At 63.5% G+C, this 57,671-nt stretch carries 46 protein-coding genes and 4 pseudogenes (1 of these 50 only partly in view); 23 read left to right on the top strand and 27 right to left on the bottom strand.

The genetic code is table 11. The annotated features are described in order from the left end of the window. From GM656_RS12770 to GM656_RS12750, 5 genes are all read right to left on the bottom strand, one after another. Window positions 1–979: the 5' portion of a proline racemase family protein gene (locus GM656_RS12770; protein ID WP_162414059.1), read on the bottom strand. Its footprint begins 53 nt before the window's first position; the window shows 979 of its 1,032 coding nt (coding positions 1–979); the start codon lies at window positions 977–979; its stop codon lies beyond the left edge, outside the window. Next, complete coding sequence (locus GM656_RS12765; RefSeq protein WP_162414058.1) at window positions 976–1,299, bottom strand: outer membrane protein assembly factor BamD; 324 nt, start codon at window positions 1,297–1,299, stop codon at window positions 976–978. The genes GM656_RS12770 and GM656_RS12765 overlap by 4 nt, the downstream gene beginning before the upstream one ends. 1 nt (window position 1,300) lies before the next feature. After that, window positions 1,301–2,767, bottom strand: a complete 1,467-nt coding sequence (locus tag GM656_RS12760; RefSeq protein WP_162414057.1) for a sodium-dependent transporter — start codon at window positions 2,765–2,767, stop codon at window positions 1,301–1,303. A 149-nt stretch (window positions 2,768–2,916) separates the two neighbouring features. Continuing rightward, window positions 2,917–3,861: a DMT family transporter gene (locus GM656_RS12755; RefSeq protein WP_162414056.1), complete on the bottom strand. Its 945-nt coding sequence runs from the start codon at window positions 3,859–3,861 to the stop codon at window positions 2,917–2,919. 124 nt (window positions 3,862–3,985) lie between these two features. Beyond that, a complete protein-coding gene (locus tag GM656_RS12750) occupies window positions 3,986–4,720 on the bottom strand; it encodes a helix-turn-helix domain-containing protein (protein WP_162414055.1) in 735 nt (244 codons plus the stop codon). 111 nt (window positions 4,721–4,831) lie between these two features. Between GM656_RS12750 and GM656_RS12745 the strand changes: the two are divergent. From GM656_RS12745 to GM656_RS12735, 3 genes and pseudogenes are all read left to right on the top strand, one after another. Next, window positions 4,832–5,121: pseudogene (locus GM656_RS12745) on the top strand (GMC oxidoreductase); the annotation flags it as partial. A gap of 1,214 nt (window positions 5,122–6,335) precedes the next feature. After that, on the top strand, window positions 6,336–7,433 hold the full coding sequence (locus GM656_RS12740) for a PH domain-containing protein (RefSeq protein ID WP_162414054.1): 1,098 nt from the start codon (window positions 6,336–6,338) through the stop codon (window positions 7,431–7,433). A 3-nt stretch (window positions 7,434–7,436) separates the two neighbouring features. Further along, the gene (locus GM656_RS12735; protein ID WP_162414053.1) at window positions 7,437–8,279 is read left to right on the top strand and encodes a PH domain-containing protein; all 843 of its coding nucleotides are present in this window, start codon (window positions 7,437–7,439) and stop codon (window positions 8,277–8,279) included. Window positions 8,280–8,502: 223 nt separating this feature from the next. Here the strand turns inward: GM656_RS12735 and GM656_RS12730 are convergent, their stop codons facing one another. After that, window positions 8,503–9,000: a lamin tail domain-containing protein gene (locus GM656_RS12730; protein ID WP_241692765.1), complete on the bottom strand. Its 498-nt coding sequence runs from the start codon at window positions 8,998–9,000 to the stop codon at window positions 8,503–8,505. A 591-nt stretch (window positions 9,001–9,591) separates the two neighbouring features. Between GM656_RS12730 and GM656_RS12725 the strand changes: the two genes are divergently transcribed. Both GM656_RS12725 and GM656_RS19580 read left to right on the top strand, forming a co-directional pair. Then, window positions 9,592–9,912 (top strand): DUF5783 family protein, encoded by a 321-nt coding sequence (locus GM656_RS12725; protein WP_162414052.1) that lies wholly within the window; start codon window positions 9,592–9,594, stop codon window positions 9,910–9,912. Between the two features lie 174 nt (window positions 9,913–10,086). After that, window positions 10,087–10,293: pseudogene (locus tag GM656_RS19580) on the top strand (AAA family ATPase); the annotation flags it as partial. Between the two features lie 105 nt (window positions 10,294–10,398). On the opposite strand, the gene GM656_RS12715 reads toward GM656_RS19580, so the two are convergent. From GM656_RS12715 to GM656_RS12680, 9 genes are all read right to left on the bottom strand, one after another. Continuing rightward, entirely contained in the window at window positions 10,399–11,244 is an 846-nt protein-coding gene (locus tag GM656_RS12715) for a helix-turn-helix transcriptional regulator (protein WP_162414051.1), read from the bottom strand. A gap of 72 nt (window positions 11,245–11,316) precedes the next feature. Continuing rightward, on the bottom strand, window positions 11,317–11,514 hold the full coding sequence (locus tag GM656_RS19675) for a hypothetical protein (protein ID WP_449405227.1): 198 nt from the start codon (window positions 11,512–11,514) through the stop codon (window positions 11,317–11,319). Further along, on the bottom strand, window positions 11,514–11,906 hold the full coding sequence (locus GM656_RS12710; protein ID WP_162414050.1) for a cupin domain-containing protein: 393 nt from the start codon (window positions 11,904–11,906) through the stop codon (window positions 11,514–11,516). Before GM656_RS12710 ends, GM656_RS19675 begins: the two co-directional genes overlap by 1 nt. Before the next feature lie 372 nt (window positions 11,907–12,278). Continuing rightward, window positions 12,279–12,920, bottom strand: coding sequence for a hypothetical protein (locus GM656_RS12705; protein ID WP_162414049.1), 642 nt, complete (start codon window positions 12,918–12,920; stop codon window positions 12,279–12,281). Between the two features lie 57 nt (window positions 12,921–12,977). After that, entirely contained in the window at window positions 12,978–13,745 is a 768-nt protein-coding gene (locus GM656_RS12700; protein ID WP_174242980.1) for a hypothetical protein, read from the bottom strand. A gap of 249 nt (window positions 13,746–13,994) precedes the next feature. Next, on the bottom strand, window positions 13,995–15,503 hold the full coding sequence (locus GM656_RS12695) for a flippase (RefSeq protein WP_162414048.1): 1,509 nt from the start codon (window positions 15,501–15,503) through the stop codon (window positions 13,995–13,997). 108 nt (window positions 15,504–15,611) lie between these two features. Then, on the bottom strand, window positions 15,612–17,069 hold the full coding sequence (locus tag GM656_RS12690) for a sulfatase-like hydrolase/transferase (RefSeq protein ID WP_162414047.1): 1,458 nt from the start codon (window positions 17,067–17,069) through the stop codon (window positions 15,612–15,614). Between the two features lie 75 nt (window positions 17,070–17,144). Then, window positions 17,145–18,797, bottom strand: a complete 1,653-nt coding sequence (locus GM656_RS12685; protein WP_162414046.1) for a hypothetical protein — start codon at window positions 18,795–18,797, stop codon at window positions 17,145–17,147. Between the two features lie 500 nt (window positions 18,798–19,297). After that, window positions 19,298–20,215, bottom strand: a complete 918-nt coding sequence (locus tag GM656_RS12680) for a glycosyltransferase family 2 protein (RefSeq protein WP_162414045.1) — start codon at window positions 20,213–20,215, stop codon at window positions 19,298–19,300. Window positions 20,216–20,270: 55 nt separating this feature from the next. Here GM656_RS12680 and GM656_RS12675 point away from each other — a divergent pair, with 55 nt between their 5' ends. Further along, window positions 20,271–21,878: an alkaline phosphatase family protein gene (locus tag GM656_RS12675; protein ID WP_162414044.1), complete on the top strand. Its 1,608-nt coding sequence runs from the start codon at window positions 20,271–20,273 to the stop codon at window positions 21,876–21,878. On the opposite strand, the gene GM656_RS12670 is transcribed toward GM656_RS12675, so the two are convergent. Both GM656_RS12670 and GM656_RS12665 read right to left on the bottom strand, forming a co-directional pair. After that, window positions 21,879–22,991 carry a glycosyltransferase family 4 protein gene (locus GM656_RS12670; RefSeq protein WP_241692774.1) on the bottom strand — a complete coding sequence of 371 codons (1,113 nt, stop codon included), beginning with the start codon at window positions 22,989–22,991 and terminating at the stop codon, window positions 21,879–21,881. 14 nt (window positions 22,992–23,005) lie between these two features. Continuing rightward, window positions 23,006–24,268: a sulfatase gene (locus GM656_RS12665; protein ID WP_162414042.1), complete on the bottom strand. Its 1,263-nt coding sequence runs from the start codon at window positions 24,266–24,268 to the stop codon at window positions 23,006–23,008. 195 nt (window positions 24,269–24,463) lie between these two features. On the opposite strand from GM656_RS12665, the gene GM656_RS12660 reads away from it, so the two are divergent. Further along, the gene (locus GM656_RS12660; RefSeq protein WP_162414041.1) at window positions 24,464–25,603 is read left to right on the top strand and encodes a glycosyltransferase family 4 protein; all 1,140 of its coding nucleotides are present in this window, start codon (window positions 24,464–24,466) and stop codon (window positions 25,601–25,603) included. 33 nt (window positions 25,604–25,636) lie between these two features. On the opposite strand, the gene GM656_RS12655 is transcribed toward GM656_RS12660, so the two are convergent. Then, a complete protein-coding gene (locus GM656_RS12655; protein WP_162414040.1) occupies window positions 25,637–26,653 on the bottom strand; it encodes a DUF1616 domain-containing protein in 1,017 nt (338 codons plus the stop codon). Between the two features lie 120 nt (window positions 26,654–26,773). Here GM656_RS12655 and GM656_RS12650 point away from each other — a divergent pair, with 120 nt between their 5' ends. Together GM656_RS12650 and GM656_RS12645 are read left to right on the top strand one after the other, a co-directional pair. After that, complete coding sequence (locus tag GM656_RS12650) at window positions 26,774–28,912, top strand: hypothetical protein (protein WP_241692763.1); 2,139 nt, start codon at window positions 26,774–26,776, stop codon at window positions 28,910–28,912. A 73-nt stretch (window positions 28,913–28,985) separates the two neighbouring features. Then, entirely contained in the window at window positions 28,986–30,845 is a 1,860-nt protein-coding gene (locus GM656_RS12645) for a hypothetical protein (RefSeq protein WP_162414039.1), read from the top strand. Between the two features lie 49 nt (window positions 30,846–30,894). Here GM656_RS12645 and GM656_RS12640 read toward each other — a convergent pair whose 3' ends face one another. Further along, the gene (locus tag GM656_RS12640; protein ID WP_162414038.1) at window positions 30,895–31,590 is read right to left on the bottom strand and encodes an NADH-quinone oxidoreductase subunit B; all 696 of its coding nucleotides are present in this window, start codon (window positions 31,588–31,590) and stop codon (window positions 30,895–30,897) included. Window positions 31,591–31,678: 88 nt separating this feature from the next. Here GM656_RS12640 and GM656_RS12635 point away from each other — a divergent pair, with 88 nt between their 5' ends. The 7 genes from GM656_RS12635 to GM656_RS12605 all read left to right on the top strand — a co-directional run bounded on the left by GM656_RS12635 (window position 31,679) and on the right by GM656_RS12605 (window position 40,602). Continuing rightward, complete coding sequence (locus GM656_RS12635; protein WP_241692762.1) at window positions 31,679–32,362, top strand: helix-turn-helix domain-containing protein; 684 nt, start codon at window positions 31,679–31,681, stop codon at window positions 32,360–32,362. Between the two features lie 144 nt (window positions 32,363–32,506). After that, window positions 32,507–34,201, top strand: coding sequence for a sodium:phosphate symporter (locus GM656_RS12630; RefSeq protein WP_162414037.1), 1,695 nt, complete (start codon window positions 32,507–32,509; stop codon window positions 34,199–34,201). 94 nt (window positions 34,202–34,295) lie between these two features. Then, window positions 34,296–34,997, top strand: a complete 702-nt coding sequence (locus GM656_RS12625) for an ABC transporter ATP-binding protein (protein ID WP_162414036.1) — start codon at window positions 34,296–34,298, stop codon at window positions 34,995–34,997. A gap of 6 nt (window positions 34,998–35,003) precedes the next feature. Next, a complete protein-coding gene (locus GM656_RS12620) occupies window positions 35,004–38,048 on the top strand; it encodes an FtsX-like permease family protein (protein ID WP_162414035.1) in 3,045 nt (1,014 codons plus the stop codon). Between the two features lie 193 nt (window positions 38,049–38,241). Continuing rightward, entirely contained in the window at window positions 38,242–38,517 is a 276-nt protein-coding gene (locus tag GM656_RS12615) for a hypothetical protein (protein WP_162414034.1), read from the top strand. Then, on the top strand, window positions 38,517–39,605 hold the full coding sequence (locus GM656_RS12610; RefSeq protein WP_162414033.1) for a DUF4350 domain-containing protein: 1,089 nt from the start codon (window positions 38,517–38,519) through the stop codon (window positions 39,603–39,605). The genes GM656_RS12615 and GM656_RS12610 overlap by 1 nt, the downstream gene beginning before the upstream one ends. Then, the gene (locus GM656_RS12605) at window positions 39,598–40,602 is read left to right on the top strand and encodes an AAA family ATPase (protein ID WP_162414032.1); all 1,005 of its coding nucleotides are present in this window, start codon (window positions 39,598–39,600) and stop codon (window positions 40,600–40,602) included. The genes GM656_RS12610 and GM656_RS12605 overlap by 8 nt, the downstream gene beginning before the upstream one ends. A gap of 25 nt (window positions 40,603–40,627) precedes the next feature. Here the strand turns inward: GM656_RS12605 and GM656_RS12600 are convergent, their stop codons facing one another. The 3 genes from GM656_RS12600 to GM656_RS12590 are packed head-to-tail and all read right to left on the bottom strand — an operon-like array spanning window position 40,628 to window position 43,516. Continuing rightward, on the bottom strand, window positions 40,628–41,593 hold the full coding sequence (locus GM656_RS12600; RefSeq protein WP_162414031.1) for a hypothetical protein: 966 nt from the start codon (window positions 41,591–41,593) through the stop codon (window positions 40,628–40,630). After that, window positions 41,586–42,083 (bottom strand): hypothetical protein, encoded by a 498-nt coding sequence (locus tag GM656_RS12595; protein WP_162414030.1) that lies wholly within the window; start codon window positions 42,081–42,083, stop codon window positions 41,586–41,588. The genes GM656_RS12600 and GM656_RS12595 overlap by 8 nt, the downstream gene beginning before the upstream one ends. Beyond that, window positions 42,080–43,516: a DUF58 domain-containing protein gene (locus tag GM656_RS12590; protein ID WP_162414029.1), complete on the bottom strand. Its 1,437-nt coding sequence runs from the start codon at window positions 43,514–43,516 to the stop codon at window positions 42,080–42,082. The genes GM656_RS12595 and GM656_RS12590 overlap by 4 nt, the downstream gene beginning before the upstream one ends. Before the next feature lie 420 nt (window positions 43,517–43,936). Here GM656_RS12590 and GM656_RS12585 point away from each other — a divergent pair, with 420 nt between their 5' ends. Continuing rightward, complete coding sequence (locus GM656_RS12585) at window positions 43,937–44,728, top strand: hypothetical protein (protein WP_394352097.1); 792 nt, start codon at window positions 43,937–43,939, stop codon at window positions 44,726–44,728. Between the two features lie 3 nt (window positions 44,729–44,731). Here the strand turns inward: GM656_RS12585 and GM656_RS12580 are convergent, their stop codons facing one another. Next, window positions 44,732–45,937, bottom strand: a complete 1,206-nt coding sequence (locus GM656_RS12580; RefSeq protein WP_162414027.1) for a glycosyltransferase family 2 protein — start codon at window positions 45,935–45,937, stop codon at window positions 44,732–44,734. A gap of 836 nt (window positions 45,938–46,773) precedes the next feature. On the opposite strand from GM656_RS12580, the pseudogene GM656_RS12575 reads away from it, so the two are divergent. From GM656_RS12575 to GM656_RS12555, 5 genes and pseudogenes are all read left to right on the top strand, one after another. Further along, window positions 46,774–47,449 (top strand): annotated as a pseudogene (locus tag GM656_RS12575) (IS6 family transposase). A 390-nt stretch (window positions 47,450–47,839) separates the two neighbouring features. After that, window positions 47,840–48,475 (top strand): annotated as a pseudogene (locus GM656_RS12570) (IS6 family transposase). Between the two features lie 74 nt (window positions 48,476–48,549). Next, on the top strand, window positions 48,550–48,747 hold the full coding sequence (locus tag GM656_RS12565; protein ID WP_162414026.1) for a hypothetical protein: 198 nt from the start codon (window positions 48,550–48,552) through the stop codon (window positions 48,745–48,747). 72 nt (window positions 48,748–48,819) lie between these two features. Beyond that, on the top strand, window positions 48,820–49,659 hold the full coding sequence (locus GM656_RS12560) for an inositol monophosphatase family protein (RefSeq protein WP_162414025.1): 840 nt from the start codon (window positions 48,820–48,822) through the stop codon (window positions 49,657–49,659). 91 nt (window positions 49,660–49,750) lie between these two features. Next, entirely contained in the window at window positions 49,751–50,899 is a 1,149-nt protein-coding gene (locus tag GM656_RS12555; RefSeq protein ID WP_162414024.1) for a DUF63 family protein, read from the top strand. Between the two features lie 21 nt (window positions 50,900–50,920). Here the strand turns inward: GM656_RS12555 and GM656_RS12550 are convergent, their stop codons facing one another. The 3 genes from GM656_RS12550 to GM656_RS12540 all read right to left on the bottom strand — a co-directional run bounded on the left by GM656_RS12550 (window position 50,921) and on the right by GM656_RS12540 (window position 55,771). Continuing rightward, complete coding sequence (locus tag GM656_RS12550) at window positions 50,921–52,630, bottom strand: YcaO-like family protein (protein WP_162414023.1); 1,710 nt, start codon at window positions 52,628–52,630, stop codon at window positions 50,921–50,923. 31 nt (window positions 52,631–52,661) lie between these two features. After that, window positions 52,662–53,480 carry a transcriptional regulator TbsP gene (tbsP, locus tag GM656_RS12545; protein WP_162414022.1) on the bottom strand — a complete coding sequence of 273 codons (819 nt, stop codon included), beginning with the start codon at window positions 53,478–53,480 and terminating at the stop codon, window positions 52,662–52,664. A 212-nt stretch (window positions 53,481–53,692) separates the two neighbouring features. Next, window positions 53,693–55,771, bottom strand: coding sequence for a hypothetical protein (locus GM656_RS12540; protein ID WP_162414021.1), 2,079 nt, complete (start codon window positions 55,769–55,771; stop codon window positions 53,693–53,695). A gap of 169 nt (window positions 55,772–55,940) precedes the next feature. Here GM656_RS12540 and glyA point away from each other — a divergent pair, with 169 nt between their 5' ends. Then, complete coding sequence (glyA, locus tag GM656_RS12535; RefSeq protein ID WP_162414020.1) at window positions 55,941–57,188, top strand: serine hydroxymethyltransferase; 1,248 nt, start codon at window positions 55,941–55,943, stop codon at window positions 57,186–57,188. A gap of 18 nt (window positions 57,189–57,206) precedes the next feature. Here the strand turns inward: glyA and GM656_RS12530 are convergent, their stop codons facing one another. Next, window positions 57,207–57,554 carry a hypothetical protein gene (locus GM656_RS12530; protein WP_162414019.1) on the bottom strand — a complete coding sequence of 116 codons (348 nt, stop codon included), beginning with the start codon at window positions 57,552–57,554 and terminating at the stop codon, window positions 57,207–57,209. Window positions 57,555–57,671 lie beyond the last annotated feature (117 nt).

The raw sequence follows: 57,671 nt of genomic DNA, 5'->3' as shown, positions 1-57,671 counted from the left end.
GTACGAACGTGTGGCTGCCCGTGATCCGGGCTGAGCCGGTAATCTTCGGGTCCGTTACCGTGACGCCGTCTCGCTCGTGTGTGTCGACGATCTGGCCCTCGAACCGTGTGCCGACGATGCTCTCGTGAGGGTACGGTTCGTCGATCGTGAGCGCGTCGTCGTCGTGCAAGAGCGTCATCTTCGCGCAGGTCCCGGTTCCGCAGGGCGAGCGGTCGACCTGCCCGTCGCCGAAGACGACGATACTGCGGTCGATATCGCCGGACGCGTCGTAGATCTCGGTGATAGACACGCGTCCAGGTTCGCCCGAGAATGGGTGTTCGATGTCGAGGGCGTCGTTGACGGCGTCGCGAATTTCGAGGCCCCAGTCGACGAGGTCGTCGGTTCGAGAGGTGTCGACCGACACGCCGAGGTGGTCGCTGTCGACCAGTGCGAAGTAGTTACCCGCGTAGACGACGTCGACCGGGAGCGGCGATTTCAGGAACGAGACGGGGACCGTGACCGTCTCGTAGACGAACGACTCGACGTTCTGGATCGTGACTGCCTCGACGCCGCCCTCGGCGTACTGGGGCCACGTCTCGATGGTACCTGCCGGCGTCTCGACGCGAATGGTCGACTCTGCCGGGAGGTGGCCCAGTTCGACGAGCGCGGTCACGATGCCGATGGTCCCGTGACCGCACATGTCCAGATAGCCCTCGCTGTCCATGAAGAACGCGCCGATGTCGGCGTCGCCGTCCCGTGGTTCGACGAGGACCGCGCCGAACATGTCGTCGTGACCTCGCGGCTCCCGCATCAGCAGTTCGCGGACCCAGTCGTACTGCTCGGCGAACGAGTCGCGCTTCGCGCGAACGCTCTCGCCGTCGAGCGTCGATCGGTCGACGCCGTCGAGGAGGATCCGCGTCGGCTCTCCCTCGGTGTGCGTGTCGACCGTCGTGAACGAGGCGTCGACGGGGAGTTCGGTCAGGTCAGCGTCGATGTTCATTCCTCAATCGTCTCCAGCTTCTCGATCTGCTCGGGCGACCAGTCGTAGTACGGGTCGTCGATCTCTCGAAGCGTCCGCACGCACTCGTTGTAGCGCTCTCGCGCCTCCGGGGCGTAGGGGTCGTTGGGGTTCGTCTGAATCCACTCGCGGAGTTCTTCGAGCGCCCTGGGCGAGTAGCTGTCGATGTTGTCCTGTCGCTCGAGTAACGCGAGCTTCCGGTCTTCGGACCGCATCGACCTGACGAGGATGGCGGTCGCGACGCCGGGCAGGACGAGTATCGAGAGGGCCATCGTCGCCCAGGCGAGTGTCGAGAGCGCCATCTCAGTCTCCCCCCTTCGAGGCGGCTCCCGGTCGGTCTCCCGGCGCGTCGCCGACGACACTCATCACAGCCACGCTCGCCACGACGAGCACTGCCATGAGTGCGACGCCGACGATCGTCAGCGTCTGGTTGTCGGTGCCGATGTTCGTGACGATGCCGTAGCCGAGGATGAACACCATGACTGTGGGGATCACGTACTTGATCACTGGGTTCCACCAGCGGCCGACGTAGACGCCGGCGTTGCGGTTGAGGTCGATGACGCGGGCGCGCTCCGGGCCGAACTTCCACGCGACGAGCGCGATGATCGACAGCGTCGCCAGCGGCAGGCCGAAGCTGCCGAAGATGAAGTCCATCTGGCCGAGGAACGACGAGGAGTAGGCGCTCGGGAGCCCGAACAGCCAGATCGCCCCACAGACCGCGAGCACCGATCCCGTCCGCGACAGCCGCGTCTCTTCGGAGACCGTCGTCACGCCGACCTCGGTGATGCCGAGGCCGGAGGTGAACGTCGCGAAGAAGAAGGAGACGAAGAACACGGCGGCCCAGGCCGCGCCGCCCGGCAGTTCCGGGAACACCTCGGCCAGCGAGATGAACAGCAGGTTCGACCCGGCGGTCGGTTCGAGTCCGAACGCGAAGACCACCGGGAACGTCGCGAACACGGCCAGCAGCCCGATGCTGGTGTTCCCGATCGCGGTGAACAGACCGCCGCCGAGCGGAACGTCGTCGTACCGCCCGAGGTAGCTCCCGTAGGTGAGCGCGATCCCCCAGCCCAGTCCGGTCGAGAACAGCGCCTGGCTGAGTGCCGCGATCCACATACTCCCACGAGTCAGATAGCCCCAGTCGGGAGTGAACACGAACGCCAGTCCCTCCATTCCGCCCGGGAGGGTGATGCCGCGAATCGCGACCGCCACCAGCGCGAAGACGAGCAGCGGGATCATCCACTTCACGACGCGCTCGATCCCGCGTCGAATCCCGAACACGAGGACGCCGGCGAGCCCCGCCATCGTCAGCGTGTGCATCCCGACGACGAGCGCCGTGTTACCGATGAACCCGTTCCAGAACGCCTGCGGCTGGAAGCCGGCCTGCGTGAAGGTCCCGAGTAGCGAGTGGCCGGCGTAGTAGAGCGCCCATCCGATGATCGGCGAGTAGTACGACATCAGCGCGACGTTGACGAGGAGGACGACGAGGCCGAGTCCCCTCGCACGCTTGCTGCCGAGCACCTGATTGAACGCCCCGATGACGCCGTTGTTCGTGTACCGGCCGATCATCGTCTCGGCCATGAGGCCCGGGACCGCGACGAGGTACAACAGGAGGACGTACGCGACGAGGAACGCGCCACCGCCGTTCTGCCCCGTCGTGAACGGCATCCGCCAGATGTTCCCCGCGCCGACCATCGCCCCCACGAGGGCCATGAGGAAGCCGAATCGACTCCCCCACTCCTCTCTCGCCGTTCTCGCCTCTGACTCTCCCATGATAATCGTACACAGTTCGTTCTAGAGGTGTCAGTTATATCCGTGGCCGACCATGGTTGGCATCTCGGTATCCCTATTGTCCGGACGGGTGAGGTTGGGACGCGTAGGGAGTTCGTCCGTCACGGAGCCGACGATGTCACGGTCCGCGCTCACTCCGCCTCGACGCCGCTGCGGCGTTTCCGGTACGCCTCGTGTAGCTGCTCGCGTTTGAGGAGCGCGAACCCGACGGCGACGAGTCCGAAGCCGACGAGCGTCTCGGTCGTCACCGGCTCCGTGAACAGGAGCCAACTGAACACCGTCCCGAACATCGCGGTCGCGTACGTGACGAGATTGAGTTCGACGGAGCCCAGCCGCGGGAGGAGCGAAAAGTACAGCAGATAGCCGGCCGCGCTCACGAAGACGCCCAGATAGACCAGCCCGAGCAGACCGGGGACGGACAACTGCACTTGCGAGACGGATTCGCTCGGGCTCGCGAGGCTGGCGAGGTGCGTGACGGCGGCGCCGACGACCATCGCCCACGCGGTTCGAGCGGGGAACGGCATCTCAGCGTCCGCCCGCTGCGTGAGGACGCCGCCGAGCGCGAAAGACGCGGCCGCGAGTACCAGGACCGCCTGTCCGACGGTGTTCCCCGAGAGCAGGTTCGCGGGGTCGGGGCTGGTTATCACCGACAGGCCGAGGAACCCGAAGCCGACGCCGGCCAGTTCGGTGAGCCCGAACGTCTCCTCGGGGAGGAACATCCTCGCGAATCCGATCGTCAGTATCGGTATCAGTCCCGTGAGGACGGCGGCGATCGCGCTCGGGACGGTCTGCTGGCCGACGTTCTGGAGGACGCTGTAGCCCGCCAGCGTCAGGAGGCCGCCCGAGAGCACCGAGGCCCAGTCGCGCGCGTCCCGCGGTCGCCAGTAGTCCTCCGATCGCCCGACGTACAGGAGCAGGACGACCGCGCCGAGGTCCAGGCGAAGCGCGGCGTACAGGATCGGCGGAAACGCGTCGAGCCCGACGGTCACGGCCGGATACGTCCCGCCCCAGATGGCCGCCAGGAGGACGAACAGGCCGGCGGTACGATACCGGGGTGTGAGTCTCGACCCCGTCATTCTCCGACACCGACCCCGCATCGAGACGCAGGAGGGCCGGCGGACTGTTCAGGCGTTGCGGCTCCATCGTCGCCCATCGCGTTGGGAGACGGCTCCAAACACGGTGAACGGGTGGGTTAGTATCCTAACTCTCGTCCAGACGGCGTTCGTCAGCCGGGTCGTCGACGGTTTCGAGCGCAGTGACGGCCGCGCCGAGGAGCTTTCGCTCCGCCCGGCGGAGCGTCTTCGACACGGCGGCGTCGGAGATCCCACAGCGCTCACCCAGCGACGCGAGGGTCTCGTCCCGCGGCGTTTCGAAGTATCCGTGTTCGACCGCCGTGTGGAGGACCCGCGCTTCGGTCTCCGTGAGCTCTGCGAACCCGTCGAGTAGCGCGGCCGCCTCCTCGAACTGCCGGAAGACGTTTGCGCTCTTGCGGTCGTTGAGGGCGGTGTGTTCGACGACGGTAAACTCGTGTCGACGGTCGAGGCGGCCCAGCGCGGCGTCGATAGCGCCGGCGTCCGCGAACCCGAGATGCCAGCGCTCCCGGCCGTCGACGTCGGTGAACGGACCGATCACTGCTCCGCCGTTGGCCAGAACCGGGTCGATCGCCACCGTCTCGTCCAGCAGCACGCGGGTCGTCGCCCGCGAGCCGCGTTTCCGCTTCAACTCGAAGGCCGATATCGCGTTCGCGTCTCTGAGCGCCCGGAGGCCGGCCTCCAGGTCCGTTCGGTCGTCGGCCGCCGCCTCGACCCAGAGGTCCCACTGGCCGGTCTCCGGCGAGACGTTCCAGTACGGCGTCGTCAGGGCCACATCGTGATTCGCGGTCACCCGACCGAGCGGGCAGCCATCGAGCCAGGTATCGAGGGTTACACGATGCACGGCGGATGATTCGTGCGGGCCTACATCAATATATTCAGTCCAGTTGCGAAGGTCAGGAATCGGAATTTACTGTCAGAAGATGAAAAAGAGGCGTGAAAGAAGATAATCTAATTGGAGCATTGTCGCGAGGTTCAGGAATCGATCGTGTCGGGATCGGGGCCGAGATCACCAGCGTGTCGACGCTGGAGGTCAGAAGCCTGAGCACCCACCATATGGGAACCACGCGGATGGGAACCAATCCGGCGGAGAGTGTGGTGAACGAAAAATGTCAAACGCACGATCTCTCGAACCGCTGGATCGCGTCCTCGAGCGTGTTCCCCACCGGCGGTGCGAACAATCCAACACTGACTATTGCCGCCCTGGCGCTGAAGACCGCGGAACACATCGACGAGATGCTGTGAACTCTGGGCCTGCCCTGAACGCCTCGGCTGTCGAAACGATCGGCTTGGACATCGCCACCAGAAAATATGTGAAATAATTCACTACAATGTATTGGTCAGATTCTATTTATATATTCAATGCCGGAACACGACTGTCGCTGATCGGCCCAACCTTTCGCGCTATCTCTGGATAGACGGATTGATACCCTTCTATTTCAGGCTCAGGTCGAGATACACGACGACGGCGATGATTTGAACACTATGTATAAAGACACACTTGTTCTATCAGGCTGCCTAGGATATCTGACTGTATCAATCTGAATCTTGAGCGGGGTTAGTTGGCACGTGGATCTGCTCGGTGTTCTTTGAGAGTGCTTTTCGGTCTTTTTCTACTCGTGGGCGAAATTTGGGCCACTGAAGCGCCAGAGCGTCGGAATATGACTCCGAGTACGACAACAGCGCAGCGACAGACTCCTCCCAATTACCGTGACTGGAAGGCCGACCGTCAGGGGTCAGATGCTCACAGTTCAGGGTGCTGTCGCCCGATATTTTTCAAAGTTGATTATTTCAGCCAAACGTTTATTCCTGCCACCATCTCACGCTCACCCATGCCAACGAAACGGTCCTCGGAGACGGTCGATCAGTGAGTCCAGTACGGGAGCGCGAACTACGGACAGCTCCGCCAACGCTGACGACACTCGAAATAATATCAGAAGCTAATAATTAACATAGGAATGGAAATACCGCACATACTCTCCGGCACAGAGCGCCCTCGAGCAGCGACCCTCCTGGCTCTGTTCGTCGGTGCGTCGATGCTACTGAACCCGCTCGCAGCGGTGGGTGTTGCCACCGCGGACCACGGTGACCGTCCGCAGGCCACGACTGCTGAACCGGGTGACCGGGCGATACGACAAGGGGCCACCTCGACACAGAACGCGACCCCGGCAGGCACTGCGACACCGACAGGTACCGCGACGCCGGGTGCGACGCGCACGCAGACACCGACGCCCACCGAGACACCTGCTCGGACCGCTACGCCGACGCCCACGTCGACGCCGACGCAAACGCAGCCTGCAACGCCGACACCGACAGCGACAGCCGAACCCACGCAGACGGTGACGCGACATCCCACGCGGACGGTTCGGGACACCGAGCCTCGGCCCGACGCGCCGCCTGGAATAGCAGTCACGAACATCTCGGCCCCCGACCGAATCCGCCCGGGAGAGACGTACGCGGTGGACACGACGGTGCGGAACCCCACCGACGAGAACCGCTCGGAGCGGATCGAGTACCGATTCAACGGCGCAACGGTGAGCGATCGGACAGTGGCGCTAGCGGCCGGCGAATCTCGGCACCTCCGCTTCGTGCTGACCGCCAACGGGAGCGTGACCGGAACTGACGCTCTCGATACCGGGACGTACGTTCACGGTGTCCGAAACGAGTCAGGAGAGGGGACGCCGCGCTACCTGCGCGTGACGCCGGACATCGACCTGACGATCGGGGGCTTCCAGGGGCCTGCCACGGCCCCGAACGACCGGCAGTTCGTCGTCCTGGCGACCGTCTCGAACCCCACTGAAACCACGGTCACGCGGGAGGTAACGTACCGCTTCGCGAGCTCGGTCGTCGCGGAGAAGACAGTCACCGTCGGGGGCGGTGAGCGAAAGCAGGTCGCATTCGCCGTCACTGCTGACAGGATCGAGACGAAGGCCACAGCCGTCCAGCGAGGACGGACGTACGACCATAGCATTGCCACCTCCGGCGGGGCCAGCGTCGGTGACGCCGTCCAGTTGCGGAGCGGGTCCAGCGCGAGCGCGGACTCGCTGGCGCCACAGGAGCCAACGCTCCCGACAGACGTTCGCGAAGGCGAGCAGTACACCGTCACCGTCCCCGTCAGGAACGTCGATACGGCCGCGTTCGACGGCCAGTTCGTCTACCGACTCGGCGGCACCACCGTCGAGACCCGGAGTATCGAGATTCCCGCGGGGCAGCGGCGCACCGTCGAGTTCGAAGTCGCCTACGCGGACGTGGAACGGGCAGTCTTCCCGCTCTCCTCGCAAACCGTGACGCAGTCTATCGCCGTGGGGAACACGTCGCTCGCCAGCGGCGATGTCACGGTCCACGGGGGCGTCACGGAGACGGCGACGGCGACACCGCGTGCGACACCCGCGTTCGTCGACGGACCCGACGAGACCACTTCCTCCGACGAGGAGACGTGTGAACGGGGCTTCTTCGCTCGGTGCGGGGAAACCACGCTCGACCAGATGACGCTGACGATCATCGGGACGGCCAGCTCCGTTCTGGCGATCCTCTACGAACTGTTCACGGGGGCCTGACAGATGGGGCGAGGACTCCCCGCCGTCTGGGGCTCGATCTTCGGCGTTCCGCTGGTCGCCGCCGGCGTCTACCTCTACGGGTTCGCGGCCGCCTACCCGCTGGTCGCGTCACAGCCCGAGACGTCTCCGTCGGTCGGGCTCCTCACGGCGGCGTTCGGGCTGTTCGTCACCGGGATGGGAGCGTACGTCCACTACGTCGCCGCGCCCGAGGCCTTGCAGTTACGCGACGGCGAGCAGGTCGTCGAGGACAGAACTCCCGCACAGCGAAACGCGCTCGCGGAGGCCGTGGTCGCCGTTCCCCTCCTCGGCTTCGGCGGCTACTTGCTGTACTTCACGCAACGCCCGCTGTACCAGCCGACGCTCGCGCTCGCCGTCGGACTGGCTCTGTTTTCCAGGGGCCTCTATCGCTACTGGCAGAACACGCTCACGAGATACGTCCTGACGAACCAGCGAGTCGTCGAAGAGTATCGGTTCATCTCGCTGCTTCGCAACGAGGTCCCGCTGCAGAAGGTCCGCGGCGTCGAGGAGCATCGGTCGGCCTGGGACTCCCTGTTCGGACTGGGGAACGTGACCGTCCGATCCGGCGCCAGCGGCGGCCTGTCGGTCTCGGTCGACCAGGTGTACGAACCCGCCGAGTTCGCCGACCTGGTCCGTCGCGAGCTAACTCCCGGGCAGAACGACGATGCAGCGTCCGGTGAAAGCGAGAGCCAGACGGCCGAGACGACCGACGGTGACTCGAGTTCACCGGGCACCGATGCCGCCGACGATCCTTCGATTCCCGACGATACCGCGGAGGCTGGAACGGACGTAGCCGGTCAGTCAGATAGTGGAGCGAGCCCGCACTAGCCGCTCACTGTCGGTCCGAGCGTAACTCGTGTGGGGGAGCGAGACAGACCGCTAATTACCAGTACGATGGCGATCCACTGGAATTTCCCGTGTTCACGGCCAAGAACAGCCGGAAGTCTTCGATGGGCAGTCGAGACTCCGGATTGTCAGTCCGTACCGTCGCGACAGTCCGGTGGTGACCGCTACGCGACACCAGATAGCAAGCAATTCGCTATTCGGACACTCAGTACGTCTTCTCGACGACGGTCTCACCATCTTCGTCCATCACGTAGATCGTGTCTCCACCGTTGTTCCAGATCGCCGCATCCGACCCCCAGTACAGTTCTGCCTCCGTGTCCGTGCCGCTCCCGGTGTACAAGGTGACTTTCGAACCTGGTTCGAGTTCGAAACCATCCGGGAAGTGATAGGTGTTATCGGCTTCGTCTTCGACGGTCCATCCAGACAAGTCCAGCGTCGTCTCACCCGTGTTCTCGAAGACGACGTATTCGTCGTTCTCGTTTTCGTGGTCGTTCCCGGACGCATCTTCGTGGATGTTCGCAACGATCAGTCTATCCCCGGTCTGCTCGGGCGTCGGGGTTGGCTCCGGCGTCGGCTCCGGTGTCTGGGGGTCGAAATCCCAGACGCCGATATTCCCGTCCCGTGCATTCACTTCGGTTGCGGCGAATTGCGCGCGCTCGCTGAACGGCTCGTCACGTGTTCGCGACCGGGTGATCGCTGGCAACTGTGATCCGTCTGAGATTGAGGCGGGCTCGGAAACGTCACCGACGGCGTAGTCGAATTCGAGTCGCGATGCGCCCTCGAGGAGCGAGCCGATATCGGCGTTCAGCGCGTCGTACGTGACCCGCTCTGCTTCGAGGGCCCCTGTAGCATCTCGATCGGCACGTCGTCGCTCGGCTCCGACTCCATTCGACCGTCTGTTGCGTGGACGCGTACTTAATCAGAGGTGGTGCTGTCGAGCCGTTCCGCATGCAGCACGCTATCCGTTCCGTCGACAGTCGCAGCCAGGCATACACTGCCGGGAGTTCAGTCCGCGCCGGAACAGCCGAGTTCGTACTGGTCGTCGTACACCGCCGTCGGAAACGTGATCTGGGCCGGCTCTCCGTAGCCAGTGTAGGAGAGCGTGACCGTCGCGGTTGCCGTCGCGCCGCGCTGTGAGAGTTGCAGTCTCAGTGCTCGGAGCGGCGCTGACGAGCACCGTTCGATTCTCGTCGACGGTTTTGTTCCCCTCCCAGTAGACGTTCGAGCGTCGAATGGCGTTTTTCACCGTCCTCAGTCACAGAACCCTTCACTCTCGCCTTCGTCAGTGCCAGCAATGACCGAGTTCGACCCGGAGAAGTTCGAGGAGAAGTACGTCCACTATTTCGAAGAACTCGAGACGGCCTACTCGAACGCGTATCAGTCCCTCCACGGGCAGTGTGATTCCGAGATACTCCGGGGAATCGACCGGCAAATCCTCAGCGAGAGCGAGCCGATGTACGAGGGAGACGGCGACTTTCGCGTCGTGCTCCCAGAGGACACCGCCGAGCGGGCGGCGGCACTCCCCGGCGACGAGGAGACTTTCAATGCGGTGCTCGAACGCTTTACGGACACTATCGAACAGGAACTGCGGCGGATTTTCGAGTTCGAAGACTGATCATCAGCCAGCAGTTACACACAGCAACGAACACTCTTACTCGGTGTAGTTACGAGTACAGCCAGTTTCTGTCGTGAAATGAATGACAACAGACACAGGAGTGCGAACGCTATTCTCGAAATACGACATCAGGACGGCGCGGTGGGTGCTGGTCACGAAGTCGAACTGACCCAGCAACGAGCAGTCTACGATGTCGTTCGCGAACACGGCCCGCTCGGACCGGGCGAGATCTACGACCACTACACGGAGCGAGTCGAAGATCCGCGGACCAACCGGACCTGCCGGAACGACCTCGCGACGATGGTCCAGTACAATTTGCTGGGAGCGGATGGGACGAGCCGTGATCGAACGTACGTTATCGTCGACTCGAGACAGACCTCGGACGTGGTCGAGTGGTTGTCTATTTTGTGCAGTGGACAGTCGTCGTCCAACGTCGAACCTACAGATTGCAACAAGGATGACAGAACGAGGGAATCCTCCTGGAGACTACTCTGGCTCGACGCGGAGCGTGTTCCTCTGTGAGTCTATCTCAGCGCGTTCTATCTCTTGGGCGTCGAAGGGCCGTGCCTCCATCCGACACTGCTCGTAGACATTCTCCGCCCAGTTCCGAGATTCGGGTGAGGACGTGTCGATCACGGCTTCGAGTTGGGCGGTGTCGGGATTGTGACCACAGATGCCGATACAGTCGTCCATGATATTGAGACCACACCGGGTGTCATCCGGAAGATCGTCGTGAAGGAAGACGGTGCAGTTATCACATTCGAACGCTCGGGCGGTCAGATCGGGATTCCATTCGACAATCGCCTGGAGAATCGGAGGCGAGTAGAGATACTCCGTCTCCATTCCCTCGATCACGCGTCGGCAAAACACGTCAAGGTTCCCCGACTTGTAGATCGTCGTCCCGAGCCCGCGAATCGAATCAGTCGATTCGAGGAGGTGCGTCACCCGCTCCATTGGCGTGTATGGATAGTTCGGCCCCGGATACGCGACGACAGCGTCTTCGAAGTATTCGACTGTAAATCCCTCCATCTCGCGAGGGAGCCAGTGCCAGACTTCGCGGAGTGTTTCGGCCGTCCGCATCCCTTCGCGTAATTCGAGGAACCGCTCCGTTACGAACGTCCCCAACGACGTGAGCTCGTAGTTTGGACCGTCACGTCCGATCCACGAACGGTCCTCGAAGTCACGGATGACTCGTCCGATCGTGGGATCGGAGGCCCCCGTTGCAGCGCGTAACTCGCGCCGATCGTGCTGTCCGTTCGAAAGTACTTCCAGTACCGCGACGCGGTGGTCCGACCGCGCCAGAAAATCGATGTCCTGAATCGCGGGATCCATGCTAGACATTCACACATTCGGTATATAATTCTTCGTTCTTCGAACGATCGAGAAGAGCCGAGACGGCCGGTCTCAGCAGTAATACACCCAGAATCTGTGCCCCGCTGGACAGCGGGCGACGCTATGCTCGCCGAATGCGGCCACGTATTGACTCACCGTCAAATCGGCTTCCCGATCCGGTACCGAGACAGTCACTGGCCGCTCACAGTGTGGGCACGCAACCTCCGCATCCAGATCCCGTTCCGGGGACACCGTGTTGGATTGTTCCATCATACATCCTCGCTCAGTTTTTCCAGAACGTGATCGAGGACCGCGGCATGCTCTTCCTGTGGACTGAACATGACGAACTCGGCATCGTCGTTTGCCCAGACCGTGTGGCCCGGCGGCCAGTAGAAGAGTTCACCAGTCTCGGTGTCCTCCTCGCGACCGTCCGAGTAGCTGGCAGTGAGTGATCCCTCCAAGACGTATCCCCAGTGGGGGCACTGACAGAGGTCCGCTTCGAGTCCCTTCAAGAGCGGCGTGAGGTCCGTCCCCGCACCGAGGGTGAAGTATTCGCCACTGAGTTCCCCGTATCCGCTCGTGTCGCCGAAGTCCATCTGTTGCCGGGCGACGGCGTCGGGAGTGTCGACTTTGACTGGCACATCGTGTTTATTACGTTTCATTGCTGGCACCTTCTACCAAGAGGCAGCCCAAGCGACCACACATCAACTCTGAACCTGGCTCTTGCAGAGCGGATTTGCCGGCACGTTCCCACCGACGGGGATGACCGTCTGTATGGAGTGTCCCTCAGTACTCTGATCGTTCGATTGGAGAGGATATGTAATTATCTAGTGAATAATTTCAGCGGGTGAATCTCGCTCTGATGATCGATGAGTACGATTATTCGGCCCCGTCGAAACACTCAAACAGCACAGATCGGGAACCTTCGAGAGATACCCTGCGTGAATTGCTCAAGAATGAGTGCGCTCAATTTTGATGAGTGACCCATTATTTGGTGGATGGCGATAGCCCAAGGAGGCGACGCTTTGTCACGGCTATTCTACCGAGGAACCCGACGCCCGGGGGTATTGCTCAGATTGTAATTGGCCTGTAGAGATGGTCCACCCAATACCCAACAACACGACTGCCTGTGCTGCTCCGAGCACGAACGGCGACCAGATCGGCGTTGTGGACCCAAGCGTCGCAACCCGGACGATGTTCACAGCGAAGATTACAGCGGGGAGTATCAGGAAGAGGCCAAGTCGTCGCGTCGTGCGACTCAAACGGAGGACGACTGCCGCAGCCGTGAGAAAACCCGGGATGATACCAACGAGCAACAACAGTTGTAGCGCGGCAAACCACGCTGGGAGCGCCGGGATCACGTCGAGTACCGTCGCGAGGTTTCCGACCGCAGTTACGCTTCCACCGAGACACCCAATGCCGGCGAACACCACTGCTGCTTTCGGGAGGACGTGGCCCCCAGCAGCGACTTTCGAGTAAATGCCAAGCAATCCAACAAATGCGATTGTCCAGCCGACTGGCCCAACGACATTCTGGACGGACTCCGATGACACCGATGTGAACGCGAACGCACCCCAGAGCCCCGCGAAGACAACGAACAACCCACCCGCGAGGAGGAACGCTCTCCCGCACCACTGGTCGAGTAGTGTCCCCAATCGTGTGTCACCAACTGCCATGGCTATTCTGACGATGATAGATAAGTAATTCTTGTGGTCAGGGCGGTAGATGGGAGTTCAGCCCGCGCCGGGACAGCCGAGTTCGTATGGGTCGTCGTAGACAGCCGGCGGAATCGCGATCTGAGCCGGCTCTCCGTAGCCAGTGTAGGAGAGCGTGAGCGTCGCGGTTGCCGTCGCGCCGCGCTGTGAGAGTTGCAGTCGCAGTTCCGATTTGACGGGTCGATTCGTGTCTGGGTCGATCCAGAGACGTGCCGTCGCGTTCTCGAGGGATCCGCGATTCAGCGCAACGTTGCTCGCTCCGTTACGGTCCATCACTGACTGAATGGTCTCAGCGCTCGGAGCGGCACTGACGAGCATCGTTCGGTTGCCGTCGATTGTCTCGTTACCCTCCCAGTAGACGTTCGACCGTTCGAAGAGCGTGAGCTGTCGATGGAGGGGTGTCGCGGTCGTCCAGGGCTCCGACCGCGAGACGTTCTCGACAGCGTAGCCGTCCCACGGCTCCTGACACCCCTGGTATGCTCTGTATCCATCGACGTAGGAATCGACCGTTTGCCCCCGTGTCCGTGTCGTCGCTCGCATCCGCTTCGCGGAGATGTTTACGACACCATTCCCGTCGACTCGCACCGTCCGCGAGTTCTCACCATCCGACGCGGCGACGTGCATCTCCGTCTCGAATCGGTACGTTTCGACGGTCGAAACTGAGGTATTCACCGCCTCGACGGCCGTGACAGCGCGCTCGTCACTCGGCGGCGGACTGCCGCCAGAGAGGGCACTGCACCCGGCGAGGAAGGAAACGAGACATACGGCGAGGACCAGTCGTCGCATACGTCTTCGTGTGACTCTCTGGTGAAAAATCGTGGGCTCATCTGTCGGGTCATGCTCCAGGTAGCAGTGCGCAGTTCGGAGAGTCAGACCTCCCTGGATCGTTACATCGGGGAGTCGCTGTTGTTCGGGGGACCACAGATCCCTCGGTACTCACTGCCCTTCAGTGCTTATAGTCTGAAAACTACGGAGCTGTTTACACCGTCTCGAAAGACGGCACAGCCGTGTTTAAACACTGCCTTCGGATCGTCACTAAATATAATCTATCAGCGTTTTGAGCCGGTCTTGAAGTGACGACGGAACGCGATCCAATGCAGAGAGTACCGCTTGGCGATCTATTGCTCGAGTACGAAACGCCAAGACGGCATACACGAGGAAGCCGAGCGGAGGTACGATAAGCAGTGAGAGAACGTCTGAGGTAATGAGATAATCTATGCCGAATATGACCGGCGCAGCCACTATGCCAGTCAGCGAGATGCGACCTAGTCGCAAGTCGGCAAATGGATCGTAACCGATGTATCTCGCAGCGGCACCTTGCAGGAGAAGCATCGATCCATATCCGACACTGGTCGATATTGCCGCCCCGGTCATCCCATAGCGTGGAATTAATGAAAGGTTGAGAATCAGATTCACCGTTGCGGCAACCCCAGTAGCGACGATTAGTGGCCGAAAGTCTCCTTTTCCCTGTCCAATCGCAAAAATCGGCCGTGAAACCGCGAACCCGAGCGAACCCGGAAGGAGAATCAAGAGCGGAACGATGGCGGGAGTGAACTCTTCGCTAAAGTACAGTGGAACGAATGAATCGGCCAGTGCGGCCAGACCCAGAATCAGTAACAGCGTAAAGAGGAACGTGTACCGTGTTACTCGTGAGGCTACATCGGTAATATACGAGGAATCGCGGTGAACCCACAGCTCTGAAGAGGAGTGCAAGAGTGCCATTTGCAATGCAAACGGTGCGAACCACAGGAACTCTGCGACTTGCAACGCCGCTCGATAATATCCTGTCGCCGTGCTCCCGGCTAACGGCTGTAACAGCAGTACGTCTGTGTGATACAGCGAATTAATCAAGAGTATCAAGACGACGGTCGACGAGTTGAATGCAACGAGTTCTCGACGAGGGAAATTAGTCGGTAATTTCCGAAATATCGATCGAAGGTCGAAGCGTCGCCTAATGAGAACTATGCCGATACCCGTCGTAATGACGCTGGCGACCAGATGTCCGGTGAGGACTCCCGAGACACCGAAACCTAGATAGGCTGCCCCGACCCCAACAATTCCGAAGAATAACATCCGCAAAAACCGCATCGGCTCGGAGAGATGTTCTAATCCCTTCCCCATGAGCGAACTGCGAGTAATAGAGAAGAACTGCCTGCTAACGATGATAATCGAGAGAATGTTAAGATATGGTTCAAACGTCTCTCCGATTAGAATTGCTGTGATACCCGAGGCATTGGCGAGAAACAGGACAAGTGCCCCCATACAGGCCAGTATTGCACCGAACCTCGTGTAGAAGCCGACGACGTTATCTGCCCACCCATTTTGACTCCTGTTTTCCGCGACGTATTTCCGAACACCGTCGTTGATGCCTGCGTTTACCAGAATCATCAGGATTCCTAGGAGAGACATAACGAAGGCATATTCACCGTATTTTGAACTACCAAGGAAGCGAACGAGTAGCGGAACAATCGCTACCTTTAGCACCACAGCACCGATTTTCCCCGTAAATATCGAAATAAATCCTTTGAATAGATCGGTTTGCATCTACAGCCGTAGATTCGCCACAGCATTGTAATATTGGTGTTATGTACCTCTGATTGTCATCTGTAGGTGAGAGAAAGCGGTATTGTATTTTACAACCGTTAGAATTCGTCACACATAGCCGAGATCCGCTAGCTGCTCTTCGAGATCATCATCGATATGTGCCCGACTACTCTGCCGTACTGACGCGTCGTCGATGCCCGCGAATATCTCCCGCACGCGGCCGTCGTCAGTCTCCGCTTCGACCGTCCGCTCACCATCATCAGAAATGTGGACCGTCGCCGTGTTTCTATTGTCCTTCGGGCCTCGGAATTCGACGTATTTTCGGACACCGGCGGGATGATTTTCGTAGACTGCACGCGACTGACCGGCGAATGGGCGCATGTCGTTGACGTATTCGGTCCCGCTCTTGTACTTGCTCTCCGATTCTTCGAGACCATGGGTGGAGCAGAGAACCGAATTTTGATGTCGGGCCAGTGGTTCCTCGACACAGTCCTCGATAGCTGCGGTGTCCAGTATATCACCTAGCCACGTGAGAGATACCGGCGACGGGACGTCCCGACTCGTTCTACTATTGGGCCAACGGATTACGAGCGGGACATGCGTTACCGTTTCGTGGATGATGCCATTCCCGTGCTCTCTGACCCGTGTGTCTCGCAAGACGGACTGTTCACCGAATGCTTCGCCGTGATCACTCGTAATAATAATAATCGTGTCGGTTATCGCATTCCGCCGGTCGAGTTCCTCAAGTAGACTCCCGATGGCCGCGTCCGCCTGTCGGATACAGTCGTCGTAGAGGTCCTCCATCGCTTTCCAGTCTGACCAAGGACGTTGGCCGCCCTCGAACTTCCAGAAACTATCCGAATCGAGTTCGCTCTGTAACCGCTCGGTTTCCCTGTCTGCCCAGATACGTTCACGAGGTTCGTATGGCCAATGGGCATCCATGACGTTAAGACATGCTCCCCAGGGACCCGAACTTACAGATTGATGCCAGTCGAGAAAGGAATCAATTGTTCGCTGTGCCGGGGTTTTCCCTGCCTCACGCGCACCAAGTCCATCGAGGGCGTCCGGTTCGTACATTGCCACGATGCCATTTAGAAACGATCTGAGGGGACATGCACGTCTAATCGACTCTATTGCGAACGCATCGTAATCGTGGACATAGTCGAATGGATCGACCGCACCCGGATACGGAAGGCGTTTCTTATCCGTTGCATCGACGGTGTCGAATCCCGAATCTAACCCGGTTGAACCCCGGGTAAGAAATGGGTTCTCTGAAAATATACCGGTCTGGTAGCCCTGTTTCGATAAACGATTCCAGACAGAATTACCAGATTCAATTGCATGATCGTTGTGTGTCATTAAGTGTTCATCGACGTGAAGGCCGGTGAACATGCTAGAGTGGCTCGCTAGTGTCCACGAACCGGGTGCCCTAGCTTGCGTATATTTGGTCGCCTCTTCGGCAAATGAGTCGATCTCGGGCGTTGTCTCTCTGTGGTACCCGTGGAGTGACGTGTTCTGTGCCCGAACTGAATCTAAAACGACCAGTAAGACGTTATGTTTTCCCATTGTCTAATTACAAAATTGACAGATACATAAATGGTGCGGCGAGTGAGAACAAACAATCGGATCGCAGGTCCTCACTTAGAACGATTTCCGCAGTCCCGGTGGGATTCGACACCGGGATAGCGATATCGACCCAGCGTCGTATATTTTGTTGTAATCTCGCTCAAAAGTTTCGCGTGGAATGTTGAACTCTTTCTCTGTCGCTTCTTTCCAGGCATATAGCGCATCCGAACAATCGACGAACAACCATTGTTCCTCAGTGAAGCGCTGAAACCGCGTTTGACCGCGGACTTCCCACAATTCTGGCTCGTAGCCTACGACTGTTGTCTCGTCTGATCCGACTGTAGCCAGCGTCTCGGCTGCTTGATGTGCAGGTCCAGTATAGTGCCCGTGGTGTACATACCCCGTGCTGGTGTCTGAGTATACGAGTGGTGGTGCGAGAGCGAATATCTGGGCCGTGACAAAGATGGTTATCACGAAATACGACGCCACAGTGCGTGCCTGCCACTCGCTACGGTGAAGATAAGAGATGGCGACGGGTAGAAGCACTATCGTCATCGGCAAGTAGAGACGTGTGCCACCCAAATTAAGCATCTGTCCGACGGCGAGAGTAAAGACGTAGACCACTGCTAACCCTCCTCCAAAGAGGGCCCACGAAAATTCCCACTCGGGGATTTTTCGGCGGGAGACGACAGACAAGAAAGCCAATCCGACGACGAGTCCAGTTGCAACTCGGCCACCGATAGACTTGATCATCTCTTGCAGAGACGGTTGGATAACCGAGACTGATACCTGACCCGTTGAAGCCGAGGGTCCGGCGGCAAGCGACTGAAACAAGCCACGCAACACGGTTTGGGCGAACGGGTACAGGAGAAACAGTGCGATTGACAGGAAGACACAACCGATGACGACGACACTCGCCGGCGGATCAAACTGTCTACTATCGATTCTAAAGAGGTTGGACATTACTTGGCTGTCACGCCAGTGGACTCCCCACCAGAGACCTACGAACGCTAGGGTCACAGCGGCAAGGAAATGATGTGTCAGTGCAATCGCAACGAGGGGAGGCCAAATTATCTCTCTATGGGATGTCTTTGTTGCGATCAGGCCAAATAGCGGAAGCGACGAGAATAGCAGTACCGCTAGCGACTCATCAACAAACATCGCTTCGAAAAAGAGGAGCGTCTGGATGCTTGCAACCCCTACAGAGGATGTGTAGGCGGCCCGTTCTGCCATCAAACGCCGGAGTCCGAGATAATACATTGCGGGCGTTGCGGCCGTCAAGAGTGGGACGTATTTCGCCGTCAGTTCCAGGTCCCTGACGAAGATATTGATCCCATGTGCGAACGCATAGTAGAGCGGGAACGAGAGGTACTCGTCCGTGAATCCAGTTATCGTCAGGCCACTACGGAACTCTTTCGCGTGATTGAGCGTCCAGTATGCATCGTGCCCAACGAGGCCAATTTCAACGGGATCGATTACGATCAGTATGGGAACGAGAGGAACGAGAAGCAGGATGAGCGGACGCCGCCATCTGTAGCCGTTCTGAGGACAGAGTTCCAATTCGAACAGGGCCAGGAGGTAGATACTGATTAACAGGAGATACCCGATCACTTGAGGCGCAGTTGACCAGTTGAAAGCGACCCACCAAGTAACGCTAATCAGGAAAAAAAGGGCGATAAAATACAGTTTCGTTCGGACTCCTCTCCGAGTTTTGGTACTCTCTTTCATTGCCGATTTGTTCTGGATTGTATGGAGTCTGATCGATTACAGTACGCTACTTCCTGTAAACCATGGGTTAGGTGACGCTCGAGACGCAGTCTGTCGAAGCAGTTGTTCGAGTGATGCCCAGAAGTTGCAGATCAGACGGACGTGGTTTCGACATCGAGAGAACTCTCTCGGTGGTAGACATCTTAGCGAGTCTCCCGGACGACATTCATGTCTTCTGAATATCAGTAACGGGTGGTCGTATTAAAAGTCACTGGCGAAAGACTCTCGCAACGAACGACTGAATCTGATCTCGGGAGCTGTACCTGCCTTTCGTACCCCCCTTTGATGCATCGTGATAGAAATATAGGCGAGCAGTGTTCTCCAAGCGTGGACTGAACGACTCTGTGTCACCACTTAGAACGACTTCCAAGATATCGAGGTGTCTCGTGGTCATTTTCGGACGAGAGCCGGCTACCGGTCGAAAGCTCTTTGAGAAAATGGCTTGCTCTCTATTTGATTCCTCAGTCGGCGATACTCTTGTAGCTCGAATATAGATATCCCTTTCTTAGAGAGAATACGAATGCAGCTAATGCCTTGTAATTGAACGGAAATCGGATCAGGGCGAGCCGCGAGTACCGTTTTGCGGCGGAGAAATGTCCGGTGGCCAGCCCGTACCGTGAAATACTGTAATAAATCTCGGAGTAGGTCCGTTGCCGTTCGACGAGGCTCTGGGAGTCAATTTCGTCTCGAAACTCAGTCAGTATATGTGGGAGCGTCGTTTCGACGAGTCCGTCGAAATTGCCACTAACTCTGTCACCACTGCCGTGGTGGTGATTGACGAGCGACTCTTTGACGGGTGCTAGATCATATTGCCTTGCAATTCGGATATACCACTCTTTATCTTGCCAAATTGGAAGTTTTTCGTCCGGAAGCCCCACCTGTGAAATGACTTCGCGATCCACGAGGACGACCGAGAAGGAGCCGATTGTGTTACTTTTCAGAATTTGGGCCGGAGAGGAAACGGTCTGCTGTGGTCTTGACTCCTGGGTGACCTCTCCGTCGTCATTGATGTGTTTCATTCCGGTGTAGACGAGACCAATCGATTCGGATTCGATCTTTTGAACCTGTTTCGTTATCTTATCCGGTTCCCAGGTGTCGTCGTCGTCGAGAAAGGAGATGTACTCTCCAGTTGCTCGTTCAATACCCGAATTGCGCGCTGCATTGGCGCCCCTGTTCTCCGAATGTCGAAGTACCGTGATATCGAATGCCGTCGAAATGCCGTCTACAATCGAGCTGGCTGGTTCTTTCGAGTGGTCGTCGACAACGATGATTTCGATGTTACCGTACGTCTGTTCACTGATTGACTCTATCGCACGGTGTAATCTGGCGGGTCGATTGTACGTTGGGACGACGACACTGACTGTTGGATCGCCCGACATGAAGATACAGAGGAATTATTAGATAGTCAGACAAATAGTCATTCCGAATAAACCTGTGTCCCAGAACGTCATACTACTCGGAGTAGATGGTCTTGGATTTTCCGAGATTTCACCGTGGATACGAGAAGAGAATCTAGCGAACCTTCACGAGGTAATTCGAACGGGAACGAAGAGCAAATTAGAAAGCACGTCTCCCCCGTGGACCCCTTGCGCTTGGCCCTCGTTCCTCAGTGGTCGTAACCCAGGAAAACATGGGGTATTCGACTTCTTCACGAGCGACGGATACGACAAGGAGCTAATCGACCGCGGAACTGTCGCCGCGCCGTACCTCTTCGAGATGGCCGACTCGGCGGGGTACACATCGCTCGTTATCAACTATCCCGTTACCCACCCCGCTCCGGAACTGGAACACGGGGCCGTCGTCCCAGGCTATTTGGCCACCGAAGACGCGGAGTTCCACCCATCGGAACTCCGTGACGAGTACGAGGCTGAATACGGTGAGTACGAGGTCTACCCCTCCTATGGGACTGACGAAGATCCAGTTACTGAGTACACACGCGTTGCCAGACACCGCCGTGACATGGCGCAATTTCTCGACGAACGCTACGACTGGGACCTCCTCGCAGTTCAGTTCCAGGTCACGGACTCGATCTTTCACGATTTAGACGATCGGGACGCGATCAGACAGGTCCTCGAGAACGTCGACGAGTTCGTCGGTGACATCGTCGATCTTGGCGATGAGGACCCGCACGTGTTCGTCGCCTCGGACCACGGAATGGGTGATTACGAGTGGACGTTCTACGTCAACTCTTGGCTGGCCGAGAACGGCTACTGTGAGACGACCACCGGGGAGGAACAGTACTTCCGACAGGCGAAAGACGAACTCAAGGGAGAGCGCGGAGACGGTGAGACCAGTGGCATCGCAACACTGATCGGAACGACCACCTCGGCCCTCTCCGCAGTCGGGCTCTCACCGCGGCAACTCCACCGCGGGCTCGGGGCTGTCGGACTCGACTCGGTCGTAGAGCGGGTACTCCCCGAAGAAGCGCTCGTCGCGGCCCAGAATCACGTCGTCGACTACGAAGACTCTGTGGCCTATCAACTGCTGTTCAATAGCCTCGGTATCCACCTCAACGTGGACGGCCGTGAGCCGAGCGGGCAGGTCCCACAGGAAGATTACGAGTCGGTCAGATCCGAACTTATTCGAGATCTCTCTGGAGTCCGGGACCCCGATGGGAATCTCGTCTTCGATGACGTCCTCCCTCGAGAGGAGGTCTACGAGGGCGAGAATCTAGAGGCTGCGCCGGACGTCGTACTCGTCCCCCGGGACTACACGTACGACGTGAGCGGTTCCGTCGTCGATACGTTCCGGCGGAACGAACACAAGAATCACAAACCGGATGGAATCCTCATCTCGAACAGAGACCTCGGAGTGGACCGGCCCGGTACCGCGTCGATTTACGATATTGCGCCGACCGTTGCGGCAGCGCTAGGGCTTCCGGTAGACAGTCAACGAGACGGAACAGTTCTGGGCCCATTCGAAGCGGGCGACGAACTCGACTGGGACGAACGTGCGGGCGACTATCGAACGATGGCCGGATCCGACACGGGAACGACAGACGAGGTCGAAGACAGACTGGCGGACCTCGGATACATGGAGTGATCAGGCGACGTCACGGTAGAGCGCGTCGGTTCGCTCGGCGACGCCCTCCCACGAGTAGTCGGACTCCACTAGGTCTCGTGCGTTCTGTCCCCATCTCGTCGCTTCGTCACGGTTCTTCAGGGCGTATCTGAGCGCATCTGCGAGTTCCGCTGGCGACTTCGGCGGGACGAGATACCCCGTTTCTCCGTGGTCAACGAACTCTTCGATACCCTCGACAGCCGAGGCGACGACCGGTGCGCTGGCGGCCCACGCCTCTAGCAGCGTGAGTGGATGCCCTTCCCAGACAGATGGGAGCGCGAACACGCCTGCGGTAGCGTAATAGCGCGGGACCGCGTCATCGGAGACGCGCCCCTCGAACGAGACGCGATCGTCGACGCCCAGTTCCGTCGCCAGGTCCCTGAGGTGTTCGCTTTCGGGCCCCGTTCCTACGACGACGAGATCACTCTCTGGAACCTCCGTTTCGATCTTTGCGAATGCCCGTATCAGGTCAGAGACGCGCTTTTTCGGTGCCAGTCGACCCAGAAAGAGGATGTCAGTACCGCGGTCGACGTCGACGGCGAAGCGTTCCAGGTCGACGCCGTTGGGGATGCAAGTCACGTCAGAGTGGTGCTCGGACAGCAACCCGACGTGTTCGTTGTTGACAGAGATGACGTGATCGTAGTCGAATCCGAGAACGAATGCGCGTTCGATACGGCGCTTGACCGCCGCTAGCTGCGACGTGTCTCGGCCGACTCCCGACGTGAGAGCGGTCCCGTGAACGGTGAAGACTGTCGCCGCATCGGTCAGGGCCCCTCCAAGTCTCGTGGGCAGAGCGGGCAGGAACGTGTGTCCGTGAACGATATCGTACTCCCGTGAGAACAGTTCCGGCACGGGCGTGACCATCGACGTAACGCGCCCGACGGAGTTCCAGTACTCGGTACACGGTCCGATGCGGTGGAGCGTTACGCTTCCGTCGGCGAACCGTTCCGTACGGTCGTACCGTTGACCGTCTTTCCGGAGCGCGCGTGTGTAGACATCGACCTCGTGGCCGTACTCGGTTGCGAGCGCCACGGACAATTCTTTGACGTGGACCGGACCACCGCCGGTTCGCGGCCACCAGTCGTCTTGTAGCATCGCGATTTGCATCGTTACTCCTTGTAGCCGAGCGCACTCAGACGCCGCTCGATTTCGTCGTCGACGGATTCAGTCTCCGATCCGCCCTCGCCGCCCTCTCGACGGATCCGTTCCTCGATGTGTGCCTCCAGTTCGCCTCGTAGTTCGCGATCCCTGCAGTCCTCGAACTCTAGGGCGTCGGTCTCTACGTTCCGCTCGCAGAAACAGGCGTGCTCGCTCGTCCGCAACGAGTAGCGTCGGAGATGGCTGTCGTCGCCTTCTCCCCGGGCCTGAAGGAACACGGTTCGCTCGTCCCACGGCGCGCCGAGCAGCGATCGGCCGGGGAGATCCCCGCCGTGTTCGATCACGTCAGCGACCGTTGCAGCGATATCGAGCGTACTCGCCGGTACGTCGACCAGTCCGTCACCACCCTCCGGCGGCCGGACGAGCATCGGAACGTGCGTGATCTCGTCGTGGAGATACCTCGGGTGCTCGTAGTAGCCGTGTTCGCCGAACGCATCCCCGTGGTCCGCGGTGACGATCAGCAGCGAGTCCGACAGCACGCCACGGTCACGGAGGGCATCGAGAAACGCCCCGACTCGGTCGTCGTTGTACGCGATCTCCGCGTCGTAAAGGTCGATCAACAGCCGCCGTTCCTCGTCCGTAATCGACTCGGGACTCTTGATCGCTCGCTGATACAGCGACTGCGCCTTTCGATCTGAGATCTCCCGCTCTGCGTACATCGTTCTGTACTCGCTCGGCGGCTCGTAGGGTCCATGGGTGTCCATGTAATGGTTCCAGAGGAAAAACGGCTCCCCGTCGAGCGAATCCAGCCACGAGAGCGACCGCTCGTTGATCTCTGTCGCGCGGGCGTAGTGCCGATTCCGAAGTTTGTCGAGCGCCCGCTGAGCGAGCGCGACGAACTTGTTTTTCCCGAAGTGGAGATCGTCGTCGAACTCGTCGAATCCCGTATCGAACCCGTAGGCACGCGAGACGAATGGGTTCGAGTGAAATCCGGCGGTGGCAAAGCCGGCCTCGGCCAGCATCGACGCTACCGTGTCCGTCGCAAGCCGGAATCCATCGTCGATTGCGACGTCGGGATACTCGCCTGTGAGGAGGGCCGGAACGGCCTCTCGCGTGTGTGAACTCGCGCTGTACGCGTTGCGAAACAGCGTGCTTACTTCGGCCAATTGATCGAGATTCGGTGACGTGTCCCGTTCGTAACCGTAACATCCCAGATGGTCTGCGCGGAGCGCATCGAACGAGAGGAGGATCACGTTCCGCGGCAAAGCTGTCATCGAGGTGAACGTCTCGGCCAGTTGGTTTGTCTCTTGCGGAAGCGTCAGTCTGAGTCGGCGCTCGTTACCGCTAGAACGCGGCGGGTGACGTAGACGAACGACAGCGGCGAACAGGCGGCGTTCACCGGCCCGGGTCGTGACAGCGAGTGCGAACTTCCGAAACAGTATTATTTCGTCGGCAGGATTTCAGGCGTGATGCGCGTGGCGTTCGTCTCGAATGTCGTCTATCCGTTCGTCACCGGCGGGGCCGAGAAGCGAATCCACGAGATCGGAACCCGTCTCGCCGCTGCGGGCCACGATGTCACCATCTATGGTCGACACTTCTGGGACGGCCCGACGCAGATCACTCACGAGGGGATGTCGCTGCGAGCAGTCGCGCCGGAGCGAGAGCTCTACGACGGAGAGCGCCGTTCCATCACGGAGGCGATAGACTTCGCGGTCCGTGCGCTCCCGTCGCTTCGCGGTGCGCTCCGCCGCGACAAACACGACGTCGTCGTCGCGAGCGTGTTCCCGTATTTCCCGGTCCTCTCCTCGAAACTCGCTAGTCTCGGAACCGACACGCCACTGGTCACTACCTGGCACGAGGTCTGGGGCGAGTACTGGACAGAGTATCTCGGCCATCTGGCCCCGTTCGGGAAATTGGCGGAACGTGTCACCGCGCGAACGCCACAACACCCGGTAGCGATCTCCACCATCACAGCGGACCGTCTCGGCGATATCGGTCCCACGCGAGACGATATCGAGATCGTCCCGAACGGTATCGACGTCGAGCAGATTCAGAACGTCCCGCTCCCTGACCGGGGTTACGATGTCCTCTTTGCGGGTCGAATCATCGAACACAAGAACGTCGACCTCCTCCTCGATGCGTTCGATGCCGTCGCCGACGAACACGACGCGACGCTGGGTATCATCGGGGACGGGCCGGAACGCGACAGACTCGAATCCAAGCGAGAGTCGCTGATCCACTCAGAACGCGTAACCTTTCTCGGATTTCTCGACGACTACGAGGACGTCCTCGGCCACATGCGTGCCGCTAGCGTGTTCGCTTCGCCGAGCACTCGGGAGGGCTTCGGCATCACGTTCGCAGAAGCGATGGCCGCCGACTGCACGGTCATCGCGGCTGAACATCCTGATTCGGCTGCAGACGAAGTCATCGGTGATGCGGGCTACCTCGTGGATGCGACTGACGATTCGCTGGCAAGATCACTCGACAGAGCGTTAGATGGCGAACGCCCGCCGGCCGATCCAACCGAACGCGCCCAGCGATACGACTGGGACGCGGTCGCCGACCGAGCGGAGACCGCCTATCGGTGCGCTATCGACCGGACGTGGTGACGATATCGGGACACATCACAGAAGGCAGCAGTTCTATTCGGTCACGTTCACCCACAGGTGCGTCTCTCGATACGCGCTTGATTGATTCACAGTCGACGGGGCAGCGCCGCGGTACAGCAGATACTGTAACCGTACTCCGTCGCCGGTCATCTGTGGCGTTATCTGGTGCTGGCGATGCCACGTCTCGTTGTGTCCAAGGGTCGGCTGGAACCGCCGCAATTCCGACCGCTCCCGAACGCGCGTCTCGTTGCCGGCGCGCTCGACGCGCTGGAGTTGGACGACGACGGTATAGTCCATCCGTTCGTGCTCCTGATTGCCGATCCCGACCACTACCGACTGACTCTCACCCTGCTGAAACGCCGTCGGATAGTCATCGGCGACCAGTTCTCCGTCCTCGCCCTCAGTTAGCAGGTAGAACTCGCTGAAGCGTTCACCGTCCTTGGGAACGGCGACGGCGAATCCAACACTTCCGACCGCGAGCAAGATACTGAAAACCAGCAGCACGTTCAGCGCGGCGTCGGCCCGCGAGGAGGGCGAGAAGAGTCCCTCGCGGCCGGAACGGATCCACGTCCGATACGGGACGCGAAAGCGCTCTGCCTCGGGTAGTTCCCACCGGCGGACGGTTCCCACGGCGGTCAGCGCGAGCGTTAGCCCGCTCAGCGAGACGAGGATTGGGACGAGGCGGATCCCCCACGGCGTGAAGTTCAATATCAAGACGACTAGCGGAACGAGCGCGATGCTGAGGCCGAACGAGAGCGCGACGCGTTCGATGCCGTCGATGCCAGTGTTTCGCTGGTCTAGCGCGTCGCCGTCGGTGCCGGTCGCCGTGCCCTCGCCGCGTTCCGGAAACAGTGCGGCGACGAAGGCGTAGCCGGGGACGAACAGCACGAAGACGAGTCCGAGAACGTCCCGGGCGGGGGATGCGGACACCAGCGGAGCCAGTGCGGCGAGGTTCGTCAGCACGACCAGACCAATGATCGCTGTGAGGTCGGCAGGCAGCCGGCGGAGCTGTCGCGGAACGAGCAGCGCCCACGCCGTGTCGTCAGCCATTTGGATAGTGTCATTCAGCGACAGTAATAAAACAGCCGACTGTTGGCGGACCCTGGAAGGCCATGTTGTCTCATCTGACCTAACCGAACGCATTTTATCAGACAGACTGAATGATTCGGTGTGTCACTGAGACAGTCGTGGGCCGCGGTCGGAGCCCTGGCGTTGCTGTGTCTCGCGGTTGGCGCGGGGGGCGCGGCGGCAGTGCAAAGCGCCGCCGCCGCACAGACCCAGCCGACGGCGACGCCGACGGACGGGAACGACACGCAACAGGAGAACCCGGCCGAGGTGACCGACGAGGAGTACGCGGACGAGACGTCCACGTGGCTGGCTCGACGCCTCGCTGGCCGGCATGAGAACGGGACGGTCTCGCTGTCGCAGGGACAGTACGAGCGGGCGCGGGACCTGCTCGGTGATGACTACGACCGACGGCTTGAACAGTACGTCGACGTGGCGGGGGAGACGGGGACCGAGGCCGACGACGCGTCTGCTAGGGAGTTCTCGGCCGCTCGCGAAAACCAGCGGGCGTTCGTCGACGGCGTGGAGCGATACCGAACGCAGTACGACCGGTATCAGGACGCCCGCGAGGCTGGCGACGAGCGGCGTGCCCGCCGTCTCGCCCGCGAGATGGAGCGAACTGCGGCGAACGTCTCGAACCAGAGTCAGCGATTGAATCAGAACTACGTCCAACTCGAGAACGCGACGGCCGTCTCGTTCGACCGGAGTCAGACGCTCGTCAACGAGACGACGGCGAACGTCACGTCACTACAGGCGACCGTACGGGAGGAGACGCTGGTTGGCACGATCATTACCGTTCGCGCCGCGTCCCCGACGGCGTCGTTCACCGAACCTGCGACAATCATCGGTCGGATTCAGATGGAGAACGGGTCGGCGCTTGCGGACCGAACGGTCGAACTCCGGGTCGGAAACCGGACGCGGAACGTCACGACGGACGCCGACGGCGCGTTCGAGACTGTGTATCGGCCACGCTCGGCACGGGTCGGTGAGCAGTCGATAGCGGTCGCGTACCTCCCGTCTCCCGAGTCGGTGTACCTGACCGATAGCGACCGATTCACCGTCGAGGTGCAGCAGGTGACGCCCTCCATCACAGTCGAGCGGTCGCCGGCCAGCGTCAGTTACGGCGACCAGCTCTCGGCGTCGGCTGCGGTGACGGTAGACGGAACCCCTGTCGACGGCGTTCCGGTCGAGATAGTCGTCGATGACGAGTCGCTCGACCGGGTCACCACGGGCCCCAACGGCAGCGTCGCGTCGTCGGTACGATTGCCGGCGACGGTGGACGACGGTGCGCGTGCTGTCACGGCTCGAATCCCGTATCGGGACCGGGCCGTCGCGGGCGTCAACGCCTCTGAGCGCCTCGTGGTCGCACGGTCTGTGACGAGGCTCTCGCTGAACGCGTCGGCGGCGGGCGACGGCGTCGTCGCTCGCGGTCGGTTGCTGACTGCGGACGGCCGACCCGTGGCGAACCGACCGGTCCGCGTTCGCGTCGCTGGCGGTGACGGTCGGGTCGTCGAGACCGACGGAAACGGAACGTTCGAGACGCGGCTGACCAATGTCACTGCGAGCGCTGCCACCGCGACGGTGCGCGCCGCGTACGACGAGCCGTCGTCGAACCTGGGAGACGCGAACGCGACGGCCACGGTCACTCTTCGGTCGAGCGGTGGCGGCGCGGCGGACGTGGGCGCTCCGCGGAGCGTACTCGAAGGACTCCTGTCGGTGTTGTTCGGGGCCGACGGCTCCTCGGTTCCCATCGGGGTCGGGGGCGGTGGCTACCTCTGGGTGCTTCTGGGGCTCGTCGGCGTCGTGATGCTCGCGGGCGTCTGGGTCGTCACGGCTCGCTTCGACGTGCTCCCGGACCAACGTGCCGACGAGTCGTCGTCTCAGGCTGTCTCGGCGACGAACGGTTTCGACGTCTCGGACGGTCACCCGGAGGTAACTGTCCCCAGACCCAGCTCCGAGGAGCAGATCGACGCCTACCTCGACCGGGAGGAGTACGACGCGGCGGTTGTGGCCGCCTATGGATCGCTCAAGGCCGACCTCGCGGCGGACGACGAGGCACTGGAGACGGCGACCCACTGGGAGCTCCTGGACCACTACCGGCGAAATGGCACCGACGACAGTCGCGTCGACGCGATTAGGACCGTCGTCGAGGCGTTCGAACTCGCGGCGTTCTCGCCGGCCTCGATCGACTCCGAACGGGCCGAAACGGCCGTCGAGAGCGCTCGACGGCTCCGACGCCAGTGACCGCTGGCGACGAGTCCTTGGCTGATTGACCTGACAACACAACGGATATAACCGCGACGGGCCGATATGATGTGTGGACAGACTGCAGTCGCTCCGCGTCGGAGCGGTCGTCCTGGGGCTGTTCCTGGTCGCCGGAGCGGTCCCGGCGTCGGCCGCTCCCGCGGTCCTGACCGGGAGCCAGGCCCAGACGGCGACGCCAACCGACACCACGCTCGCCGTCCAGGGCCCGACCGGACCTGTGTCGTACGCGAACCCCGGGACAGTCCGCGGGACGCTCCAAACGACAGACGGCGCGCCCGTGGCGAACCGACAGATCCGACTGCGTTTCGAGAACCGCTCTCGGCTCGTCACGACGGCGGCCAACGGGAGCTTCGCGTTCGAGTACCGCCCGCAATCTACCCGTCTCGGAAGCCAGCCGGTCGAAGTCGCCTACGTTCCCGCCCAGTCGTCTCCGTACCGCGGTGCCACCGCGACGTTCACCGCCGAGGTACAGCAGACGACGCCCACGCTCACGGTCGAGCGGTCGCCCGCGAGCGTCGGCTACGGCGATCAACTGACGGTGCGGACCGCGGTGACGGCCGACGGGACCGGTGTCGCGTCCGTCCCAGTCGAACTCCGTATCAACGGGACGCTGTTCAAACGGGTGTTGACCGGAACTGAGGGAACCGTGAGCACGTCGATTCGCCTGCCGGCCGACGTGCCCGCCGGCGAGCGCTCGATTGTGGCCGTGATTCCCTACGAGGACCGGGCCATCGCCGGCCGTAGCGCGACCGTGCCGGTGACGGTCGAGCGACGACCATCGACGCTGTCGGCCGACGCGACGGCCGAGAACGGGGCGGTCGTCGCGACCGGGCGACTCGCCACCGAAAACGGACGTGCCGTCCGAAATCAACCGATCCAGGTCACACTCGACGGCGGGGCAGAGACCGTCGTCGCCACCGGCCGAAACGGGACCTTCCGCGCTCGCCTCTCGACAGAGGATGTCCCGGCCGACACCGATTCGGCGACCGTCACCGCGCGGTACGCCGCGGCGTCCTCGAACCTCGGGACGTCGAACGCCTCGGCGACGGTTCCGATCGCCGGCGGTGGCGCGGCGGCTCCGGATTCCGCTGATGGACCGCTCGGGAGCGTGACAGCACTCGTCGCCCAGCTACGAGCCCGGCTGACGATTCCGGTCATCGCGGCGCTGTTGACCGGGCTGGGGCTGCTGGTCCTCGATATCACCGTCCGTCGACTGGGGCTGTTCTCGGACACCTCCGCGGAGTCCGACGCGAGCGCGAGTGCGACCACGACCGAGACGACAGCCAGCGAACCGGTCGACGAGTCGACGGCCGATGCCACTGGAGATTCGACGCCGAGTGCGGGCGAGGGACGCGCTGACGAATCAATACAGTCGGACGTGTCCGTCGTGACCGACATCTCGCAGGTGTCCGCTGACGCGTCGACTACCAGCGAACCAAGGGGTGCGGAGCCCCGAGAGGGCTCGGAAGGCGCGGAATCGACCGATTATTCGGGCGTCCTCGGGAACCCCTACGGAGCGGTGGCAGAGCGCTCGGACGTGACGGTCGTGTCGGACCCCGCCGAAGTGTCGGACCAAGCGGCCGTCACCGACTCGAACGCGTCTCGTTCCCGAACCGTCGGAGACCGAATCGAGGCGGCGATGGCCGACGATGAGTTCGAGACGGCGATCACGCTCGCCTACGAGGCGATCCACGACGAGCTGACCGAGAACTGGGGCCTCCGGGAGAACGCCACCCACTGGGAACTCGTGGAGTGGTGTCGCGAGCGCGACTTCGACGAGAGCGAGGTCGACGCTATCGAGACCGTCGTCGAGGCCTTCGACCGCGCGGCGTTCTCCGTCGCGCCCGCCGAACGCGAACACGCGGAAATCGCCATCGAGAGCGCCCGTCGGGTTCGCCTCGACGGCGCGTGAGTCGTCGGCGGTCGAATCGAGGTCAGTACGCTCCGTCGAACAGACCCGCTCACGCCTCCGTCGGTGCGGCCCGGTCGTAGCGCATGACGAGCGTGTCCTCGTCGATCTCGTCGGCGAGCGTTTCGACCAGTTCGTCGCGCTTCAGGTCGCCGAACTGCCGTAGTTCGTACGGCTCGACGGTGACGGGCGAGGACTCGCCGTGTGCGATCCGCTCCTGCAGCTTGGCGATGCCGTAGACGAGGGCCTCGGGACGCGGCGGACAGCCCGGGACGTGGATGTCGACCGGGATAATCTGCTCCGCGCCCTTGATGACGTTGTATCCTTCCTGAAACGGCCCGCCCGAGATGGTACACGAGCCCATGCTGACGACGAACTTCGGCTCCGGCATCTGGTCGTAGACGCGTTTCATTCGCGGAGCGAACTTCGTCACGATGGTCCCGGGGACGACCAGCAGGTCCGCCTGGCGCGGCGAGGCCCGCGGAACGCCGGCCGCGAAGCGGTCGAGATCGTGTTTCGGGCCGAGCGCGCTCATCATCTCGATGGTACAGCAGGCGATGCCGAACTGGAGGATGAACATGGACGACCCGCGAACCCAGTCCATGAACGCGTCGAATTTCGTGAGCACGAACGGCGAAGACCCGAACACCTCCCGGAGCCTGCCGTTGTGGCGGCTGTCCGCGTTCTCGTTTCTGGGTCTCTGACTACCGATTCGGCCGCCGACCGCGTTCTGCCGGTCGCTGCTCATGAACACCTGTCGCTCGTCGCCACTGGCGAATAGTCGTGCTGTCGGACGCACTAGTGCGTTTAAATTATAGGCGGACGGTGACCGAGTCGTGAAGTACCTCCACCTGCGGATTCGCTACGAGCGGGCGTACCAGCATCCGATGCAGCGACTGCTGACGGACAGCGACGACATCGAGCGCAGTTGGCTCGTCACGTGGAACCTGCAGGACGAGGGCGACGTGCTCAGGACGCTGTTTTACCTCATCGGCGACCGCGAGCGATACGAACGGGAGATCGCCGCCGCGGAGCAGACCATCGACTACGACATCACGCCCGTCCACGACGGCACGTTCTACGCGTACGTTCGCGAGCGCGAACTGGAGATTTTCAAGCGCTTCCGGGCGGCGTTCGCCCGGCCATCGCTGGTCGTGGTCCCGCCACTCGCGTATCGGCCCCACGGCGTCGTCGATTTCGACGTGGTCGGCGAGCCCGCGGACCTGGAGCAGGTACTCGACAGGCTTCCCGATGAAATTTCGGCGCATGTCTCGGAGGTCGGCGAGTACGACGTGCAACCGGGCGCGCCGGCCGACAATCTCACGTCGCGACAGCGCGAGGCCGTGCGCGCGGCCCTCGACGTCGGCTACTACGAGGTCCCCCGTTCCGGGAACGTCGCGGACGTGGCCGAGCGACTCGGCTGTGCGACGAGTACCGCTTCGAACCACCTCCAGAAAGCGGAGGGGCGACTGGTCAGGCAGTTCGTCGGCGGCGGCTCCGTCGACGCGCTCGACGGCTGACGGTACTGGTACGAGGGTGCCGAGAGTCGGGACGTTGGCCTCGCTAGTGGTCGATCACAGCATCGAGCGACCGCATGCACCTCCGCACCGGACCCCCGACCGAACCGACAACGCTCTTACACCTCCCCTTTGTAGGGCCACGCAATGAGTGACGGACGGCGGGGGCGCGTGCTGCTGGTGGTCGCCGTGCTGGCCGTGGCTATCGCCGCTCGGCTGACGTCACTGCACTGGACGCCGCTGCCGTCGACGCTAGACGGGTTCGGATACGTCGCGCTCGCCCGCGACGCCATCGAGACGGGGGCGTTCCCGTTCTCGCGGTTCCGGGCGGACAATCTGGTGTTCACCGGCGTGCTGACCGCGGTGGGACTCGTCACGGGCGAGCGCCCGTTGTACGTCGCCCAGCCCGTCGTGGCGCTGACCGGCGGAGCGTCCTGCCTGACGGCGATGGCGCTCGTCAGGCGCATCGCTCGCTCGCACCGCTGGCGCGGGCGGCGCGTCACCACCGCGATGGCCCTCTCGGGCTTCGGACTGGCGGTCTCGGGGATCTACCTCCGACGGACCGGCCAGACCGACGAGGAGGCGCTCGCGCTGTTGCTGGTCCCGCTGTTCGCCATCGCGGTCCATCGCCTGTTCGCGACGGACGGGAGCAGGCTCCGGTGGGGCGTCCTCGGGGGGCTCCTGTTCGTCGCGTTTCCCCTGTTGCACACGTTCAGTTCGCTCGTCGTCGGGCTGGTGCTCACGGGAGTGCTGGCCGCGTGGCTCGCCCGGGTTCCGTCGCGGCGTGACGCCGTCACCGCAGCCGTCGTGGTCGGCGGGTTCTGGGTGTACATGTGGGGCTACTACCGACTCGCGGAGCGGTCCCTGCTCGAAGTGCCCTACGTCGACCGCGTGAGCGCCTATCCGGGGCTCTTTCTCGCCTGGGTGGTCGTCCTGGCGGCGACGCTGGTGTGGTTCCAGCGCACCAGCGAGCGTCTCCAGCGCGCGACGATCGGCGGCGCGGTCGGGCTCTGGTTCCTGGCGCTCGGAGCGAACGTCTTGCGGACCGTCTTCCCCGGGACGCAGTCGACGCCGACCGGCCTCGTGGTGCTCGTCGCGGCGTTCGCCGTGCCAGTCGCGTTCGCGCTCGTCGGCCTGCCGCTCGCGAGCCGCGACCGTCGGCGGACCGGCCCGGTCGTCCTCGCACTGCTGCTCGCCCCCATCGTCGTCGTGTACTTCTCGCTGACCGCCGCGCTGACGCCGGAGTACTACGGGACGGCCCTGCGCGGGCAGACGTTCGTCCACTTCCCCGTGTTCGTCCTCGCCGGCCTGGGGGTAGCGAAGGTTGCCTACGCCGGCGACCGGTCACCCGGCCCCACTAGCGGGCTCGGCTCGATTCGGCCGTCCCGGAACCGCCTCGCGACCGTCCTGGCGACGCTGTTCATCGTCGCGGCGCTCGTCACCGCGCCCATCGCGTTCGTCAACCTCGACACGCTCGCCTTCCCGACCGGCGCGACGGAGTCGCAGTTCGCGGCCGCGACGTTCACCGCGGACCACGTCGACGAGCAGTGGGCGTCGGACCACCCGTTCACGCGCATCGTCGACCTGTACTATCCGGCGGCGACCAACGGCACCTATCAGCCGGTCGCACGCTGGCTCGGCGGCGGGGCCGCCCCGACCTGCCCGACACTGTCCAGACGGTCGTGGTCGACGACGGGCGCGCACCTGTTCCCGGCCGGGAGCGAGCGGACGACGCCCGCGGCGCTTTCCGAGTGGCGCTACCGAACGAACGTCGTCTACGACACGCGCGGCGTCGACCGCGTGTGGCTCTCGCGGCCGACCGACGGCCAGCCCGGCTGTTGAGGGCCGCCGGAACCGCGCGACCGCTCCGGCGTCCGTCCTGTCAGCGATTCGTGTAACCGTGGCATACAATACGGGCCCGCCTGAAAGACCGACAATGACTGACCCCGTCCTCGCCGGAACCGACCTGCGCGTGACGCGGCGGGGAACGACGATCCTCGACGGCGTCTCGATCACGGTCCCCCCGGACGCGGCGACCCTCGTCCAGGGGCCGAGCGGAGCCGGGAAGTCGACCCTGTTCAACGTCCTCGGCCTGCTCGAACCGCCCTCTAGCGGCCGCCTGGAGATCGACGGCCGGGACGCGAGCGCGCTCTCGGAGCGCCAGCGTGCCGGCCTCCGCCGGACGACGCTCGGGTTCGTCTTCCAGGACTTCCAGCTCATCGGCGACCTCACCGCCCGCGAGAACGCCTCGCTCCCCCAGGAACACGCGGGCGACCGGGACCCCGAGTGGCTGGAGACGCTGTTCGAGCGCCTCGGCATCGACGGCCTCGAAGACCAGTACCCCGCGACGCTGAGCGGGGGCGAGAAACAGCGCGTCGCCATCGCGCGGGCGCTCGCGAACCGCCCCGAGATCATCCTCGCGGACGAGCCGACCGGCCAGCTAGACCCCGACACCGCCGAGTCCGTGCTAGACCTGCTGTTCAGTATGAAGGCCTCCACCGAGACGGCGCTCGTCGTCATCAGCCACGACCCGCAGCTCGCGAAGCGGTTCGACGAGCGGCTGTTCATTCGCGACGGCACGCTCGTCGCGGACGCGCCCGACAGGCGAGCGGCCGAGCGGTCACCGGAGACGCGCTAGCGACCGATGGGCTACCGCAACGCCATCCTGTTTCGCTGGTCGCGCCGCGACCGGCTGACGGTCGTCGTCGTCGCCGTGACGGCCGCGTTCCTCATCGGAACCATCCTGTTGCTGTTCACCGCGGTGACCTACTCCGAGACGTTCGCCGAGCCGCTGGCGAGTTCGGAGACGGTGACGTACCACGAGGCGGGCGACGGGCCGCCGCCGGCCGAGGCGAACGCGACCGTGTTACGCGTGGCGCGGGCGTCGGTCAACGGCTCGACGGTCAGGGTGATCGGCATTCCACCGGACGCGCCGCGGGTGTTGATCGAGGGCTCGGCCCAGTGGCAGGAGGGGCGACTGCCGACGATTCCCGCGGGCGTCGACGGACGCGCGCCGGTGTCGCGACAGCGTAATCGGACCGTTCGGGGGACGAACGAGACTGTCAGGCTCACCGTGGTTCCCCAGGAGCGCGGTATCGAGTTCCTGCCCGAGCAGTGGTACGCGACGAACGTCTCGACCGCCGAGCGCGTCGGCGTGACGGGCTACTTCGTCATCGACCACACGCCCGGTGGGACGGGGCTGGGGAGCGTCCCCGCGATCGGGTCCCCGCTCGTCAGCGCGCTCCTGTACGTCATCGGCGGGCTCGAGCAGGTGCTCTGGGCGCTCTCGGTCGCCGCGGCGGCCGGCGGCCTGCTCGTCCTCATCGTCGTCTACAGCGTGACGCGGATGAGCGTGCGCGACCGCCTCGACGCGATTCGCGTCATCCGCTCGACCGGCGCGCCGGGCTGGCGCGTGGGCCTCCTCTTCACCGTCCGGGCCGGCCTCCTCGTCACGGCGGGGGTGGCGCTGGGCTACGCGGTCGGTCTCATCACGATCAAGGCGCTCGTCAACGTCGCCATCTACGTCGGGCTCCCCATCGCGCTCGACGTGTCCGTGACGGGCCAGAGCGCGACCGTCGTCGCGGCGGTCGCCGGCCTGTTCGTCCTGCTCGGCCTCGCCGCCGGCGCGCTGGCGGCCTACTCCGCGTCGACCGGGCCGCCGTCGTCGCTCGGACGGGGCCGCGCCCGCGGCGGACAGTCCTCGAAGACCGCTCTCGCTCGCGCCCGCGCGGTCGTCGCACCGACGCTGTTGTCGTGGCGCTCGGTCGTACCGACGGCGGCGACGCTGACGGTCTTCGGCGTCACCTTCCTGCTGGTCGTCTCGCTCGCCGGCCTCGCGTCTCCGCTCGGCGGCGGCGCGGGCGGGGCCGGGACCATCACCGAAGCCGGCGCGCCCCACCCGCTGAACAGCCGTCTCGACCCGGACTACGCGCGCGTCCTCCGGGCCAACGGGACGCAAGCGAGCGCGGAGATCATCTACGCGCAGGTCTCGGACGGCCAGCCGTACATGGCCCGCGGCGCGGAGTATGACGCGTTCGCGAACGTCACCGGTGCCACGCTCGTCGAGGGCGAACGCCCCGACGCCTACGACGAGGCGGTCATCGGGAGCGACCTGGCGCAGACGCTCGACGTGTCGGTCGGCGAGACGATGACCCTGTCCGGGAGCGTCAAGCCGGGCGTCAGACGGGTCACGGTCGTCGGGCGCTTCGACGCCGAGCGGACGCTCGACGACCTCCTCGTCATCCCGCTTGAAACCGCCTCCGGGCTGGCCACCGGTCGCGGACAGGTCCACATGATCCGCGTCGACGGCCCCGTCCCGACGCCGGGGTCGAGGGCGAACGAGACCGGCGCGGTGGTGACCGGGCTGTCGGGGCCGAGGCAAGTCACGCGCGGCGAGTCGTTCAACGTCACCGCGACCGTTCGAAACGTCGGGAGCGAGCGCGAGACGCGGGACGTGACCGTCCGTTACGGCGGCGAGCGTCGGACGACGAGCGTGGCCGTCCCGCCGGGCGGCGAGCGCCGGACGAGCGTCGCCTTCACCGCGTCCGAACTCGGCCGGGCGAACGCCACCGCCGACGGCTATCGACACGCCGTCACGGTGGTCTCGCCGGACGCCATCACGATTCCGGAGCAACTGCCGTCGAGAGCGCCGCCGGGGGCGAGCCTGTACGTCCCCGTACTCACCGCGACCGGCGAGCGCGTGCCGAACGCCACGGTGTCGATGAACGGCCTCGAACTGGAGACCGGTTCGAAGGGCGTCGCGATCGTCCCGATGCCGCGCTCGCCCGGCAACTACACGATCACGGCCGCGGCCGGGGAGCAAACGGCGACTCGCGAGATCGCAGTCGTCCGCGGGGCCGAAAAACAGCTGTACGCGCAGCTGTCGATCACCCCCGAGTCGGGGTCGGTGCTGACGACGCCCACGCTCGGCGTCGGGCTCGCGAACCCGTGGGACGAGCCGATGACGCGCGAGATCCGCGTCGTCGGCCCCGGCGTCTCGCGCAACCGGACCGTGTACATGCCGCCGGGGAACGTCACCGAGACGCGCTTCAGCCCGGGAAGCGGTCGCGGACAGCCGGGGACCTACACCTACCGCGTGACCGCGAACGGGACGACGCTCGCGACGGCGGATTACCGGGTGACCGGCGACGAGCGACTCGTCTCGGCCGTCGCGAGCAACGGGGCCTACGCGTCCGGGACGCCGATCGAGCGCTCGATCGAGGGCGTGTTCGGCAACGTCCAGCTCATCCTCGGTGTCCTGATCGCGCTCTCGGCGCTGAGCACCGTCGGCAGCACGACGGCGACGTTCGCCCAGGCCGTCCACGCGCGGCGGCAGGCCATCGGCATCCACCGGTCGACGGGCGCGACGCAGTGGCGCGTGCTGCGGACGATCCTCGGCGACATCGCTCGGATCGCGATTCCCGCGACGACGCTCGCGCTGGCGCTGTCGGTCGTCACGCTCCAGTTCATGGAGTCGGCCGGCTGGCTCGTGTTCTTCGGCTTCCGACTCGCCGCGCGAATGCCTCCGCGGGTGCTCGCGGGCATCTTCCTCGGGGGCGTCGCGCTCGCGACCCTCGGGGCGCTCGTCGCCACGCTGCCGTACCTCGCCGCGGCCCCGGTGTCGCTACTGGGGAGCGGCGACCGAACGCGGACGCCCGAGGACGACGCCGGAGCGCCGTCCGACGATTGAGTTCGCGCGCCCGTGGACCCGTCGAAGCGCCCGTTCGACGTGCGTTCGGTCCGTAGGCGACCGACCGCCCGCTAGCCGTTTTTCGTTTGCTAGCCCCGACCTGTCCGCTCGATGCGTTCGAAGGACGACCCCGAACGAGTCAATCGACTGTCACCGACGGACCTTTGCCGCTCCGCCGCCGACGTCGCCACGTATGGCGACGCGACAGCGCCAGCGGTTCGTCTACGGTCACCTCGCGTGGGTACTGGGATCGTTGCTCGTCCTGGTACTCCTCGACGCGCTGACCCTGGAACTGTTCTTCGTCGTGTCGCTCATCGGCTTTCTCGTCACGGTCGAACTGGTCGCGCCGCGGACGGTGTCGCCGCGTTGGCGACGGCGGCTCTGGGTGGTCATCGCCGTCGGCCTGGCCGGCTTCGCCTACGTGGTCGTCAAGCGCATCCTCGAGATCCTGCCGCCGGGGCTCGTCTGATGACGGGGGAACCCGGCATCGACGACCCGCCGTGGCGGCGACTCGACGGGCCGAAGATGCTGCTTGCCGTCTACGCCGCCGTCGCCGTGATCGCGCTCCTCTACGCTGCGAGCACGTCGTCGGTCGCCTTCGGCGCCTACAACGCCCAGTGGGACGGCTCCGGCGACATGCGGGCCGTCGCGTCCGAGAACGGATCGGCCGTGACCGTCGGGACCAACGTGAGCCAGTATCCGACGACGGACGCGAACGGCACCGTCGCCTTCGTCCTCTCGCCGGGGGAGCCCTACACGCGACCGGAAGTCGATCGAATCGAGCGCTTCGTCCGCGCGGGCGGGACGCTCGTCGTCGCGGAGGACTACCGCCCGCACGCCAACGACCTGCTGTCCGGCGTGGGGGCCAGCGCGCGCGTCGACGGACGGCCTCTGTACGACACGCGAAACTACGACCGAACCGGGGCGTTCCCCGAGGTGACGCCGACCGGCCCGTCGCCCGCCACGGCGGGGGTCGAAACCGTCGTGTTCAACCACGGAACCGTCGTCGAACCCGGGGACGCGACGCCGCTCCTGACCACGTCGAGTTACGCGTATCTCGACGAGGACGGCGACGGCGAACTCGACGACGACGAGTCGCTCGCCTCGCGTCCGGTCGCCACGACCGAAGCCGTCGGTGCGGGCCGCGTCGTCGTCGTCGGTGACCCGAGCGTGTTCGTGAACGCGATGCTGGACCGCGGCGACAATCGGCAGTTCGCCCGCGCCCTCCTCGGTCCACGCGTCCTGCTCGATTACTCCCACGCCGGCGGCGTCCCCCCGCTCGCCGCCGCCGTCCTGGCGCTCCGGCGGTCGGGGTGGCTCCTCGCGCTCTGTGGGGCGGTTCTAATAGCTGCCCTCGTGGGTATCGACCGCCGCGCAGACGAGCGACTCCGCGAGTACGTCCGCGAGCGCCGGTCGCCGGCCGACCCGGGACGGCTGTCTGCGGAGGGCGTCGAGGCGCTCCTGCGGTCGCGTCACCCCGACTGGGACGGGGCGCGAATCGCGCGGGTAACGGAAGCCGTTATGTCACAGCGGCGTAAACGACAACGCGATGACTGATCCGTCGGCGCTGTACGACCGCCTCGAAGCCGAAGCGGGCACCGTGCTCATCGGGAACGAGGAAGTCCTCCGTCACATCACGGTCGCGATGTTGACTCGCGGTCACGTTCTGCTAGAAGGCGTTCCCGGCGTCGCGAAGACCACCATCGCGACGCTCGTCGCGAACGCCACCGACCTGAACTACTCGCGAATCCAGATGACGCCCGACTTGCTTCCAGCTGATATCACTGGTACGACGGTCTATCATCAGCAAAGCGGCGAGTTCGAACTCCAGAAAGGTCCCGTGTTCACCAACCTCGTCATCGCCGACGAGATCAATCGCGCGCCGCCCAAGACCCAGAGCGCGCTGCTCGAAGCCATGCAGGAGAGCCAGGTGTCCATCGAGGGGTCGACCCTGTCGTTGCCAACCCCGTTCACCGTCGTGGCGACGATGAATCCCCTGGAGATGGAGGGGACGTTCGAACTCCCGGAGGCCCAGCGCGACCGCTTCCAGATGAAGCTCGTCTCCGAGATCCCCGACGAAGACGAGGAGCGTGCGATCCTGGACCGCTTCGACGCCGACCCGACGCTCGATTCGAGCGACATCTCGCAGGTCGTCACCCGGAACGAACTCCTGCAGGCCCGGAGCGTCGTCCCCGAGACGTATATCGACGACAGCATCAAGAAGTACATCCTGTCCGTCGTTCGTGAGACTCGGGATCACCGGAACGTCGCACACGGGGCGTCGCCGCGTGCGACGCTCGCCTTGCAGAACACGGCGAAGGCGCTCGCGCGCATCGAGGGTCGCGACTACGTCATCCCGGACGACGTGAAGGGCGTGGCCGTGCCCGTGCTCCGCCACCGACTGATCCTGAACAGCGACGCCGAACTCAGCCGGATCGGCACGCCGGCGGTCATCGACGAGATCCTCAGTTCGGTCACGCCGCCCGGGACCGGGTCTGACAGACGTCCCTCCGGCGCGGAGACGGCGGTCGGCGACGGCGGCAGCGAACTGTAACGGGCTCGCGGATCGCGATGGCCTGTTAGTTCCGCGTTTCCGAGGGCGTCGCGACGCTGGACGTTTCTGCCGCCGACCCCGCCGGTATCGGCTCTTGTTCCATCGAGTTTCCGGTCGCCACACCACCGTCTTGCTCCCAGGAGAGTGAGACAACCGCGCTCGCGCGCTCGTCAGTCCGCGTTTCGACGGTGACCGGGCGGTCCAGCCCCGCAGCGAACCCGACCGCGAGCAGGGACACGGCGGGATGATCGGTCCGGGAGAGGTCGCCGAAGGCCGGGCCGTCGAGGGCGACCGTCGCCCGTTCGTCCGCGCCGATCTCGACGTCGGCATCGTCGACGAGTTCGAACTGCTCCGTGAGCGCCGCGGCCAGGTCGGCCCCTATCTGGTCCGGCGCAGCTTCAAACGCCCCGTCGACGGTCTGTTCGAACGAGGCGAATAGCCGATCGCCGGACGGCGGGAGGGCGACTCCCTGTCGCGTGTCCCCCTCGGTGGTGACGAACAGGTCGCCGAGCGCCTCGGCGTCGGGGAGCGCGTAGTCGACGTGCTGGGGGACGAACAGGCGGGCGTTGGCATCGGGGAGCGTCGGCGTCGGGACGTACACCGCCTCGTCCTGGAGTTCGAGTTCCCGGACGAGCCCCGATTCCACGTCCGCGAGCGCCCCGAACGTCGCGCCGGTGACCGAGCCCGAGACGAATCGCTCGGGCGTCAGGTAGTACGTCACGAGGCCGGCGAACGCGCCCGTGCCGGCCAGCGCGACGAAGACCGTCCCGAGCGCGGGAAAGAGCGCGGCGCCGGCGAGCGAGGCGATCCCGATGGCGAGGAAGCCGAGCGCCGTTCGGCGGTACGTCGACCGCTTGGCTCGCGCGTAGGAGTCACGCAGGCGGCGGTTCTCTTCGCGGGCGACCTCCAGTTCCGCGCGGAGCGTCGCTGGGTCCGGCCCGGCGTGCTGTTCGTCTCGGTCGATCGGCTCGTGGTCGTCGCGTTCACTCATTGGTCGGGGAGGACTGCAGTTGGTCTCGGGAGACGATGCCGACGCTGACGAGGAGGTAGCGGTGCAGGAGGTAGGCGGCGGTCGCGAACCCGCAGCCGAGGACGAGCGCGACGGCCATCGGGCCCACCTGCCAGGACGAGAGCGCCAGCCAGGTCAGGCCGCCGAACAGCGGGACGGTGACCGCCACGGTTGCCGCGGCGGTTCGCGGAGCGGGGGCCGACAGCGCCGCCGCGAGCAGCGCCAGGAACAGCCCCACTTCGACGGCGGCAACGATACCCGGCGACGACGGACCGGCCGCGACGAGCGCGACCTGCCCGAAGGCGACTGCGAGGGGAGCGGTCCCCACGACGTAGAGTGAACCGAGCGCGAACGCGCCGAGAACCCCCCACAGCGGCCCGCTCCAGACGATCGCGATCGCGGCCACACCGATACCGAGCGCGCCCAGCGCCGTCCGGGGTGAGGGGGGCCACCGTCCCGCTGTCCGGCTCACGCGACCTCACCTCGCCTCGAGTCGGACGCGGACCGCGAGAGGAGCGACTCGATGCGGTCCGGCGGCGCGACCTCGTAGGCCGTCACCGCGTCCATCTCGCAGAGCTCGCGGCGGAACTGGTCGAAGCGGCGGTATCGCTCGTAGGCGTCGTCCGTCGCCGCGAGGAGGTCGTCCTCGAACGCCACCGACGGCGTGAGGAACACGACGACCTCCGTCGCGTTCCGCCGGGCGAGCCCCACGGTTTCGCGGAGTTCGCCGGGGTCCGTGTCGTCGGAACAGATGACCACCAGATCGGCGTTCCGTATCTCGTGTCTCGCCGACCGGAACCCGTTGTACAGCTGTTCGTCCGGTAACAGCGTGCGCTGGCGGTCCTGATACGACAGCAGGACACGGTCCATCTCGGTGAGCGTCGGATCACCACCTGTGACGGTCACCGGACCGCCCCCACGGGTGGTGGCAGGCGACTGGGTGCCCGCCTCGGAGTCCGTCGGGCTGAGGTCGGTCAGGTGATGGTGACACGACTCGTAGGCCTCCGGCCTCGCGGCGGGGGACATGGTTCCGGTCACTCCCGAGTCGCCGACGGTCAGATAGCCGATCGGATCGCGGTCCGCGTCCGCGCGCTGGCGAATCGCCGAGGCGACCGCCCGCAGGTGGTCGAGCTTCGTTCGACCGGCCGGCCCGTCGCCCATCGTGGTCCGGTGGTCGACGACGAGGACCGTCTGGCGGTTGCTCTCCGCTTCGTACTCGCGCACGTGCGGTTCGTTCAGTCTGGCCGTCGCCTTCCAGTCGACGTACTTCATCGCGTCGCCGGGAACGTACTTGCGGATCTCCTCGGCGGAGAGGCCGCCCTGACTGCCGCGGGACTCGTGCTCGCCGACGCCGCGCAGGAGGCGTTCACCGCTCTGTCCGACGTGCACCGGCCCGAGCGACGGCGCTTCGACGGTGACCGACGGCGTCGAACCGGCGTCGAACGACTGGACGAACAGTCCGGCGGCGTCGCGGACGGACACCGTCGCCTCGTCCACAGTGTGGTCGCCGACCGTCTCCCACGTGAGCGGGACCGTAATGGACGATTCTGCCTGCGTTCGTGCGAGCGTGACGAGCGGTTCGGTCGCGCTCGCCCGCTCGGCGGCGACCGGAACGTTCGCCCGGATCGTTACTGGGAAATGTGGACTAGCGCCGTCTATCGCCGCGGCGAGCCGAAACGTCGTTTCGGTCCCCGTCGTGACGCGGGACCGGTCGAGCGACTGGTCGACGGAGAGGGCGCGTTCGATCCGCGTCACCGATCGAACGAAGACCGCCTGCATCGCCAGGATCCACCCCAGCAGTCCGGCGGCGGCGACGAACAGGGGCGTCGAATCGAGGAGCCAGCCGCCGAGGACGAGACAGAGTGCCACCCCGGCGGTGAGCCAGAATCGGCGGGTGAGACGCATTACGCCAAGGTACTGCGTCGACCTCATTGAAGATTCCGACGAGATGACAGCTTGCGGGTAATCCGGTCCTGAATATCGAATTCAATATCGATAATTTGTGGGCCAAGTATTTGTTCGGGAGTTGGTGAACAGTAGGCAGTTCAAATGCCGGATAGGGACACATTACCAGAACCGCTGATCTCTATTACTGAATCCATTATCGAATTCGGTAGCAGTAATTGGAGAGTACCCGACCGGATTCGGCTCTGTCACCGGTCGTCTGCGGACGGCCGACGGCCGCGCTCGGTCAGGGTGAGCGTGCTCGTCGCACTGCTAGTCGTCGCGGGAACGGGACTGCCGGTGGCGGGGGTCGCGCCGCAGTCGGCGGTCTCGGATGGCGGCGGCGCGGGTTCCCCTGAGCACGCGGCGACTTCCACCGCGGTGAACGATACCGAGCGGGAGATGGTCGATTCCGACGGCGACGGCCTCGCTGATGAAGTCGAACTCGAGGATCTGGGAACTGCGCCGAACCGGACCGACACCGACGGCGACGGCTACCCCGATGGGATGGAAGTCCGCTGTACCGGGATGCTTCCCGACGCGGATCCGCTCCGGACCGACATCTACGTCGAGGTGGACGCGGCCGGACCGGAGATGCTGAGCGACGACGTGCGGCGTTCGGTCCGAGAGACGTTCGCCGACGCGCCGGTTTCAAATCCGGACGGATCGACGGGCATCGACGTCCACCTCGTCACGAACGACACCGGACTCGACGCAAACGGGACGGTGTACTCGAAACCTCGTGACGGTCCCAGAAACGACATCTACGACTTCCGCTCGACCCACTTCGACCACCGCGATGCGGGCTACTACTACGTCCTGCTCGCCGACGACGTCGCCTACGCCGGTGACGACTACTACGTCGGCGCGGGCCGTCCGGGCATCGCCGCGCTGGAACCGTTCGACGCCACGCGGATCACCGCGTCGCTGTTCATGCACGAATTCGGACATGCGGTCGGCCTCAATGCGCATCAGGACGGTATCGACGAACGCCGCTACTCCACCGACGAGTACGATAGCGTGATGAACTACAACGGCCTCTACACCCAGCTCACGTACTCCGACGGAACCGATAGCGTGGGTCGGGACGAATGGACCTACGTCGCAGAAGACCGGTACCGGCCCGCGGTCAGTTGCGCGGCCAACGGGACGTGCGCGAGCGTGTGTGCGTGAGGGCTACTGATCAGCGAGCATGCTCATGAAGAACGACCCGAAGACGGTCTGGACGCCCAGAATCACGACCGTCGACGCGAACAGGGTCGCCGTCGCCCCGGGAAGTGCCGCTTCGCCGGCGACGAGCCAGCGCCCGAACACGCTCGCGAGGTACAGGAGCCCCGCGACGGCGACGGCGACACCGACAGACGCCCCGTGTTCGAGCTGGAAGTGTCGCCTGATCGTGCCTACGAGCGCGCTGGATGGCTCGCGGATCGGGTCGGCGGCGATCGAACTGAACAGGGCTAGCGCCCAGATCTGATAGCCGACGATCGCGAGGAGCGACCCACCGACCATCGTCTGGAGGCCGAAGTTGACGCCGCCGAGGGTAACTGTCGGCAGCGACAGCCCCATCAATACCGCTCCAACTGAGACTAGCAGCAGCGCCGGATAGGAGAACAGGTAGTCCGGCGCGTTCACGAGCATGAACCGGACGTGTCGCCAGCCGTCTCTGAAACTGTCGAGCGTCTCCTCGCCCTCGCGCTCGTGATAGACGATGGGGACTTCCTCGATGGTGAGGTCGTTCGCGCCGGCCTCCATGATCATCTCGCTGGCGAACTCCATGCCCGTCGTCTCTAGCTCTAGCGTTTCGAGCGCGTCTTTGGTGAACACGCGGAAGCCGCTGTGTGCGTCGCTCACGCCCGCCCCGTAGAAGGTGTTCAGGAACCGCGTCAGGAGCGGATTACCCACGTACTGGTGCAACGGGGGCATCGAACCGTTCCTGATCTCGCCCTCCAGCCGACTGCCCATGCAGATGTCGGCATCGCCGCTCTGGACGGGTTCGAAGAGACGAGGGAGCGCTTCGAAGTCGTAAGTGGTGTCCGCGTCCCCCATCGCGATGTACTCGCCTCGCGCCCGTTCGAAGGCGTAACGGTAGGCGTAGCCGTATCCCTCTCCGTCGGGTGTGACGACTGTCGCCCCCCGCTCGCGGGCCAGGTCAGGTGTCGCATCGGTCGAGCTGTCGCTCACGACGATCTCGGTGGGCACGCCCAACTCGTCGACGGCGGTCTTGATCCGGTCGATACACTCCACGATACCCTCCTCCTCGTTGAGCGTCGGCATCACGACGCTCAACACCGGTGTGACGTCGCTGTCCGGCGTGACGATGAAGTCGGGTTCCGATTCGACAGCGGGTTCCTGATGGTTGGCTTGGTTTGCGTTTATCGTCATTCCCCTTCCAGTGGGGTTCTCTCTCCGCTCCGTGGGACCCCTGGTCGGTCACTCGTCAGTCTCTCACCTGTTCGGGCGGTATGGGTGTCAGTCATAGGTGCTGTGGCAATCCAACGGTGACTCGATGAGTTACCGATCTCACACGTTACTCGTCATGTCAATCCAATTTCTCATAAAGCTGTCGGGTAAAAATGTGTGCAATTAATCATGGCATTAAGGTCGGGCTAACGTGTCCGCTAGGTGGCTAGATCGACAAGATACGAAGAATACCTTGAAAGACAATGAGGAGGTGGAAAAGTGAAAAATCGGATCGGTCGGTGAGCGAATTAGACAACTGCTTTTTATATCATGCAATGACTATATTTGACCGCGCCATCAAAACTAACAGATAATTTATCAATAGTGCCCAACCGAGACAATAGATAGATTTCAGACAAATTCACAGAGGATCTCGCTGACCCGTCTCGTGGGTTCCTGCGACGATAGAACGCGGGCGCGCTGGGACAGAGCGGAACGGCAGTCGTAGTCATATCGGACGGCGAAGCCAGTCTCTGACTTCACTTCCCATCGCGTGGGCGCGCGGAAACTTCCGTTTACTCAACTCGAACAGCGTTTTGACGGTCAGCCCGAGTACGAATACGAGCCCGAGAACCACGATGATCGAAAGGTCCTTTCCCGACCGGAAAATTCCCCGGAGAGACATCATACACGCACTCATAGCGATTATTGGTAAATTGTTGCGGCCCAATTCTCAGAAGCCATAACGGTCTGCCGGGAAGCGGTGGCGGTGTTTAGTTAAGCGTGAAAAGTGAGGCGGGAGAATTTCTTGCTGGTTCATGGCAGAAATCACCCGCCTCAACGGTCATAGAGACTGGGTTGATTTGGATTTTGTGGAGCGCGAGCGGACACCCGGGTGGGCGGTGGCGTTGGGTATTCAATCACACGTTGCGGGACTCTCGCTGAGGAATACCGTTGAATTACTCGACTGTTTGGGTGTCCAACGGAGTCGGAAAGCCATCCATGATTGGGTACAAAAAGCTGATTTACAGCCTAAATCGGGGAAATCTCCGAATCAGGTCGCGCTCGACGAAACAGTGATTTGGATCAACGACCAGCAATTCTGGCTGTACGCCGTCCTCAGAATGGCTATGCCATTCTGATGGGCTGCGCAAGAGCTGTGCTCTTGCGAACGCCGCCGATCCCCAATCGAACGAACTGCTTCACGTCCGGTTGTATTCAACGACCACGACCGCTCTCACCGAAATTTTCCTGCGAGAACTGCGGCAGGAACACGATGTCGAAACCTCTGAATTTCTTGTCGACGGTGCACAACACCTCCAAACTGCACTTTCCCGAGTTGGCCTCCGATTTCAGATGCGTCGCCACGGAAATCGGAACGCCATCGAGCGAATTTTTCGAGAACTGAAGCGCCGAACCTCGTCGTTTTCAAACTGCTTCAGCCACGTTGAACCCGAAACAGCCGAAAATTGGCTGCAGAGTTTCGCACGCTGACACAATGCTCCAAACTAAACACTACCAAGATTAAAACCTATCATATGAGTGTTGTCTAATAGAAATGAAAAATTGGCAAATATATTTGATTATTCTTGTTGGTGCAATAATCTTACTTATCGGTTTCAGTATGCCGACCGGCAGGTGTGCCTATGGCACGGGTTTAGAGCAGCAGTGTACGCAGGATGTGGCAGCCCAAGCAGTAGCTTTTTCAACGATGGTTGGCGGTTTTGTTACACTGGTCTCCGGAACGTATCTCCTTGTGTTTCGATCATAACTATATCGAGGCATTTTCGAGGGTCGTGTTTAGTTAAGCGTGAAAAGTGATGCGGACGGATTTCTTGCTGGTCTATGGCAGAAATCAGCCGCCTCAGCGGAAGTAGCGACTGAATTGATTTGGATTTTGTGGAGCGCAAGCGGACACCCGAGTCGGCGATGGCGCTGGGTATTCAATCGTACGTTGCGGGGTTGTCACTGTCGAATACCGACGAATTGCTCGAAGCGCTGGGTGTCCAACGCAGTCGAAAAGCGATTCACGATTGGGTGCAAAAAGCCAATCTACAGCCCGAATCGGGTAAATCTCCGAATCAGATCGCGCTTGACGAAACAGTGATTCGAATCAACGACCAGCAGTTCTGGCTGTACGCCGTCCTCAGAATGGCATAGCCATTCTGATGGGCTGCGCAAGAGCTGTGCTCTTGCGAACGCCGCCGATCCGCAGTCGAATGAACTGCTTCACGTCCGGCTGTTTGCGACGACTACGACCACTCTCACGGAATTTTCCTGCGAGAACTTCGCCAAAAACACGATATCGAAACTGCCGTGTTTCTCGTTGATGGCGCTCAACACCTCCAAACTGCGCTGCAACGAGCTGGCCTCCGATTTCAGATGTGTCGCCACGGAAATCGGAACGCTGTCGAGCGAATTTTTCGAGAGCTGAAACGTCGCACCTCGTCATTTTCAAATTGCTTCAGTCACGTCCAACCGGAAACAGCCGAAAACTGGTTGCAGAGTTTCGCACGCTGACACAATGCTCCAAACTAAACACTACCTCTCGTCCGGGGCGTAGATTTATTTCGCTCCGTATGATATATATTGACATGGCGACCGACCAGTCTGAGGCGGACCTGCGCGTGCCACCGCTCGAGAACACGGCGTTCTTCTCCATCGAGAACGACGACGGGTACGTCCGTATCGAGCAATCCCTGGGGAATCAGGTCCTGTACACGCCAAGCGAGGCGCGAGACATCGCCGAGGAGATTCTCGACGCCGTCGACGGGGCCGTCGAGACGGACTGACCGCTCTCTCCGCGCGCGGGCCGTTTTGCTGGAAGCCGAGGTGGTTTGAACGAGGGACGACCAGCGGCTGATATGACTGATGCGCACCACCGGGCGGCGGTCGCCGAGCGGGCGGCCCGCGCCGGCGGCGTCGTCGCACGCGAGGGGTTTCGGGGATCGTTCTCCGTCGAGTCGAAGGCCAACAAGAACGATCTCGTCACGGAACTGGACCGCGACGCTCAGCGGCAGGTCGTCGCCACCGTCCGCGCGGAGTTTCCCACCGATGCGTTCCTCTGCGAAGAGCCCGTGACGACGCTGGGAGCGGGCGAAAACGCCGAGGGAGCGACCGAGGTGGACGACGTGCCCGAGCGGGGACCGGCCTGGATCGTCGACCCCATCGACGGGACCGCGAACTACGTCCGTGGAATGCGCCTCTGGGCGACGAGCGTCAGCGCCGTCGTCGACGGCGAGCCCGTGGCGTCGGCGACGTACGCGCCGTCACAGGGCGACCTCTACGCCGTCGGCCCCGAGAGCGCCACTCGTGACGGGACCGAACTCGCCGTGAGCGACCGGACCGACCCCGAGACGTTTGCGGTGGCGCCCGTCGGCTGGTGGGACCGCGACGAGCGGGGCGAGTTCGGCAGTCTCTGTACCGCCATCGCCGAGCGCTTCGGCGACGTTCGCCGCCTCGGGTCGTTCCAGTTGACGCTCGCACACGTCGCCGACGGCGCGCTCGAGGGGCTGATCTGCACCCGGCCGATGAACCCCTGGGACACCGTCGCCGGCGTGCAACTGGTCCGACGGGCCGGCGGGACGGTGACGGATCTCGACGGCGAGCCCTGGAGCCACGACAGTGCCGCCATGGTCGCCTCCAACGGCGAGGCGCACGACGCGCTCGTCGCGGCCGGCAACGAGGCCCTCGGCGGCGAATGAGCCGTCTCGGCGAAATCGCTGACCGGCCGATTTCGTCCGTCACGCGCACGCGACCGGAACGCTAAAACCGCCAGCCACCGGTCACACGGCCATGGCAACGTACGAGCGAGTCGTCGGTGATTTCGACTCCGGGCAGCTCTGGCTCGGGTCGTTCGTCGCGGTCGTTCTCGTCGGTATCGGGGCGGTCTTCGCGGCCCCACAGTTGGTCTGGGACCGGTTCCTCTGGCACTACTTCTGGGGGCCGGTGTACGCGGACGCGATGGCCGCGAACTGCGCCGTCATGTCCCCGGTTGGCCCGGAACCGCTCTACGAGGGCTGTGCGGCCGCGATTCAGGAAGGACGACTGGTCGCCGAACCCGGCTACACCATCGTCTCCGAGGTGGGCTACATGCTCATTCTCGTCTACATGCTCGTCGGCGTCTACCTCCTCCTGGAGCGACTGGAGATCGCGGAGGACCCGAAGCTCTACTTCGCGTTCGTCCCCTTCATGCTGCTCGGCGGTGCGCTACGCGTCGTTGAGGACGCCACCGACCGCGCGGTCGAAGCCGGGGTCGATCCGCTCGTCGACTACCCGCTGTCCTCGCTCATCATCAGCCCCGTCATCTACGGGACGGTGTTCCTGCTCACGCTGCTCGTGCTCGTCGTCTGCGTGAAGCTCGATAACGACGGCGTCGTCGACAGCTACTACCGGACGACCGGGGTGGTCGGTACGACCCTCGTCCTCGTCACCCTGCTGTACCTGACGTTCGTGGCGGTCACCACCGACTACTCGCGGCTCTATCCCAGCGTCCTCATTACGACGGTCGGGATCGCCTCAGTACTGTCGTACGGCCTCTACCGGCTGTTTGACCGGTACTGGCCCGCGGTCAACGACGGGACCGGCACCATCGGTCTGCTCGTCATCTGGGGGCACGCCATCGACGGGGTCGCGAACGTCCTGCTCGCGGACTGGCTCGACGCGCTCAGCGTCCCGCTGACCTACTACCCGAAACACCCCGCGAACGCGTTCATCATCGAGACGACGGAGGCGATTCAGCCGGCCGCGCTCTCGGCTGCCATCGGCACGTCCTGGCCCTTCCTCGTGGTCAAACTGGCCGTCGCCTCGCTCGTCGTCTCGCTGTTCAACGAGGAGTTCATGGAGGACAGCCCGCGGTACGCGCTCCTGTTACTCATCGCCGTGACCGCGGTCGGCCTCGGTCCGGGGACGCGCGACATGCTGCGCGCGACGTTCGCGATCTGAGCGTCGGGCGGTCTCACTGTTCTACGGGAACGGGTGATGGTCCCTGTCGAGGCGCGGCTCGAACCCCATGTCGCTCGGCACGCGCTCGGCGCGCCCGCCGAAGAACGACTCGCCGAAGAACAGCGGCTGTGCCGACGGACAGACCACGCGAACGGCCTCGAAGCCGAGCTGTTCGAGGTCCCGCGTCGTGAGCCGGGCGCCGCAGGGCGTCAGGCCGGCATCTGTCGCCCGCTCGCAGAGCGCGTCGAGTTCCGCCTCGCCGGACAGGTCCGCGTCGGAGCCGAGGCCGTCGAGCGGCACCGCGGTCTCGGTGTCGGTCATCCCGGCCGCGTCGCCCGGCGACTCGGCGTAATGGCCGATCGCGCCCTCCGCCTCTTTCGCGCCGTCGGGTCCCATGCCGTCGAGTTCCATCCAGTTCTGGAGGGCCTCTTCGAGCGCGCCGACGGCGGCCGCCCCCGGATCGAGGTCGGCGTCGGTCCCCAGCGCGAACCGCGGCCACGACTCCCCTTCCAGCGCGACGGTGACGACGGGCACGTCCACGTCCTGGGTCAACAACAGCGGCGTCACGTCCAGCCCCTCCGACTGCGCGCGCCGTCGCAGCGTGTCGAAGCGGTCGTGGTCGTCGACGGTCACCCGGAGCGGGTCGAACGTGGAGTACCACGACAGCATCGCGGCGTCGCGCTCGATGACCTCGTACAGGCCAGTCACCAGCGCCTCCGTGACGGTGTTGCCGAGGCCCAGGCCGGTCGTCGTCGCCGTCCTGACTGCGTTCGACGGCGGCGGGTACAGGACCGTCTCGGCGGGCAACGACCGCTCCGAACCGGTCGCGAGGTCCTCGGCCGGATACCACGGAATCGCCCTCTCGTCGTCCCACCCGGATTCCGCTCTGACGAACGCCGACGGATCGACGGCGTCGGCCTGGGACTCGACCGTCCCGCTCGGGAGGTCGGCGACGCAGTAGACGCCGGCGGCGTAGCGCTCGTAGCTCTCGCCCAGCGCCTTCATGAACGCGGTGTCCCAGTCCACCGCGACGCCGGCGGCCTGTCTCGGTGCGGTCACGTCGCTGAAGCCCGCCGTGTCGGCCAGCGTCGAGAGGTAGTACGGGGACGGGAACGACCGCGCTTCCCCGACCTCCCCCACGATTCCCACCCGGTCGTCGAGGCCGATTTCGGCCCGTGAGAGCGCCTCGCTGTCGTGTGCCGTCTGGTGTCCCGCGTCGAGTCGGGGAGCCGGCGAGTCACCGCAGTCACACCCCGGGACGGGGAGGAACCGCCGCTCCGTGTGCGGGAGTTCGACCACGGTCCCGAACAGCGCCCGCTCGCCGTCGAAAAACTGCGTCAGGAGCCGTCCGGTCAGCGAACCGGCGAAGCGCTGCGTAGCGGCCGAAGGGGCTTCGGTCGGCGACTCGGACCCGTCGACCGTCGCTTCCACCCGCCGGCGAAGGCAGTCGAAACAGCCGGTCTCCGGCCCGAACGCGCTGATCGCGGCGTCGGTCACGGGAACGCCGCCGACGCCGCCCAGTTCGACGGCCACCCAGGGCGTCCCGGCGTCGCTGGCTCGGTCGGACGCGGACTCGAACGCCGTCGCGCCGACGGTATCGACGACGACGAACAGGTCTGCAGGCGATTCGGTCGGTGTCGAACTCCGCGTCAGTGCGACGTCGATATCGGCGAGAAACTCGGTGAGTGAGGCGACCGCCGGCCCACTCCCGACGACTTCGACAGTTGGCATGCCGAAGGCGTCGGCGTGAACGGGGAAAAACCTATGCGGCGAGCATCGACTGGGCGACTGTCGCAAGCTCGTCCGGTTCGGCGTCCTTGAGGCGCTCGTCGCCGAGCATCAGGCGGAGCCGCGGTCGGCCGACGTCGATGGGAACCTTCTCGGTGTCGATGAGGTTCATGTCCTCGAGCTTGGTCTTCGTCCGGGAGAAGGTCGCCTTGCTGGCGAGGCCGACGTCTTCGCCCCACTTGCTGATGTCGTAGAGCAGTTCGCCGTTGCGGGCCGCGACCAGCAGACTGATGGTGACCTCGTCCAGGCCGTCACCGTCGCCGCGGGCCGTCGACAGCGAACTCAGCACGTCGTCGAAGTCGTCGGCGGTCTCCTGACCGATGTCGGATTCGAGCGTGCTGCGGACGCGGTTGAGCGGCGGCGTCCGGAGCGAGTACTCGTCGGCGTCCGCCCAGGTCGATTCGTAGTAGTCGTAGGCGGTGTCGACGAAGTCGCCGTCGTCGGTTCCGAGACCGCCGACCGCGTCGTTGATGGTGACGAGCGCGTACACCGCGTCCGGTGTCACGGCGACGGAGTGGTTCGGCACCTCACCGAGCAGTCGCATCTCGAGCCTGTCTTCGTCGATGAGGTCGGCCGCGGTGCTGGCGACGAGGAAGTCGTCCATCACGTCTTTCAGTGCGCGCTCGTCGGCGAGCAGTCGCACCTCCGGAGCGTCGGCGTCCGCGTCGAGCGTCGAGACGAGTTCGGCGACGCTCTGACGGGACGGATTGACGACGTACACCGGTTCGGTCGTCGACTCGAACACTGCCCCGAGCATGGAACCGACGTCGTCCTGCAGGAGATTTGAAGTCATTTTCTTCTGCCAGTATATAGCGCATTAATATATTTAATTTTACCGGCCGATATGTGTTGATTTCTCGTCTCACGGCTCAACACCCACAGAATATTCGCGATAAAAATATCGACACGGACGAATAAGCAGAACTCGATATCAGGGCTGGAAAATGCGCTATGCTGGCGGTCGCTGTGGTCATTGAACGGATTCGAAGCCGCCCGCCGGGCCGTTCAGAACCCGCTCTGAAGTCGCGCGGCCAGGTCGTCGGACCAGTGGAACTCGCCGTCGTAGATGACCGGCAGCGACGTCCCGGACAGCGCCGCGGCCAGTTCGTCCCGTTCGAGCGTGTGGGTCGTCTGCTCACCGTTCAGCACGGCGCCGTCGCCGAACGGTAGCCGGTAGCTCTCGCCCGGTCGCTCGGGCGAGACGACGGTGCAGTCGAGGTCGAAGCCCGACTCCGACTCCGACAGCCAGACCACCGCGGGCTGGTCCGGGCACGGGATGATCGAGTACGTCCCGTCCCCGACGACGGCGTAGTCTTTGCACATCATGATCCGGCGGCGAGCGAGTTCGAGCGCCCGCTGGATGCTGAAGCCGTTGCACAGCAAGCGGGCGAACGCGGTCCCGACCAGCGCGGCGTGTTTGTCGAGCACGTCTGTGAACGTCACCGCGCCGGCGACGGCGCCCTGCTCGACGAGATCGAGTCCCTGCTGATAGGAGCCACAGGCGTTCAGGAAGAAGGTCTGGGTACCCGTGCCGTCGAGCGACGACAGCGGGAGGTTGCCGTCCGGGCAGCGCAGTCCGACGTCGTCGCAGTGGCCGATGAAGTGGACGAAGTCGGTCTGACGTTCGAACGCGTCGGCCAGTTCGGCGACCGATAGCCGCTCGTTCACCCGGACGTCCATCGGGAGGTCGGCGGCCCGGTAGATCTCCGTCACTTCGGTGTGTTCGTCCGCCATCTCCTCGTCGTTGAGAACCACCGCGACGGTCGGCTCGCTATCGCACCGACACTCGAACCGGTACCGGTTCAGGTAGGCTTCTGGTGTCGTCTTGCAGGCGTCGATCGGGTTCCCGGGCGCGAGCCAGGCGTGTAGCTGCCCCTCTCGAAGGGTCGGTTCGATCATGGACGGGCGCTCGGCCGAGCCGCGACACAGGTACGAGTCCGCGAGGGTCTTGTCGAGGAGGTCGCTCTGATCGAGCTCGGATCCGTCGGGTAGGTAGACGAGACTGAGACGTTCCAGCAGAAAGGGAAGACATCGTACTCGATCCGCCCGCGGCTCGACGTAGGTCGAGAGCGGCCACTCGGGGAGGATACTGTTTACCGCGTCGTCCGAGACGTCGACGTAGCGTTCGAGTCGCTCCGCGGGAGGCAGCGAGCAGACCGCGTCCGCATCGAGCGAGAGGGCGGCTGTGATCCGGTCTCCGTTCTGGTCCGGGTCGATGTGCCTGACTTGGCAGTCCAGGTAGAACACCTTCCGGAGCAGTTGCGCGACGCCACACTGGAGCGAGGAACGCTCGCCGAGCGAGATCGAGACGTCCGTCCCGTCGGCGGTCAGCAGCGCCGAATCACGCGATTCGACGGTGACCTCCGCACCGAGGTAGTACGCTAGCGGGGCGGTGACGAGCACGTCGGCGACGCGCTCCGGGACGCGGAGACGGATTCCGGTGTCGGGTCGACACTCCCGAACGGCCTCGGGGATCTGTACCGGCTCTCCCGTCGCGACCAGCGGCGGATGCCCCCGGAACTCGGGATGTGATCGCGACGGCTTCATCGTGTGGAACGCGCTGCTCATGTAGGTAACCGCCGTCGCGAGTCCAGCGGGCGTCTCGGGGACCTGTATCTGCGGCCGAGACTCGCTGGAAACCGACACGAACCCGAGCGTGACGGCCGTCCAGTCGTCGAAGGCGAGAACCGTGGTGGTACCCAGCGAACGCACGTAGGCGGGACCGTCGAAGCGGAGATGGATGCGAATCTCGTCTGCGTCGGCGAACGGCGACGCTCGATCGGCCACCGCCGCGGGCGCCTGCATCGTCAGGAGAAACGTCCCTTCGGGGAGTTCTGACAGCGTGCCCCGATACGGCTCCGCGTCCAGCCGGGACAGCGTCGGCTCCACCGCCGGCAGCGCGATCTCGGTGACCGTTCCACGGTAACACTCGTCCGCCGGGCGCTGGAGCTGTTCGGTCCCGACGGACACGCTCCTGTGCAACTGTCGTACCAGCGCGGCCGGGTCGACTTCGCTTCCGTCCCACTCCGTCGTCGAATCCGCGTCCCCGTCGACCTCCACGCCTGACACCCCCCAGGCGACCATACACTGACATGTGTGTCCTTATTCAATAAATACATATGGGTACCATCAATTGACATGTGAACGCCGGTTACTAACGACTTCGCCGAAGCTCCGATCCGTTACGTGCCAGTCAGCCGCACGCCCGCACCAGAGGGGTAGATTATTGTCCGCCGGGTTCCGAGGCGCACACATGACCTACGAGACTGTACGGGAGTCCGACCCGGCAGTAGCCGATGCGCTCGAAGGCGAGCGGACACGACAGAACGACACGCTGGCGATGATCGCCAGTGAGAACCACGTCAGCGAGGCCGTCATGGAGGCCCAGAGCTCCGAACTGACGAACAAGTACGCCGAGGGCTATCCCGGCGAGCGCTACTACGGCGGCTGTGAGTACGCCGACGACGTCGAGGAGATCGCTATCGACCGCGCGAAGGAGCTGTGGGGCGCCGACCACGTCAACGTCCAACCACACTCCGGCTCGCAGGCCAACATGGGCGTCTACCTCGCCATGCTCGATGCCGGTGACAAGATACTCTCGCTGGACCTGACCCACGGCGGCCATCTCAGCCACGGCCACCCGGCGAACTTCGCCGGCCAGGTGTACGAGGTCGAGCAGTACGAGGTCGACGACGAGACGGGCTACATCGACTACGAACAGTTGCGTGAGACGGCCGAAGCGTTCGAGCCCGACATCATCGTCTCGGGCTACTCCGCGTACCCGCGCGAGATCGAGTGGGAGACCATTCAGGAGGCCGCCGACGCCGTCGACGCGTATCACCTCGCCGACATCGCCCACATCACCGGCCTCGTCGCCGCCGGCGTCCACTCCTCGCCGGTCGGCATCGCCGATTTCGTCACCGGTTCGACGCACAAGACCATCCGTGCCGGCCGCGGCGGCATCATCATGTGCGACGAGGAGTACGCCGACGACATCGACTCCGCCGTCTTCCCCGGCACCCAGGGCGGTCCCCTGATGCACAACGTCGCCGGCAAGGCCGTCGGCTTCGGCGAGGCGCTCGCCCCCGAGTTTGAGGCGTACGCACAGCAGACCGTCGACAACGCCCGCGCGCTCGGCGACCGTCTGCAGGAACACGGCCTCGACCTCGTCTCGGACGGCACGGACAACCACCTCGTCCTCATCGACCTCCGCCCCTCCCACCCAGACACCACGGGCAAGGACGTCGAGGCGGCGCTCGAAGAGGCCGGTATCGTGCTCAACGCGAACACCGTCCCCGGCGAGACGCGCTCGGCGTTCAACCCCTCGGGCATCCGCGCCGGCACGCCCGCGCTCACGACCCGCGGCTTCGACGAGGCCGCCTGCGAGGAGGTCGCGGACCTCATCTACGAGATCGTCGACGCGCCCCACGACGACGCGGTCATCGCCGAGGTCAGCGACCGCGTCGACGAACTGACCGACGAGTACACGCTGTACGACTGAGCGGTTCCGAACGTCCTGTTACCGGTGATACCGGTTTTCGTCGCTGACGCCCCTGAACAGCATCGAGAACGGGACCAGGATCGCCATCGCGACGGCGATGAGCGCGAGGACGGGGAGCGGCGGCAGGAACGCCAGTGCCATCGCGACCGCGTCCCCCTCCGCGGCGTCGACGGCAGCGGCCGCTCCGCTGTCGTAGATGAGCGTATACATGACGCCGAGCAGCAGGGTCATGAACGCGATCGCGTAGAGCGTCCGAAACGGACGGGTGACGATCTCGACGGCGTTGCGCCGGACTCGCCTCACTTTTCGGTTCGAGTTTCGGTTCGTTCCGCTGACGAGCAGACCCAGGAGCCGTCGTACAACCATGTGACACAATGGATGGCTGACAGCATGAGCGTATCCCCCGAGTACCACCGACGCGCTCGCCCGAGGCGTGCGGCGTGCCCGCTGACTGTTCACCACGCAGGCCGTTGCGTTCGGCGT

The sequence above is a fragment of the Haloarcula salina genome (assembly GCF_010119195.1).
GTDB lineage: Archaea > Halobacteriota > Halobacteria > Halobacteriales > Haloarculaceae > Haloarcula > Haloarcula salina.
This window is presented reverse-complemented; position numbering and strand designations above follow the sequence as displayed.

What these genes read in the sequence shown, in the direction of transcription:
- GM656_RS12765 (WP_162414058.1), bottom strand. Translation starts at nt 1,299, where the DNA reads ATGGCGCTCTCGACACTCGCCTGGGCGACGATGGCCCTCTCGATACTC.
- GM656_RS12760 (WP_162414057.1), bottom strand. Translation starts at nt 2,767, where the DNA reads ATGGGAGAGTCAGAGGCGAGAACGGCGAGAGAGGAGTGGGGGAGTCGA.
- GM656_RS12755 (WP_162414056.1), bottom strand. Translation starts at nt 3,861, where the DNA reads ATGACGGGGTCGAGACTCACACCCCGGTATCGTACCGCCGGCCTGTTC.
- GM656_RS12735 (WP_162414053.1), top strand. Translation starts at nt 7,437, where the DNA reads ATGGGGCGAGGACTCCCCGCCGTCTGGGGCTCGATCTTCGGCGTTCCG.
- GM656_RS12725 (WP_162414052.1), top strand. Translation starts at nt 9,592, where the DNA reads ATGACCGAGTTCGACCCGGAGAAGTTCGAGGAGAAGTACGTCCACTAT.
- GM656_RS12715 (WP_162414051.1), bottom strand. Translation starts at nt 11,244, where the DNA reads ATGGATCCCGCGATTCAGGACATCGATTTTCTGGCGCGGTCGGACCAC.
- GM656_RS19675 (WP_449405227.1), bottom strand. Translation starts at nt 11,514, where the DNA reads ATGGAACAATCCAACACGGTGTCCCCGGAACGGGATCTGGATGCGGAG.
- GM656_RS12710 (WP_162414050.1), bottom strand. Translation starts at nt 11,906, where the DNA reads ATGAAACGTAATAAACACGATGTGCCAGTCAAAGTCGACACTCCCGAC.
- GM656_RS12705 (WP_162414049.1), bottom strand. Translation starts at nt 12,920, where the DNA reads ATGGCAGTTGGTGACACACGATTGGGGACACTACTCGACCAGTGGTGC.
- GM656_RS12700 (WP_174242980.1), bottom strand. Translation starts at nt 13,745, where the DNA reads ATGCGACGACTGGTCCTCGCCGTATGTCTCGTTTCCTTCCTCGCCGGG.
- GM656_RS12695 (WP_162414048.1), bottom strand. Translation starts at nt 15,503, where the DNA reads ATGCAAACCGATCTATTCAAAGGATTTATTTCGATATTTACGGGGAAA.
- GM656_RS12690 (WP_162414047.1), bottom strand. Translation starts at nt 17,069, where the DNA reads ATGGGAAAACATAACGTCTTACTGGTCGTTTTAGATTCAGTTCGGGCA.
- GM656_RS12685 (WP_162414046.1), bottom strand. Translation starts at nt 18,797, where the DNA reads ATGAAAGAGAGTACCAAAACTCGGAGAGGAGTCCGAACGAAACTGTAT.
- GM656_RS12680 (WP_162414045.1), bottom strand. Translation starts at nt 20,215, where the DNA reads ATGTCGGGCGATCCAACAGTCAGTGTCGTCGTCCCAACGTACAATCGA.
- GM656_RS12670 (WP_241692774.1), bottom strand. Translation starts at nt 22,991, where the DNA reads ATGCTACAAGACGACTGGTGGCCGCGAACCGGCGGTGGTCCGGTCCAC.
- GM656_RS12665 (WP_162414042.1), bottom strand. Translation starts at nt 24,268, where the DNA reads ATGACAGCTTTGCCGCGGAACGTGATCCTCCTCTCGTTCGATGCGCTC.
- GM656_RS12660 (WP_162414041.1), top strand. Translation starts at nt 24,464, where the DNA reads ATGCGCGTGGCGTTCGTCTCGAATGTCGTCTATCCGTTCGTCACCGGC.
- GM656_RS12655 (WP_162414040.1), bottom strand. Translation starts at nt 26,653, where the DNA reads ATGGCTGACGACACGGCGTGGGCGCTGCTCGTTCCGCGACAGCTCCGC.
- GM656_RS12640 (WP_162414038.1), bottom strand. Translation starts at nt 31,590, where the DNA reads ATGAGCAGCGACCGGCAGAACGCGGTCGGCGGCCGAATCGGTAGTCAG.
- GM656_RS12630 (WP_162414037.1), top strand. Translation starts at nt 32,507, where the DNA reads ATGAGTGACGGACGGCGGGGGCGCGTGCTGCTGGTGGTCGCCGTGCTG.
- GM656_RS12625 (WP_162414036.1), top strand. Translation starts at nt 34,296, where the DNA reads ATGACTGACCCCGTCCTCGCCGGAACCGACCTGCGCGTGACGCGGCGG.
- GM656_RS12620 (WP_162414035.1), top strand. Translation starts at nt 35,004, where the DNA reads ATGGGCTACCGCAACGCCATCCTGTTTCGCTGGTCGCGCCGCGACCGG.
- GM656_RS12615 (WP_162414034.1), top strand. Translation starts at nt 38,242, where the DNA reads ATGGCGACGCGACAGCGCCAGCGGTTCGTCTACGGTCACCTCGCGTGG.
- GM656_RS12610 (WP_162414033.1), top strand. Translation starts at nt 38,517, where the DNA reads ATGACGGGGGAACCCGGCATCGACGACCCGCCGTGGCGGCGACTCGAC.
- GM656_RS12605 (WP_162414032.1), top strand. Translation starts at nt 39,598, where the DNA reads ATGACTGATCCGTCGGCGCTGTACGACCGCCTCGAAGCCGAAGCGGGC.
- GM656_RS12600 (WP_162414031.1), bottom strand. Translation starts at nt 41,593, where the DNA reads ATGAGTGAACGCGACGACCACGAGCCGATCGACCGAGACGAACAGCAC.
- GM656_RS12590 (WP_162414029.1), bottom strand. Translation starts at nt 43,516, where the DNA reads ATGCGTCTCACCCGCCGATTCTGGCTCACCGCCGGGGTGGCACTCTGT.
- GM656_RS12580 (WP_162414027.1), bottom strand. Translation starts at nt 45,937, where the DNA reads ATGACGATAAACGCAAACCAAGCCAACCATCAGGAACCCGCTGTCGAA.
- GM656_RS12565 (WP_162414026.1), top strand. Translation starts at nt 48,550, where the DNA reads ATGGCGACCGACCAGTCTGAGGCGGACCTGCGCGTGCCACCGCTCGAG.
- GM656_RS12560 (WP_162414025.1), top strand. Translation starts at nt 48,820, where the DNA reads ATGACTGATGCGCACCACCGGGCGGCGGTCGCCGAGCGGGCGGCCCGC.
- GM656_RS12555 (WP_162414024.1), top strand. Translation starts at nt 49,751, where the DNA reads ATGGCAACGTACGAGCGAGTCGTCGGTGATTTCGACTCCGGGCAGCTC.
- GM656_RS12550 (WP_162414023.1), bottom strand. Translation starts at nt 52,630, where the DNA reads ATGCCAACTGTCGAAGTCGTCGGGAGTGGGCCGGCGGTCGCCTCACTC.
- tbsP (WP_162414022.1), bottom strand. Translation starts at nt 53,480, where the DNA reads ATGACTTCAAATCTCCTGCAGGACGACGTCGGTTCCATGCTCGGGGCA.
- GM656_RS12540 (WP_162414021.1), bottom strand. Translation starts at nt 55,771, where the DNA reads ATGGTCGCCTGGGGGGTGTCAGGCGTGGAGGTCGACGGGGACGCGGAT.
- glyA (WP_162414020.1), top strand. Translation starts at nt 55,941, where the DNA reads ATGACCTACGAGACTGTACGGGAGTCCGACCCGGCAGTAGCCGATGCG.
- GM656_RS12530 (WP_162414019.1), bottom strand. Translation starts at nt 57,554, where the DNA reads ATGGTTGTACGACGGCTCCTGGGTCTGCTCGTCAGCGGAACGAACCGA.